Origin of the sequence: Pseudomonas auratipiscis (assembly GCF_036324085.1) — a bacterium.
Taxonomy (GTDB): Bacteria; Pseudomonadota; Gammaproteobacteria; order Pseudomonadales; family Pseudomonadaceae; genus Aquipseudomonas; species Aquipseudomonas auratipiscis.
The window spans coordinates 115344-171560 of record NZ_JAZDCU010000003.1 but is presented as its reverse complement, the minus strand read 5'-3'; the positions used below and the strand labels follow the sequence as shown (position 1 = coordinate 171560).

The 56217-nt window shown below is 59.8% G+C and carries 54 protein-coding genes (1 of these 54 cut by a window edge); 33 read left to right on the top strand and 21 right to left on the bottom strand.

From position 1 onward, the window contains the following. The first annotated feature begins 29 nt into the window (after positions 1-29). On the top strand, positions 30-614 hold the full coding sequence (gene nfuA / locus V0R60_RS05600) for a Fe-S biogenesis protein NfuA (protein WP_028941949.1): 585 nt from the start codon (positions 30-32) through the stop codon (positions 612-614). A 52-nt stretch (positions 615-666) separates the two neighbouring features. Here the strand turns inward: nfuA and V0R60_RS05595 are convergent, their stop codons facing one another. The 3 genes from V0R60_RS05595 to V0R60_RS05585 all read right to left on the bottom strand — a co-directional run bounded on the left by V0R60_RS05595 (position 667) and on the right by V0R60_RS05585 (position 3584). After that, on the bottom strand, positions 667-1593 hold the full coding sequence (locus V0R60_RS05595) for a LysR family transcriptional regulator (protein WP_330079040.1): 927 nt from the start codon (positions 1591-1593) through the stop codon (positions 667-669). 29 nt (positions 1594-1622) lie between these two features. Next, positions 1623-2591, bottom strand: coding sequence for a quinone oxidoreductase family protein (locus V0R60_RS05590; protein ID WP_375547263.1), 969 nt, complete (start codon positions 2589-2591; stop codon positions 1623-1625). Between the two features lie 123 nt (positions 2592-2714). Continuing rightward, positions 2715-3584: a LysR substrate-binding domain-containing protein gene (locus tag V0R60_RS05585; protein ID WP_136475855.1), complete on the bottom strand. Its 870-nt coding sequence runs from the start codon at positions 3582-3584 to the stop codon at positions 2715-2717. A 113-nt stretch (positions 3585-3697) separates the two neighbouring features. On the opposite strand from V0R60_RS05585, the gene phnD reads away from it, so the two are divergent. From phnD to ureG, 12 genes are all read left to right on the top strand, one after another. Then, positions 3698-4567, top strand: a complete 870-nt coding sequence (gene phnD / locus V0R60_RS05580) for a phosphonate ABC transporter substrate-binding protein (protein WP_136475856.1) — start codon at positions 3698-3700, stop codon at positions 4565-4567. Next, positions 4564-5361: a phosphonate ABC transporter ATP-binding protein gene (phnC, locus tag V0R60_RS05575; RefSeq protein ID WP_330079042.1), complete on the top strand. Its 798-nt coding sequence runs from the start codon at positions 4564-4566 to the stop codon at positions 5359-5361. The genes phnD and phnC overlap by 4 nt, the downstream gene beginning before the upstream one ends. After that, positions 5358-6182, top strand: coding sequence for a phosphonate ABC transporter, permease protein PhnE (gene phnE, locus V0R60_RS05570; RefSeq protein ID WP_330079043.1), 825 nt, complete (start codon positions 5358-5360; stop codon positions 6180-6182). Before phnC ends, phnE begins: the two co-directional genes overlap by 4 nt. Positions 6183-6293: 111 nt before the next feature. Beyond that, the gene (psrA, locus tag V0R60_RS05565) at positions 6294-7385 is read left to right on the top strand and encodes an iron-containing alcohol dehydrogenase PsrA (RefSeq protein ID WP_330079044.1); all 1092 of its coding nucleotides are present in this window, start codon (positions 6294-6296) and stop codon (positions 7383-7385) included. Positions 7386-7618: 233 nt separating this feature from the next. Then, positions 7619-8452, top strand: a complete 834-nt coding sequence (locus tag V0R60_RS05560; protein WP_136475864.1) for an urease accessory protein UreD — start codon at positions 7619-7621, stop codon at positions 8450-8452. Positions 8453-8461: 9 nt separating this feature from the next. Then, positions 8462-8764, top strand: a complete 303-nt coding sequence (locus V0R60_RS05555; protein ID WP_330079045.1) for an urease subunit gamma — start codon at positions 8462-8464, stop codon at positions 8762-8764. A 9-nt stretch (positions 8765-8773) separates the two neighbouring features. After that, complete coding sequence (locus V0R60_RS05550; protein WP_136475867.1) at positions 8774-9091, top strand: urease subunit beta; 318 nt, start codon at positions 8774-8776, stop codon at positions 9089-9091. Continuing rightward, positions 9088-10791 carry an urease subunit alpha gene (gene ureC, locus V0R60_RS05545; RefSeq protein WP_136475868.1) on the top strand — a complete coding sequence of 568 codons (1704 nt, stop codon included), beginning with the start codon at positions 9088-9090 and terminating at the stop codon, positions 10789-10791. Before V0R60_RS05550 ends, ureC begins: the two co-directional genes overlap by 4 nt. Positions 10792-10801: 10 nt before the next feature. Beyond that, positions 10802-11281: an urease accessory protein UreE gene (ureE, locus tag V0R60_RS05540; RefSeq protein WP_136475869.1), complete on the top strand. Its 480-nt coding sequence runs from the start codon at positions 10802-10804 to the stop codon at positions 11279-11281. 18 nt (positions 11282-11299) lie between these two features. Next, a complete protein-coding gene (locus V0R60_RS05535; RefSeq protein WP_136475870.1) occupies positions 11300-11845 on the top strand; it encodes a HupE/UreJ family protein in 546 nt (181 codons plus the stop codon). Then, positions 11845-12519, top strand: a complete 675-nt coding sequence (locus tag V0R60_RS05530) for an urease accessory protein UreF (RefSeq protein ID WP_136475871.1) — start codon at positions 11845-11847, stop codon at positions 12517-12519. The genes V0R60_RS05535 and V0R60_RS05530 overlap by 1 nt, the downstream gene beginning before the upstream one ends. Before the next feature lie 9 nt (positions 12520-12528). Next, entirely contained in the window at positions 12529-13170 is a 642-nt protein-coding gene (gene ureG, locus V0R60_RS05525; protein ID WP_330079046.1) for an urease accessory protein UreG, read from the top strand. Positions 13171-13203: 33 nt separating this feature from the next. Here ureG and V0R60_RS05520 read toward each other — a convergent pair whose 3' ends face one another. After that, entirely contained in the window at positions 13204-13530 is a 327-nt protein-coding gene (locus V0R60_RS05520) for a cupin domain-containing protein (RefSeq protein WP_330079047.1), read from the bottom strand. A 72-nt stretch (positions 13531-13602) separates the two neighbouring features. On the opposite strand from V0R60_RS05520, the gene V0R60_RS05515 reads away from it, so the two are divergent. The 4 genes from V0R60_RS05515 to V0R60_RS05500 all read left to right on the top strand — a co-directional run bounded on the left by V0R60_RS05515 (position 13603) and on the right by V0R60_RS05500 (position 19249). Beyond that, positions 13603-15507, top strand: a complete 1905-nt coding sequence (locus V0R60_RS05515) for a M14 family metallopeptidase (RefSeq protein WP_330079048.1) — start codon at positions 13603-13605, stop codon at positions 15505-15507. Between the two features lie 63 nt (positions 15508-15570). After that, entirely contained in the window at positions 15571-16587 is a 1017-nt protein-coding gene (locus V0R60_RS05510; RefSeq protein WP_375547259.1) for a helix-turn-helix transcriptional regulator, read from the top strand. Between the two features lie 81 nt (positions 16588-16668). After that, entirely contained in the window at positions 16669-18411 is a 1743-nt protein-coding gene (locus V0R60_RS05505) for an amidohydrolase (RefSeq protein WP_330079049.1), read from the top strand. A 97-nt stretch (positions 18412-18508) separates the two neighbouring features. Beyond that, a complete protein-coding gene (locus V0R60_RS05500; RefSeq protein ID WP_136475878.1) occupies positions 18509-19249 on the top strand; it encodes a TorF family putative porin in 741 nt (246 codons plus the stop codon). 14 nt (positions 19250-19263) lie between these two features. Here the strand turns inward: V0R60_RS05500 and V0R60_RS05495 are convergent, their stop codons facing one another. Next, positions 19264-19557, bottom strand: coding sequence for a DUF7693 family protein (locus V0R60_RS05495; protein ID WP_330079050.1), 294 nt, complete (start codon positions 19555-19557; stop codon positions 19264-19266). Between the two features lie 87 nt (positions 19558-19644). Between V0R60_RS05495 and V0R60_RS05490 the strand changes: the two genes are divergently transcribed. The 3 genes from V0R60_RS05490 (at position 19645) to V0R60_RS05480 (ending at position 23653) form a co-directional block, all read left to right on the top strand. Beyond that, a complete protein-coding gene (locus V0R60_RS05490) occupies positions 19645-20151 on the top strand; it encodes a sigma-70 family RNA polymerase sigma factor (protein ID WP_136475880.1) in 507 nt (168 codons plus the stop codon). After that, entirely contained in the window at positions 20148-21122 is a 975-nt protein-coding gene (locus V0R60_RS05485) for a FecR domain-containing protein (RefSeq protein WP_136475881.1), read from the top strand. Before V0R60_RS05490 ends, V0R60_RS05485 begins: the two co-directional genes overlap by 4 nt. Before the next feature lie 89 nt (positions 21123-21211). Next, positions 21212-23653 carry a TonB-dependent siderophore receptor gene (locus V0R60_RS05480; RefSeq protein WP_330079051.1) on the top strand — a complete coding sequence of 814 codons (2442 nt, stop codon included), beginning with the start codon at positions 21212-21214 and terminating at the stop codon, positions 23651-23653. 3 nt (positions 23654-23656) lie between these two features. Here V0R60_RS05480 and V0R60_RS05475 read toward each other — a convergent pair whose 3' ends face one another. Beyond that, a complete protein-coding gene (locus tag V0R60_RS05475) occupies positions 23657-24043 on the bottom strand; it encodes a hypothetical protein (protein WP_136475883.1) in 387 nt (128 codons plus the stop codon). Positions 24044-24127: 84 nt separating this feature from the next. Beyond that, a complete protein-coding gene (locus V0R60_RS05470) occupies positions 24128-24862 on the bottom strand; it encodes a hypothetical protein (protein WP_330079052.1) in 735 nt (244 codons plus the stop codon). A gap of 116 nt (positions 24863-24978) precedes the next feature. Here V0R60_RS05470 and V0R60_RS05465 point away from each other — a divergent pair, with 116 nt between their 5' ends. Both V0R60_RS05465 and V0R60_RS05460 read left to right on the top strand, forming a co-directional pair. Next, positions 24979-25545, top strand: a complete 567-nt coding sequence (locus tag V0R60_RS05465) for a MarR family winged helix-turn-helix transcriptional regulator (RefSeq protein WP_178084214.1) — start codon at positions 24979-24981, stop codon at positions 25543-25545. Between the two features lie 5 nt (positions 25546-25550). After that, positions 25551-26231 (top strand): MOSC domain-containing protein, encoded by a 681-nt coding sequence (locus tag V0R60_RS05460; protein ID WP_375547260.1) that lies wholly within the window; start codon positions 25551-25553, stop codon positions 26229-26231. 19 nt (positions 26232-26250) lie between these two features. On the opposite strand, the gene V0R60_RS05455 is transcribed toward V0R60_RS05460, so the two are convergent. The 8 genes from V0R60_RS05455 to V0R60_RS05420 form a co-directional block, all read right to left on the bottom strand. After that, positions 26251-27324, bottom strand: coding sequence for an NAD(P)-dependent alcohol dehydrogenase (locus V0R60_RS05455; protein ID WP_330079054.1), 1074 nt, complete (start codon positions 27322-27324; stop codon positions 26251-26253). Positions 27325-27501: 177 nt separating this feature from the next. Further along, positions 27502-28317 (bottom strand): gamma-glutamyl-gamma-aminobutyrate hydrolase family protein, encoded by an 816-nt coding sequence (locus tag V0R60_RS05450; RefSeq protein WP_203479327.1) that lies wholly within the window; start codon positions 28315-28317, stop codon positions 27502-27504. Positions 28318-28636: 319 nt separating this feature from the next. Continuing rightward, the gene (locus tag V0R60_RS05445; protein ID WP_136475888.1) at positions 28637-29419 is read right to left on the bottom strand and encodes an amino acid ABC transporter ATP-binding protein; all 783 of its coding nucleotides are present in this window, start codon (positions 29417-29419) and stop codon (positions 28637-28639) included. Positions 29420-29437: 18 nt separating this feature from the next. Further along, entirely contained in the window at positions 29438-30679 is a 1242-nt protein-coding gene (locus V0R60_RS05440; protein WP_330079055.1) for an NAD(P)/FAD-dependent oxidoreductase, read from the bottom strand. Between the two features lie 24 nt (positions 30680-30703). Next, positions 30704-31414 (bottom strand): ABC transporter permease, encoded by a 711-nt coding sequence (locus tag V0R60_RS05435; protein ID WP_136475890.1) that lies wholly within the window; start codon positions 31412-31414, stop codon positions 30704-30706. Then, the gene (locus V0R60_RS05430; RefSeq protein ID WP_136475891.1) at positions 31411-32130 is read right to left on the bottom strand and encodes an ABC transporter permease; all 720 of its coding nucleotides are present in this window, start codon (positions 32128-32130) and stop codon (positions 31411-31413) included. The genes V0R60_RS05435 and V0R60_RS05430 overlap by 4 nt, the downstream gene beginning before the upstream one ends. Before the next feature lie 111 nt (positions 32131-32241). Next, positions 32242-33000 (bottom strand): transporter substrate-binding domain-containing protein, encoded by a 759-nt coding sequence (locus tag V0R60_RS05425; protein WP_136475892.1) that lies wholly within the window; start codon positions 32998-33000, stop codon positions 32242-32244. Positions 33001-33031: 31 nt separating this feature from the next. Then, entirely contained in the window at positions 33032-33901 is an 870-nt protein-coding gene (locus tag V0R60_RS05420; protein WP_330079056.1) for a MurR/RpiR family transcriptional regulator, read from the bottom strand. A gap of 149 nt (positions 33902-34050) precedes the next feature. Here V0R60_RS05420 and V0R60_RS05415 point away from each other — a divergent pair, with 149 nt between their 5' ends. The 9 genes from V0R60_RS05415 (at position 34051) to V0R60_RS05375 (ending at position 50191) form a co-directional block, all read left to right on the top strand. Continuing rightward, on the top strand, positions 34051-35079 hold the full coding sequence (locus V0R60_RS05415) for an Ldh family oxidoreductase (RefSeq protein WP_330079057.1): 1029 nt from the start codon (positions 34051-34053) through the stop codon (positions 35077-35079). A 128-nt stretch (positions 35080-35207) separates the two neighbouring features. Continuing rightward, entirely contained in the window at positions 35208-36401 is a 1194-nt protein-coding gene (locus tag V0R60_RS05410; RefSeq protein ID WP_136475895.1) for an amino acid aminotransferase, read from the top strand. Positions 36402-36624: 223 nt separating this feature from the next. Further along, a complete protein-coding gene (locus tag V0R60_RS05405) occupies positions 36625-37902 on the top strand; it encodes a serine/threonine transporter (protein ID WP_136475896.1) in 1278 nt (425 codons plus the stop codon). A gap of 158 nt (positions 37903-38060) precedes the next feature. Beyond that, the gene (tpx, locus tag V0R60_RS05400; RefSeq protein WP_136475897.1) at positions 38061-38561 is read left to right on the top strand and encodes a thiol peroxidase; all 501 of its coding nucleotides are present in this window, start codon (positions 38061-38063) and stop codon (positions 38559-38561) included. A gap of 203 nt (positions 38562-38764) precedes the next feature. Next, positions 38765-40048: an MdtA/MuxA family multidrug efflux RND transporter periplasmic adaptor subunit gene (locus tag V0R60_RS05395; protein ID WP_330079058.1), complete on the top strand. Its 1284-nt coding sequence runs from the start codon at positions 38765-38767 to the stop codon at positions 40046-40048. Then, a complete protein-coding gene (locus V0R60_RS05390; protein ID WP_330079059.1) occupies positions 40045-43140 on the top strand; it encodes an MdtB/MuxB family multidrug efflux RND transporter permease subunit in 3096 nt (1031 codons plus the stop codon). The genes V0R60_RS05395 and V0R60_RS05390 overlap by 4 nt, the downstream gene beginning before the upstream one ends. A gap of 88 nt (positions 43141-43228) precedes the next feature. Continuing rightward, complete coding sequence (locus tag V0R60_RS05385; protein WP_330079060.1) at positions 43229-46336, top strand: efflux RND transporter permease subunit; 3108 nt, start codon at positions 43229-43231, stop codon at positions 46334-46336. Beyond that, positions 46333-47814, top strand: coding sequence for an efflux transporter outer membrane subunit (locus V0R60_RS05380; RefSeq protein WP_330079061.1), 1482 nt, complete (start codon positions 46333-46335; stop codon positions 47812-47814). The genes V0R60_RS05385 and V0R60_RS05380 overlap by 4 nt, the downstream gene beginning before the upstream one ends. 292 nt (positions 47815-48106) lie before the next feature. Further along, positions 48107-50191, top strand: a complete 2085-nt coding sequence (locus V0R60_RS05375) for a putative bifunctional diguanylate cyclase/phosphodiesterase (RefSeq protein ID WP_136475902.1) — start codon at positions 48107-48109, stop codon at positions 50189-50191. Between the two features lie 2 nt (positions 50192-50193). On the opposite strand, the gene V0R60_RS05370 is transcribed toward V0R60_RS05375, so the two are convergent. Then, a complete protein-coding gene (locus V0R60_RS05370; RefSeq protein WP_136475903.1) occupies positions 50194-50454 on the bottom strand; it encodes a DUF1652 domain-containing protein in 261 nt (86 codons plus the stop codon). Positions 50455-50774: 320 nt separating this feature from the next. Between V0R60_RS05370 and V0R60_RS05365 the strand changes: the two genes are divergently transcribed. Further along, positions 50775-52031 (top strand): pyridoxal phosphate-dependent aminotransferase, encoded by a 1257-nt coding sequence (locus V0R60_RS05365; RefSeq protein ID WP_330079062.1) that lies wholly within the window; start codon positions 50775-50777, stop codon positions 52029-52031. On the opposite strand, the gene V0R60_RS05360 is transcribed toward V0R60_RS05365, so the two are convergent. Together V0R60_RS05360 and V0R60_RS05355 are read right to left on the bottom strand one after the other, a co-directional pair. Continuing rightward, positions 51957-52604, bottom strand: a complete 648-nt coding sequence (locus tag V0R60_RS05360) for a DUF1345 domain-containing protein (protein ID WP_330079063.1) — start codon at positions 52602-52604, stop codon at positions 51957-51959. The two genes, V0R60_RS05365 and V0R60_RS05360, sit on opposite strands and share 75 nt — an antisense overlap. After that, positions 52565-52807: a hypothetical protein gene (locus V0R60_RS05355; protein ID WP_168198460.1), complete on the bottom strand. Its 243-nt coding sequence runs from the start codon at positions 52805-52807 to the stop codon at positions 52565-52567. The genes V0R60_RS05360 and V0R60_RS05355 overlap by 40 nt, the downstream gene beginning before the upstream one ends. A gap of 78 nt (positions 52808-52885) precedes the next feature. On the opposite strand from V0R60_RS05355, the gene V0R60_RS05350 reads away from it, so the two are divergent. Next, a complete protein-coding gene (locus V0R60_RS05350; RefSeq protein ID WP_330079064.1) occupies positions 52886-53800 on the top strand; it encodes a site-specific integrase in 915 nt (304 codons plus the stop codon). A gap of 92 nt (positions 53801-53892) precedes the next feature. On the opposite strand, the gene V0R60_RS05345 is transcribed toward V0R60_RS05350, so the two are convergent. The 3 genes from V0R60_RS05345 to V0R60_RS05335 form a co-directional block, all read right to left on the bottom strand. After that, positions 53893-55086 carry a hypothetical protein gene (locus V0R60_RS05345; RefSeq protein ID WP_330079065.1) on the bottom strand — a complete coding sequence of 398 codons (1194 nt, stop codon included), beginning with the start codon at positions 55084-55086 and terminating at the stop codon, positions 53893-53895. Between the two features lie 103 nt (positions 55087-55189). Beyond that, positions 55190-55654, bottom strand: a complete 465-nt coding sequence (locus tag V0R60_RS05340) for a VOC family protein (RefSeq protein ID WP_136475908.1) — start codon at positions 55652-55654, stop codon at positions 55190-55192. A 107-nt stretch (positions 55655-55761) separates the two neighbouring features. Beyond that, positions 55762-56217: the final stretch of an NADP-dependent glyceraldehyde-3-phosphate dehydrogenase gene (locus tag V0R60_RS05335; RefSeq protein ID WP_330079066.1), read on the bottom strand. It continues 1164 nt past the right edge of the window; 456 of the gene's 1620 nt are visible here — the last part of the coding sequence; the start codon falls outside the window, past its right edge; its stop codon occupies positions 55762-55764.

Here is a 56217-nt window from a genome sequence, read left to right as displayed (position 1 = left end):
AACTGCCGGCAAGTCTGTGAGGAACTTCCATGAGCGCCATAACTATTACCGACGCCGCGCATGATTACCTGGCCGATCTGCTCTCAAAGCAGAACACCCCAGGTATTGGCATTCGCATTTTTATCACCCAGCCAGGCACCACTTACGCGGAAACTTGCATTGCCTACTGCAAGCCAGGCGAAGAAAAGCCAGAAGATACCGCCGTGGGTCTGGCCAGTTTTACGGCTTACCTCGATGCGGTCAGCGTACCGTTTCTTGAAGATGCAGTAGTCGACTACGCCACTGATCGCATGGGTGGCCAACTGACCATCAAGGCGCCAAACGCCAAGGTGCCGATGGTCAACGAAGACAGCCCGATCAACGAGCGCATCAACTACTACCTGCAAACCGAGATCAATCCGGGGCTGGCCAGTCACGGCGGTCAGGTGAGTCTGATCGAAGTGGTTGAAGACGGCATTGCCGTGCTGCAGTTTGGCGGCGGCTGCCAGGGTTGTGGCCAGGCTGATGTGACCTTGAAGGAAGGCATAGAGCGTACCTTGCTTGAGCGTATTCCAGAGCTCAAGGGCGTACGTGACGTCACCGACCACAGCCAGAAAGAGAACGCCTACTACTAAGGCTGTCTGTCTCTGCTCCTACCGCGAAGATGCATTCCCTGGTAGGAGCGGGCTAACGGCAGGCGCGCCAGGGTGCACCATTGGCAAACTTGCTCTCGATCCATTGCTTGAACGCAGTGGTTGCGGCAGTGTTGAAGCGTGCACCAGGGCGAACCAGATAGACGCCAGCGTCATTGTCCAGTTGCCACTGCGGCAGTACCCGCTGCAGCGTGCCGCTATCCAGATCCTTCTTCATCAGCCAGTCGCCACCGGCGAAAATCCCGACCCCTGCTCGCGCCACGCCAAGCAGCGCTTCGTTGTCGTTGCTGTGCATCGAGCCCTGCACTTTTACGCTTTGCAATTCACCCCGGCGATAAAGGTGCCACTGTGGGTAGGAGCGTAGTTCGGTGAATCCCAGACAGTTGTGGCTCACCAGATCAGCGGGTGACTGCGGCTGCCCGTAGCGCTCCAGGTAGGCGGGTGAGGCGCAGAGGATGCGCTGGTGATCGCAGAGCTTGCGGGCCACCAGTCGGCTGTCAGTCAGCTCGCCAATGCGAATCGCTGCATCAAAACCTTCGCCGATCAGATCGACAAAACGCTCCGAGTAGAGGGTTTCGACGGTGACCTGAGGAAAGGCCAGGGCAAACTCGGCCAGCATTGGACTGAGCCAGATTCTGCCCATGGATGACGGCAGTGCCAGGCGCAAGCGTCCTCTGACTTCGGTTGCACCCTTGGCGGCTTCTCGTTCAGCATCACTGATCAGGCTGGCTGCGTGTTGCAAGCGCTCCACCAGTCGCAAACCTTCGTCGGTAAAGCGCAACTGGCGGGTGGTGCGCTCCACCAGGCGTATTCCCAGGCGCTGTTCCATCGCACCCAGGCGTTTGGACAACACCGAAGGGTGGCGCTGCAGTTGTCGGCCAGCGGCCGCGAAGGAGCCTTGGGCAAAGAGCGCCAGAAGCGTACTTAGCTCGTCGGCGTGGCGGCTGTCGAACGGGTCCATGTCGGTGCTGTGCCTCGCTCGGTTTACGCTCAGGTGGTAAGGATGATCGCGCCTTGGCTGCGCCCCTGCTGCAGGTCGTCGTGAGCCGCGGCCACGTCGGCCAGCGGGTAGCGCTTCCAGATCCGCGGCTTGATGATACCTGCGGCCACCGCTGCCAGCACGTCTTGCGCACGGTCTTGATATTCCTGCGCCGTAGCGGTGTGCGCAGCCAGGGAAGGGCGGGTTACGTACAGCGAGCCCTTGCTGTTCAGCGTACTCATGGCCAGCGGCTCTGGGGCACCAGAAGTCGCGCCGAACGACACCAGTACACCGCGTGGGCGCAGGCTGTCGAGCGAAGCTTGAAGCGATGCCCGGCCAACCGAGTCGTAGACAACGTCGACCTTATGTCCGTGGGTCAGGTCCAGTACCTGCGCGGCCAGTGTCGGGGCGTCGAATACTAGCACTTCGTCACATCCAGCAGCCTTGGCCCTGTCGAGGCTTTGAGCCTTGGACACCACGCCTATGACAAAAGCCCCGAGATGCTTGGCCCATGGCACCAGCAATTGACCCAGTGCTCCGCCCGCACCATAGACCAACACCCGTGTGCCGGGGCCCACCGGGTAAGTGCTTTTGAGCAGGTACTGCGCGGTGATTCCTTTGAACAATAGCGCTGCGGCCTCTTCGACACTTACATTGTCCGGCAGCTTGACCAGGCGCTCGGCCGGAAACAACCGAGCGCTGGAGTAGGCGCCGACTGGACCGGTGGCATAGCCCACGCGGTCACCGACTTGTAGCGTGCTCACGCCGGGACCCAGTGCGGTTACCGTTCCTGCGCCTTCCAGGCCCAGACCCGAGGGCAGGGCAAGCGGGGCGTCGCCTTTGCGCTGGAGCAGGTCCAGAGGGTTGACGCCGATAGCTGCCTGTTCCAGCCAGACCTCTCCGGCGCCTGGTGCCTGCGCTGGCGATGAACGCAGCTGCATCACCTGTGGGGCGCCCGGTTGTTCAAGATAAACGTGCATGACCATGACTCAGTTCCTCGCGGTAGTAAGTGCTGCGTACGAGGATATTTATTGATTGGATCATCAGCAATTATATGAAAAAGCATTTCAATGCTGCATGACATGCAGCAATCGGGGCCGTTTTCACGCACTCTGCGCTCGAGCCACCAGGTGCAGGAACGACGAAATGATCTGGCTGTTACAGCGTTCGGCGAGGCAGTACAGATAGGTTTCGGTATTCACTGGATTGCCACGAAAACGGATCGCCTTGAGCCGTGGGTCGGCAATGAACTCAGCCTCCGACACCACGCCAACACCGATCCCGCGTATCACCGCTTCGCGCAATGCCTCGCGGCTGCCTATCTCCATGACCACCCGCGGCGTGACATCGTCTGCGTGCAAGGCTTTCTCCAGCGCCAGACGGGTGGTGGAGCCGCTCTCGCGGTGCAGCAGGGGCTGGCCTTGCAAGGCCTGCAGTGGGATTTCATCGAAGCGTGCCAAGGGATGGTCGGCGTGCGCGAACAGTAGTACTGGATGACGTGCATACAACTGCGCGCTGAAGGCTGGATCGTCGTGCAGGCCGGCGAGTACGCCAACATCGGTAACGTAGTTCTCAAGGTCCGCCAACACCGAGGCTGAGTTGCCGACCTTGATCGACAGGTCGATCTGTGGGTACTGCTGACGATAGGCGTCAACCATTTCAATGACATGGAAGGGCCCCACCGCGCCAATCTTCAATTGTCCGCGATTGAGCTTGCCGGAATCGCGCAGCAGGTTGAACGCTTCAAGCTCCAGCACACCCAGTTGCTGGGCAATCGGCAGCAATTGGCGGCCGACCACTGTCAATTCGATGCGCCGTCCGCGGCGATGAAACAGTTCGACGTTGTAGTCGCGCTCCAGGGCCTGGATCTGCGTGGTCACGGTCGGCTGGCTCAGACCCAGGGCGCGAGCGCCGGCGCTGAAACTGCCCTGGCGGGCGACAGCAAGGAAGGTGCGCAATTTGGTGGTAGACATCCATAGCTTCCATCAATGGTTTTGCAGGAAAACGCATAGTGATTTGAAGCTGTGACTGTCACGTGACAGCCCTAGTGTGGAGCGACCTAAACAACACCTGCAGGAAGTCCTCCATGAACCCGTTTGCCAAACTGTTGCGTTTGACCGGCTTTGGTCTTTTGCCCTTGTTGGCCTGTACCCAGGTTTCTGCACAGTCGTCACTGAGCATCGGCCTGATTCCCTCCGAAGACTCCCAGGCCATGATCGAGAGCAGCAAGCAGGTGCTGGCAGATCTGGAGCGTCAGTTGGGCATGCCGGTCAAGCCGTTCGTGGCTACTGACTACAACGGTGTGATCGAAGCATTGCGCGCCGGCAAACTTGATGTCGCTTACCTGGGGCCGTTCTCCTATGTGCTTGCCCATCAAGTGGCGGGTGTCGACGCTTTCGCCGTGGCCGTCACCAAAAAGGCCGGCAAGAGCGCCTATCGCAGTCAGATCGTGGCGCGCAAAGACAGTGGTATCGAGCAACTGAGCGACCTCAAGGGACATACCTTCGCCTTTGTCGACCCAAGTTCGGCCTCTGGCCATTTGTTCCCCAAGGCAGGCCTGGAAGCCGCCGGCTACCAGCCGGAAAAGTTGTTTTCACGGGTGATTTTCTCCGGCTCCCACGATGCCAGTATTCTTGCCGTCGCCAATCGCAAGGTGGACGCCGCAGCGGTAGCCGACCGTATCTACGCTTCTGCTGTGGCCCAGGGACAGGTCAAGGCGGACGACCTGCAGATTGTCTGGTCGTCGGCCGATATTCCCGAATCACCCATGGTCTGGCGCCAGAACCTGGACCCGGCATTGAAGCAAAAGCTGGCGGCCGCCATGGCCAATATCAAAGATGTGCCTTGGGGCGATCAGGGGCTGCTCAATGGCTTTCAACCCACCACCGACGCCGCTTATGACGTGGTGCGCGATACCGCCAAAGTGCTCGATCTCGACTTGCGGAGCATGAAATGATCCGCATCCGCGCACTACGCAAAGACTACGGCGACAACCCGGTGCTCAAGGGCATCGACCTGGACATCGGGGCGGGCGAGTTCGTCGTGGTGCTGGGTCAGTCCGGTGCTGGCAAGTCGACCTTGCTGCGGTGCATGAATCGCTTGGTGCAGGCAGACAGTGGCGAGTTGCAGATTGGCGCAATCGACGCCATGGGCGGCGAACGTCCGCGCGAGCTGCGCCGGCAGGTGGCAATGATCTTTCAGCATCACAATGTGGTGCCGCGCTTGTCGGTGCTCAAGAACGTATTGACCGGGCGCCTGGGGTCACTGTCGACCCTGGCTTCGGTGTTGCAATTGTTCAGTCGCAGCGACGTGGCTCTGGCGCTGAACTGCCTGCAACACGTCGACCTGCAGCACAAGGCCGAGGCACGTACCGATTCGCTTTCGGGTGGTCAGCGTCAGCGCGTGGGGATTGCCCGAGCGCTGGCACAACGGCCAAAGGTGATTCTCGCCGATGAGCCGGTTGCCAGCCTCGACCCCAAGACGGCTCGCAGGGTGATGCAGTACTTGCGCAATGCGACGCGAGAGTTGGGCATTACCGTGGTGTGCAATCTCCATCAAGTGGACCTGGCCGAGGAATTTGCTGATCGCATTGTCGGCTTGGCGCATGGCCGATTGGTGTTCGACAGCCATCATGAACGCCTCGATGAGGCCAGCCTGCAGCGAATCTACCCGCAGCTCGAACGTCTCGACGATGAGCAGGTTGAACCGGCAATGGCGCGGTTGCAACTGCAAGGAGGGCTTGCACGATGAACAATCTGCCGTCGACATACCGTTGGCTGGTCAGCACCCCCGATACCGCACGCGGCTGGTTGGTCACCGGCGCCTGGGTGCTGCTGGCGGTGCTGGTGCTGCACTGGAGTGCCCAAGGTACACAATTGAGCTGGTCGGAATTGAGCAACGGCTTGCCGCAGATCGGCGACTTTCTGGCGCGCTCCATGCCACCGGACCTGAGCATTCTGCCGCGCCTGTGGCAGCCCGCGGTAGAGACGTTGCAAATCGCCTTGTGGGGAACACTGTTGGGAATTGCCTTCGCCATACCCCTGGCATTTCTCGCCGCGCGCAATCTGCAAGGCAATCGTTGGCTGTATGCCGGTACCCGGCAACTGCTCAATGTGATTCGCAGCATCAACGAGTTGATCCTGGCCCTGGTGTTCGTTTCGGCAGTAGGCCTTGGGCCGTTTCCCGGTGTATTGGCGTTGGCGCTCCACGGGGTCGGCATGCTCGGCAAGTTCTTCGCCGACAGCATCGAAGAGATCGACCAGGGGCCAATTGAAGCGCTGCAGGCCACCGGTGCCAGACCGCTGCAGGTGATCGTCTTCGGCGTCATCCCGCAAGTGATCACCGCCTGGATTGCGGTGGTGCTGTACCGCTTCGAAGTCAATCTGCGTTCGGCAACGGTGCTGGGCATGGTCGGGGCAGGGGGGCTGGGGTTCGAGTTGGTCAGCAGCCTGAAATTGTTCAAATACCAGGAAACCGCCACCTGCATCATTGTCATCACCCTGATGGTCGTGGCTGCTGATCTGCTTTCCAGTCGCCTGCGCCGCCGTATCCAGGGCGATAACCGTCACTAGCCCTGCGCCGTTATCGGTTCAACCAATGCAAGCCTTAAATCAATCGATTTGAGCGAATGTTGTTCGGCCACGACTATGTCCCCAGCCAGAACAACAATAAAGGAAACCGCTATGCCTGCCTTTTTCCATAACCCGGTGGCGACCTGCTTCGGCAGCGGCAGCCTCGACCAGATCTGCACCTTGAGTGAAAACCACAACGTCGCCCTGGTGACGTTTCCGGAGGCGCGCGGACTGGGTTTGATTGACCGCGTCCAGGCGCTGCTGGGCGAGCGTCTGGTGTACATCGTCGAAGACGTGCAACCCAATCCGGATGTTGCTCACCTGCGCAGTACCTACGAACGCTTCTGGGTAGAAGCAGAACATTGCCAGACGGTGATCGCGCTGGGGGGTGGCAGTGCCATCGACACCGCCAAGGCGTTGATCGTCGGCACCGAATCCGGGCAGTTCGATGAGTTGCTCGGTCTTCTGGCCCTGGGCAAACCCTTCACTCCGGCACGCAGCAAAGCGCTGATTGCCGCTCCTACCACTGCCGGCACCGGCAGCGAGGTAACGCCCTGGGCGACGATCTGGGATAGTGCTGCGCAGAAGAAGTATTCGTTGCACCTGGAGTGCACCTGGCCGAAGGCGGCGATTGTCGACCCGGAACTAATGCTCACCGTGCCCGCCGGTGTCACGGTGTCTACCGGGCTCGATGCGCTGTCTCACGCGTTGGAAGCGATCTGGAACGTCAATGCCAACCCACTCTCCGATACCTTCGCGGTATCGGCAATCGAAGACATCCTCGACTGCCTGCCGCAACTGCAACGTGACCTGGGCAACCGTGACCTGCGCGCCCGCATGGCGCTGGCAGCACTCAAGGCCGGCATGGCGTTTTCCAATACCAAGACGGCGCTGGCACACTCGATTTCCTACGAGATGACCTTGCGTCATGGCGTGCCCCACGGCATCGCCTGTTCGTTCTCATTGCCGCTGGTACTGGGTTTGGCCTGGGGCCGTGACAGTGCCCGCGACTGCACCTTGCAGCGCATCTTCGGGCCGGATCTGGACCAGGCCAGTACACGCCTGCGCGCGTTCCTCCATAACCTTGGGGTCATGACCGACTTCGCCGACTACGGCGTCGATGCCGACGAGGCCCAGGCCATGATCGCCCATGCCTTGCGGGGCGCCCGGGGCAAGAACTTTATCGGCGCCTCCGCCGCCTGACGTTCGCTGCTGTTTCCTGTTGCACCAATCAAGTGGGATTGCCTGCGTCAGCTGGTTTAACGTGATTGCGCGCGGCCAGGGAGGGCCGCGCGACAACTTCTGGCCCGTTATGTGCTTTGTCCCCTGCATCGATTGCTGATCGATTGGTCAAGCCTGCAACCTGGCAACTGCGCCGGTTGGAGTAAGACCTGTCCTTGAAAGCGTCGGAATTGGCATATACAGGGATCAGACTCATGACGCTTGCCCAACCCCTCGACCTCGCAGCGTGCGCTACCGGCTGGAGTGCCGAGTTGTCGCTGCGCTTCGTTCGACGCGGGGAAAAGACCTGTATTGGTGCGCGACGTCATTTTGGTCCTCTTTTGGTGCAGCGACCGTTCTACCCCGAGGGCGCGCCGTGCCACGTCTACGTGTTGCACCCTCCCGGCGGCGTGGTGGGCGGCGACAAACTGGTGCTCGATGTGCACCTGGAGGCGGGCAGCCATGCGCTGATGACCATGCCCGGGGCAACCAAGTTTTACCGCAGCAACGGCAATACCTCGACCCTCAACCAGCATTTTCATTTGGCACCCGACAGCGTGCTGGAGTGGTTGCCGCAGGGCAATATCTGTTTTTCCGGTGCCCGTGTGCGCCTGGAAAATCGCTTTAGTCTCTCTCCAGGGGCACGTCTTTTGGCGTGGGAAACCCTGTGCCTGGGCCGACCGGTGATGCACGAGACGTTCAGCCACGGTGCACTGGACAACCGCCTACAGATCGATGTACCCGACGACCCCGGCCTGCACGAGCGCCTGCGTATTGAAGGTGGTCAATTGCACAAGCTTGGCGGCTACCCCTTGCAGGCAACCTTTTGCGCCTTTCCGGCCGACGAGAACCTGCTTGAACAGTGCCGCACCCTCATCAATGACCTGAACGTACCTGCTGGCGCAACGTTGCTCGGCCAACTGCTGGTAGTGCGCCTGCTCGATCACGACAACCAATCCCTACAACTCACCCTGCAACGCCTGTGGCATGCCTTGCGGCCCGCCGTGGTCGGCCTGCAGCCATGCCCGCCACGTATCTGGGCCACTTGAGAGAATGCCATGGAGCTGACCCCGCGAGAGAAAGACAAATTGCTGCTGTTCACCGCGGCGCTGCTTGCCGAGCGCCGGCTGGCCCGTGGTCTGAAACTCAACTACCCGGAAGCGGTAGCGTTGATTAGCGCCACGGTGATGGAAGGCGCTCGTGATGGACGCACGGTCGCCGAGTTGATGAACCTGGGGCGTGATGTGCTCAACCGTGAGCAGGTAATGGAGGGCGTGAGCGAAATGATTACCGACGTGCAGGTCGAGGCGACGTTCCCCGACGGCACCAAGCTTGTGACCGTGCATGACCCGATTGTCTAGGAGCGCAGGATGATTCCCGGAGAAGTACAGGTCGCCCAGGGCGACATTGAACTCAACCTTGGCTGCCAGACCGTTAGTGTGACGGTGGCCAACCATGGGGACCGGCCGGTGCAGGTCGGCTCGCATTACCACTTTTATGAGGTTAACAACGCCCTGGTCTTCGAGCGCGAGCCCACCCGTGGTTTTCGCCTGGACATCGCCGCAGGCACCGCCGTGCGCTTTGAGCCGGGGCAGGCGCGCACGGTGACACTGGTGCCCTACGCTGGAAAACGCGAGGTCTACGGTTTTCAAGGGCGGGTAATGGGCAAACTGGAGGCACTGGCATGAGCCGAATCTCGCGTCGTGCCTACGCCGACATGTTTGGCCCGACCGTCGGTGACCGGGTACGCCTGGCCGACACCGAATTGTGGGTCGAGGTGGAGAAGGACTTCACCACCTACGGTGAAGAGGTCAAGTTTGGCGGTGGCAAGGTCATCCGTGACGGCATGGGCCAGGGCCAGATGCTCGCCAACGAGGCCATGGACCTGGTGCTGACCAACGCCTTGATTATTGACCACTGGGGCATCGTCAAAGCTGACATTGGTGTGAAGAACGGACGCATCTTCGGCGTCGGCAAGGCCGGCAACCCGGATGTGCAGCCCGGGGTTACCTTGCCGATCGGTGCAGGCACCGAAGTGATTGCCGCCGAAGGCAAGATCGTCACCGCAGGCGGCATCGACTCACACATCCACTTCATCTGCCCGCAGCAGGTGGAAGAGGCGCTCACCTCGGGCATCACCACGTTTATTGGCGGCGGCACCGGGCCGGCCACGGGCACCAATGCCACCACCTGCACCTCCGGGCCCTGGTACCTGGCGCGCATGCTTCAGGCAGCCGATGAGCTGCCGATCAATATCGGCCTGCTCGGCAAGGGCAATGCCTCGCAGCCTGAGGCGTTGCGCGAGCAGATTCACGCCGGGGCGGTGGGTTTGAAACTGCATGAGGATTGGGGCTCGACTCCGGCCGCCATCGACTGTTGTTTGAACGTGGCTGAAGAACTGGATGTGCAGGTGGCCATTCACACCGACACCCTCAATGAATCCGGCTGTGTCGAAGACACCCTGGCGGCAATCGGTGATCGCACCATCCACACCTTTCACACCGAAGGGGCCGGTGGTGGTCATGCGCCGGATATCATCCGCGCGGCGGCGTTTGCCAATGTGCTGCCGTCCTCGACTAATCCAACCTTGCCCTACACGATCAATACCGTGGACGAGCACCTGGACATGCTGATGGTCTGCCATCACCTGGACCCGAGCATTGCCGAGGACGTGGCGTTCGCCGAGTCGCGCATTCGTCGCGAAACCATTGCCGCCGAAGACATTCTGCATGACATCGGCGCGTTTTCGATGACCTCATCCGACTCCCAGGCCATGGGCCGGGTAGGGGAAGTGGTGTTGCGTACCTGGCAGGTCGCCGACCAGATGAAGCGTCGTCGCGGACCCCTTGCTCCAGACAGCAGCCACAGCGACAACGCTCGGGTGAAGCGCTACATCGCCAAGTACACGATCAATCCGGCACTCACCCATGGCATCGCCCATGAGGTGGGCTCAGTGGAGGCGGGCAAGCTGGCTGACCTGGTGCTCTGGGCACCGGCCTTCTTCGGGGTGAAACCTGCGTTGGTGATCAAGGGCGGGATGATTGCCATGGCGCCGATGGGCGATATAAACGGCTCGATTCCCACGCCGCAACCGGTGCACTACCGGCCAATGTTCGGTGCCCTGGGCGCTGCACGCAACGCTACCCGAATGACCTTCCTATCGCGCTCGGCGCATGAGCGTGGTGTCCATCAGCAACTGGGTTTACGCAGCCTGATTGGCGTCGTCAATGGCTGCCGGACTGTGCGCAAGGGCGACATGGTGCACAACGGCCTGCTGCCGCTGATTGAAGTGGACTCACAAACCTACGAGGTGCGCGCCAACGGTGAATTGCTGGTGTGTGAGCCGGCCACAGTATTGCCGATGGCGCAACGTTATTTTCTGTTTTGAAGGAGCACGCATGATTTTGCTGACACGACGGCTCAAAGAAGCCGACCAGGTAAGCGCCACGGTGACCCTCACCCTGGACACCCGCATCAAGAGCCGGGTACGGGTCACCCTCGACGATGGGCGCGAGGCTGGACTGATGCTTGAACGCGGCCAACTGCTGCGCGGTGGCCAATTGTTGAGCGATGAGCAGGGCATCGAGGCGATACGTGTGGTCGCGGCAGCAGAGCCGGTATCCACGGTGCGTTGCGCCGATCCTTTGTTGCTGGCACGTGCCAGCTATCACCTGGGCAACCGACATGTACCGCTGCAGATTGATGGTGGCCTGCTGCGCTATCAACACGACCACGTCCTCGACGAGATGGTTCGCGGCCTGGGCTTGCAGGTGACGCTGGAGCAGGCGCCGTTCGAACCTGAAGCCGGGGCCTATCAGAGCGCACCGCACAGCCACTCCCATAACGATCACCCCTTTGTTCGCGTTGCTCACCACTGAAGTCGATAAGGAATACCCATGAACAAGACTGTTGCACTCGCGTTGCTGCTGGTGGCCGTACCGGCCTTCGCTCACCCAGGTCATGACGCCAACCCCCTGCAGGATGGCCTGCTGCACCCGCTGACCGGCCTTGATCACTTACTCATGCTGCTCGGTACCGGCGTGCTCGCGGCATTGACCGGCCGTAACCTGGCACTGCCGCTGCTGACGCTCTGTGCCATGTTTGGTGGTGCCTTGTTGGGGCAGTTGTTCGGCGGTGTTATTGGCATGGAAACGATGATCATCGGTTCGTTGCTGGTGGCTGCTGCCGCCATGTTGCTGCCTGGCCGGCAAATGGTTCTGGCCTTGGCAATGCCGGTGTTCGCCTTGTTCCATGGTTGGGCCCACGGCGTTGAAGCCAGCCCAGGGGCATTCTGGTTGTTCAGTGCAGGCTTTGTCGCGGTCAGCGGCGTGCTGTTGCTCGCAGGCTTTGCCGGCGGGTGCCTGCTGCGCCGCCACAGCGCCTTGCAGAAAGCCTTCGGTGGAGGCTTGCTGGCGGGCGCTGCAGTGGTGCTGGCTGGCTGATGAGTACCGAGCTGAAGCTGCTGCGACTGCTGCAGTTGGCCAGTCCAAGCCTGCCAGTAGGCGGATTTACCTATTCCCAAGGGCTGGAGTGGGCGGTGGAGGCCGGCTGGGTGCAAGGCGCCGACGGTTTTCGCAGTTGGCAACGCCAGCAGTTGCACGACACCCTGGGCTATCTCGACTGGCCGCTACTTTCGCGCCTGTATCACGCCTGTTGCGACGACGACGCCGGGGCATTCCTGCACTGGAGTCAGTTCTTGCTGGCCAATCGTGAAACGGCCGAGTTACGCCTGGAAGAGCGCCAGCGGGGGATGGCCTTTGCCCGCCTGCTCGACGGCTGGGAGCTGTGCCAGGCGGAGCAATGGCGACCGAGCGTGGCGTTGAGCCAGTTGGGTGGGATGGCCTGGCTGGGCGCGCACTGGGACATTCCTTTGCCCGATCTGGCCTTGGGTCATGGCTTTGCCTGGCTCGAAGGTGCAGTGATGGCGGGCGTCAAGCTGGTGCCCTTTGGCCAACAGGCAGCACAAAGTCTGCTGCGTGACCTGTGTGAAGAACTGCCTGGCGTGCTCGAGCATGCCCTGCAGGTGCCCGATGATCAGTTGGGTGGCGGATTGCCATTGCTGGCGATTGCTTCGGCCCGACATGAAACCCAATACACCCGATTATTTCGTTCTTGAGGACAACCCATGCAAAGTTATCAGCAACCCCTGCGCGTCGGTGTCGGCGGTCCGGTCGGTTCAGGCAAGACCGCGCTGCTTGAGGCCTTGTGCAAGGCCATGCGCGATCACTATGAGATTGCTGTGGTGACCAACGATATCTATACCAAGGAAGACCAGCGAATTCTCACCGAAGCTGGCGCACTGGCACCGGAGCGTATTGTCGGGGTGGAAACTGGTGGCTGCCCGCACACGGCCATTCGCGAAGATGCTTCGATGAATTTGGCCGCGGTGGAGGATCTGGCGCGTAGGTTCGGTAATCTTGAGGTGATTTTTGTCGAGAGTGGCGGCGACAATCTCAGTGCGACCTTCAGCCCGGAGCTGGCCGATCTGACGGTCTATGTGATAGATGTTGCTGAAGGTGAAAAGATCCCGCGCAAGGGCGGACCGGGGATTACCAAGTCGGATTTTCTGGTGATCAACAAAATCGACCTGGCGCCTTATGTAGGTGCTTCGCTGGAGGTGATGGAGAAGGATACTCAACGGATGCGGCCCGAGCGGCCGTGGGCGTTCACCAATCTCAAGACCGGGCAGGGCTTGCAGCAGGTTATCGACTTTATCGTTGAGCGTGGAATGCTTGGCGCTGCGCGAGCGTCCCGATCGACTGCTTGATGCATGCGCCTCGAAAACACTGACCGAACGTGCTCAAACATCGCCAAAATGCACCGCCAGCCACACTGTGGCGCGGGTGCTATCGGTCCATTCCACACGATGTCGGCTGTGCGCCGGAATCTCGACAAAGTCGCCCGGTGTCAGCACCCGGGCGCTGGTTTCATGCTCCAGCCGTAAGCCCGCCGAACCGGTCAAAACCAATACCCATTCACTCTGCGGCTGGTCGTACCAGAAGCCTGCGGGGCTTGCCTGGCCATGGGAGACGATGCGTTCGATGCGCAAGCCCGGGCGGGCCAGCAGTTCATCGAAGTGTTCCTGCTCGGTGGCAGGGGGGAGGGGGTTGAGCAGATTGTCGAGCATCGTTGCAAGGCCCTCGTCTGGCACCACATTGTGGTTTAAGGTGGCATCTGCCACTCATGATAGGGAATCATCATGAAACACTCGCTTTTGCAGCCGTTCAGTGTCGCAATGCTGTTGAGCACTTGCCTGCCTGCGCTGGCGGCTTTGCCTGGCGCGCCTGCCTACATAGACGATAGTGTCTATCCAGACGCCGCCAAGCAACGCATTTTGCCGCCGATGTTCGAGCAGACCCTGGCCAGTACCCGCTACGTCGCCAAGGCGGACAACCCGCTGATCACCACGGCCGAAGCCAGTGGTTTCAATCAGACCAGCGATTACACCGAGACACGCGCTTACCTGAACAAACTGGTGGCGGCCTCCGGCGGCAGTATCGTGCTGCACGATTTGCCGGAAAAAAGCGCTGAAGGCCACCCGATGGTCATGGCGATCGCTTCACTGGAGGTCGACAAATCGCCAGCCGGGCTGAACGAGTCGGGCAAGCCGACGGTTTTCGTGGAAGCTGAGATTCACCCCGGCGAGGCCAACGGCAAGGACGCCATGTTCATGCTGCTGCGCGACATGACGACCGGTGACAAGCCGCTGGCAGGCGTGCTGGAAAAGGTCAATATTCTGTTCATTCCCACCATCAATATCGACGGTGACTTGCGTCGCAGCGCTTATGGGCGGATCAACCAGAACGGCCCGCAGGAAACCGGCTGGCGGGTCAATGGCCTGAATTACAACCTCAATCGCGACTTCACCAAGCTCGACAGTGCCGAGATTCGCAACGTCGCCTGGGTGTTCAACACCTACGACTTGAGCTTTTTCGCCGACACCCACTCCACCGATGGCGCCATGTACCCTTATGACAGCTCTTACTGTCACAACGGCAACGGCTGGTCGCCGGCCAGTAGCGCGTGGATGGACAACGTCATGCGCGCGCCGGTGTACAAGGCCCTGCAAGCAGACGGGCATGTGGTACATGAGTGCATCAGCCTCAACGACAATCAGGACCCGACTCAGGGCTATTACCCGTACCGAACCGACTACGCGCGGTTCTCCAACCAGTACGGTGATATTCGCAACGTCCCATCGATCCTGATTGAACAGCACGCCCTGCATCCCTATCAGACTCAAGTACTGGGCAACTATGTGATGCTCAAGAGCATGCTTGAGGTCATTGGCGAGCAATCGGCGTCGCTCAAGGAAGCCATCCGCCAGGACCGCGAGCGACTCGAGGCACAGCAGGACGTCATTCTCACCTGGAAACCGGGCAAGGCCGAATCTACCCCGTTCACGGTCGGCGACTATCGCTACGAGCAGTCACCGATCACGGGCGCCAAGACTATCGTCTGGAGCAACAAGCCCAAGCAACTGACGGTGCCGGTAACCGGCAACACCGAGCCGGACCTGGTGACCAAGCGGCCACGCCAGTACGTGGTGCCGGTGCAGTGGCGCGAGGTAATCGTTCGCCTCAAGGCCCATGGCATTCAAATGGCCACGCTGGACAAACCCACAGCAATACCGGTCACCCTGTATCGCATGGACGAGGTCAAGATAGCCGGAGGCTTCGAGCCCGATCGCGCCCAGGTCAACCAGATTCCGGGTTATGAGGGGCGTCTGCCGGTCAGCGGCGTGGCCAAGCCCTTCGAGCGTTTGCAGACATTCGCGCCGGGATCGGTGGTGATCGATCTTGACCAGCCACTGGGCGTGCTGGCGGTCAACTTGCTGTACCCGCAAAGCCCCGACTCGTTCTGGGCCTGGGGCTTCTTCAACTCGACGCTGGTCGTGGCCGAAGAGCCCGAGGAGTACGTGATGGAGCCCATGGCGCGCAAGATGCTGGCTCAGAACCCGGCGCTCAAGGCCGAGTTCGACAAGAAACTCAAGAGCGACAAGGCCTTCGCCGCCAGCCCCAGTGCACGGTTGCAATGGTTTTATCAGCGTACGCCGTTTTATGACGTAAATGCCTTCGTCTATCCCGTGGGTGCGGTGTTCTGAGGAGCATCGCCGGGCAGACAGGAGAGGGCCTGCTCGGTGATGGCGATAATAATTAGAGAGGAAATGATGGTGGCGGTCCAAGCAAGTGCTTCCCCGTTGTCGATGGCAACCCTGGAAGCGTTCAACCGGTGTGTTCTGCAATTGGCCAGTCTTGCCCGCGAGGAGGGCGGTTCGCATTTCATTGCCGACGGCCTGCAGGCCTTTCGCCAATTGGTACCGTTTGCCTCGGCATGGTGGGGAGAGATGTCCGCGGACAGCAGTGCCCCGATCCAGAGCTGGATGCATGGGCGTATCGATCTGCCGGCCTCGTTTGCCAGTGAGTGGCATGACGTGGCCGGCTTGGACAGCTTTGCCATCGACACCTTGTCCAGTCTCGGTCGGGTGGTGCGCGACAGTGAGTTCACCGATCCTGTCGAGGCGGTCAACGACTTTGCCCGCCGTTACGACCTCTATCATTTGATGAACATCACCTTCGAGCTGCCTGAGAGCGGACTGAATTTCTTTGTCTGCTTGTATCGAGGCGTAGAAGAGCAGGCATTCAACGCTACCGAAGACGGTTTGTTTGCCGCGTTCTGCGCGCACTTGCTGCAACAGTGGCGTTTTCAGGTCCAGGACATGATTCGTATCGACACCGGTAACGGTGCCAGTGATTTCGGCGTGGCGCGCCTGGACGGCAGCCTGCTGTATATCGGTGCACGCGTGTGTGCAGCGGTTCAGCGCGAGGTGCCTGGCTGGGACGGATCGGTGCTGCCGGCACAAGTCATTGCGCAGTTGCACAAAGTGCCCTGTGTGATGCGTCTGGGGCGGTGCACACTGACCCTGAGCCCAAATGCCGATCATGTCATTTTGTCACTTGAAGCCCCGGCCCCTGGCGTGGTGCTGGCCCCCCGTGAACGTACCGCAGCCATGCTTTTCGCCGCTGGCCACTCCTACAAGGAAATTGCCCGTATCCTCTCGCTGAGCCCGGCGACCGTGCGCACCTACTTGCGCAATTGCTATGTGCAGTTGGGAGTCAAGAGCAAGGTGGAACTGGGGTCTGCCTTGCGTTTGGCCACACCGCTTGCGGAAAAAATCGCCTGACCCTCCTCATTTGCAGAGGTCCGCTCTTTTGTCTCGCGCTATAGGGTGTACGCATAGCCGTTAAAACAAGAGAGCGTTCCAATGCAACGACTGATTCCCAACCTGATGGCCGCAACCCTGGCCTTTTCATCACTTCAGGCAATGGCCGCCGCTGACCTTGTATTGGTCAACGGCAAGGTGTACACCGCAGAGCCCGGACAAGCACTGATGCAAGCGGTGGCAGTCAAGGACGGCAAGATCCTGCAAGTGGGCAGCGATGCCCAGATCAACGCGTTGGCCGACGCCAATACCCAGCGCATCGATTTGGCCGGCAAGGTACTGATGCCGGGCATGATCGACACCCACAGTCATCCGATTGCAGGAGGTTCTGCGAGCCTGGGCGCGAACCTTGAAGATGAAGTCAAGCCGTTGCCCGAGCTTGAGCAATGGATACTTGCCGAGGTCAAGGCAGGCCGCGGGCGGGCGGGGGATGTCATCAGTGTTGCCGGCACCAGTTCAGCCTACTGGGAAAAAAGCCGCGAACTGGGCCAAGTGTTCAATCAGGGGCGCTGGGCCGATCAACCCCTGGTGCTCAACGGCATCGACGGCCACACCGGCTGGGCTAACAATGCCATGCTCAAGCGCCTGAAGATCGATGCGGCACTGGTCAAGGGAATGTCCGAGCAGGACCGCAGCTATGTGGGGCACGACGCGGACTTTACCCCTAACGGATACTTCTCCGAATCGCGCTGGGACCAGGTACGCAGTCAGATTCCTGCCGCCGACGAAGCCTTCATGCTCAAGGCTGCCCGTGAAGCGGTGCGGATCAACAACCAGTATGGCGTTACTGCCTGGATGGATGCTGCGGCCAACGCTGGCAGCGACGACTCGTTGTTTGACTTCAAGGCGACCGAACAGAGCTACGGTGTATTGCCGCTGTACCGCACGCTGGCAGAGAAGGGCGAACTCAGTGCCCATGTCGCGGCCCTGATGATTGCCAACCCGAAAAGCCGACCTGCCGACCTTGAGGTATTGGCCAAGGTGGCGAAGAAGTTCGAAGGCGTGCCCAACCTGAGCTTCCCGGGAATCAAGGTGTTCGTGGATGGGGTGCTGGAGTATCCAGGGCAGACCGCGGCGATGCTTGAACCTTACAAGAACAGCAACAAGAACGGCCAGTTGTTGATCGAGCCCGACCGTTTCGGCGAGCTGGTCGCCGCGGCAGAAAAACGCGACTGGATCGTACATATGCACGCTGTAGGCGACCGAGCAGTGCGCGAGTCGCTCAATGGCGTCGAGTATGCGCGCAAGGTCAGCACCACGCCCAAGACCCACAGCATCAGCCACCTGCAAGTGGTCGCCCCGAAGGACTTCCCGCGCTTCAAGCAACTGGGCGTGATCGCCTCGATGCAACTGCTCTGGGCAACTGGCGAGAGCTACACCGTGGAGTTGGTGAAACCTTACATTACCCCTTCAGCCTATAGCCATCAGTACCCGGCCAAATCCCTGCAACAGGCTGGAGCGACAATTTCCGGTGCCAGCGATTGGCCGGTGTCCAGCCCCAACCCATGGAACGCTATCGCCCAGGCTGCCACCCGAAAAGGGCCGCTAGGGGTACTCAACGCCCAGGAAAGCGTCGATCGCCAACTCATGTTCCAGGCCTACACCCTCAATGCCGCCAAGACCCTGCGCCTTGAGCAGCAGATCGGTTCATTGGCACCCGGCAAGCAGGCTGACCTGATCGTGCTGGACCGTGATGTTTTCAAGGTCAGCGACGATGAACTGTTCGAGACTCAAGTACTGAAGACCTTCTTCGCCGGCAAGCAGGTCTACGCCCCCGCCTCCTGAGGTCCCCCGCTGACGATGCCTTGGCTCCTTGCCTTGCGAGGGGCTTGGCTTCGCCTGCAGGAATCTGCCCGCACACAATAAAAACAAGGGTTTCTGTATGAACGCACGTACCGTTTTCTCCCTCGCCGGCTTGCTGCTGGCGCCACTGACCAGCCAAGCGCTGACTTTGAGTGACGATTTCCTCTTGGAGGTAGAGCTCACCGCTGCCAGCGATTATCGCAGCCGTGGGGTTTCGCAAACCCTCGGCGACCCTGCACTGCAGGGCGGGGCGACGCTGATCCACAGCAGTGGCCTGTACCTTGGGGCCTGGACCTCGAACGTTGACTTCGGCAGCGAATTCAAGACGCGCCAGGAGCTGGAGTACTACGCCGGTTGGTACTGGCAAGCCACCGATTCGATTAGCCTCGACCTTGGCTACATCAAGTACGACTATCCCAAAGAAGCGCAATTCAATTTGAGCGAGGTGTACGCGATTCTCGATGTGTATGGAGTGAAACTCGGCGCCTATTACTCCGATGACACACCGAATTTCTTCGGCGAAGACCAGGACACGCTTTACACCTACCTTGGCTACAGCTTTGCCTTGCCTGGTGAGGTAGGCCTGGAACTGCGGGCCGGTCGTAACGATGTGAAAGACCCTGCGTTCTGGTCTGCCAGCGGCGATGACCGAAACACTTACTATGAATGGGAAGTGAAATTCACCCGTGAGTTTGGTGGAGTCACCTGGGGTTTGAGCTACATCGATACCGACTTGTCGAAAAGCGAATGCATCGGTTGGTACGGATTTGACGACCTGTGCTCGGCCACCGTTGTTGCAAGCGCCAACAAAACCTTCTAATACCCGTAATTCGGTCACAGGTCGAGCAGGCGCTCGATCTGGGCCAGCTCCCAGGTGCTCAACAGGCTGACCGGGTCGGTGCCGTAGCGCTGCCAGGTGTCCAGTGAGCCATGGCGACCATCAGGATGCTGGCAGTGCTCGCAGTGGTGCAGGCGCTTGCCTTCAACGTCCAGCGCCAGTTGCCAGCCTTCTATCTCTACCCATGTCAGATTGTTCGAAAGGGCAGGTTTCAGACGCGTCATCGGGCGGATCCCGAGGGCGGCGTCGCGCAGTTGCTGGTAAACCTCACGCGGGGTCAAGGCAAGCATCGGTCATGTGTTCCTACGAAGGGATTGTATATTCACGGTGCTATCACGATAATGATAGTAATTACCATTAGCGTGTGATTCCCGTCAGTGACCCGTTCTGTCGACACCAAGGCAATCGTGGCCGATCTCTACAGCGACCATCATCGCTGGCTGCGCGCCTGGCTGTATCGCCGGTTGAACTGCCCTGATGATGCTGCGGATCTGGCGCAGGATACCTTTGTCCGGGCCATGGGCAGTAGTGCCCTGCCAGCCCTGGAAGAACCTCGTGCCTTTTTGGCTACAGTTGCCCGGCGCCTGTTGAGCAACCTGTTTCGCCGTCGGGCCCTGGAGCAGGCCTACCTGGAAGAGCTTGGGCGGCTACCGGAGTGCTGCATGCCTTCGGCCGAGGATGTGTTGCTGGTGCGTGAAGCGCTGGCACAGATCGACCGGTTGCTCGACGGCCTGCCCGAGCGAGCGCGCCACGCCTTTATCTTGCATCGTCTCGAAGGCCTGAGCCAGCCCATGATCGCAGAGCAGTTGGGCGTTTCACTGGCAACGGTGGAGCGGGATTTGCGGCGAGCGTTCCTGCATTGCCTGAGCGTGGAGGCCGAATGAGCCACGCTTCGGTAGATCGCGCTATCCATGAGGCTGTGGACTGGCTACTGACACTCGAAAACGCCCCAGCGCAAGACAAGACGCATCAGGCTTTCGAGTCTTGGTTAAAGCACTGCCCGACGCACCAAGCTGCCTGGCAGCGGGTCAATGCGCTGTTGCAAGAACCTTTGGCCGGTCTGCATCAAGCTGAACAACGCTCACCTGGGCAACTGGCAATTGCCAGCCGCAGCCTACGCGTGCAACCTCCACTATCGCGACGCAAGGTGCTCGGTGGTGGTCTGGCCATGGTGTTGCTGGGGTTGGGCTGTGCCGGTCTGGCGCACCGGCGAACGCCATTGGGCGATTTGTTCGCCGACGTGCACACCGCAACCGGTGAGCGTCGCAGTCTGACCCTCAGCGATGGCTCGCGCTTGCGCCTTAATGCGCGTACGGCAGTTGACCTACAGTTCAATGCCAGTCAACGCCTGGTGCTGCTGCGCGAGGGTGAGTTACAGGTGGAGGTTGCTGTCGAGGCAGATCGTCCGTTCATTGTCGCCACGCGCCAAGGCCAGGTTCAGGCGCAAGGTACGCGCTTTACCGTGCGCCAGGACGATCAACAAAGCCTGGTTGCGGTGCAGGAACATGCGGTCTTGCTGACCACCGGCAATGCCGCTGCACAGCGTGTCGAGGAAGGACAGGCTTATGCGTTCGATGGTCTGCGCAGCGTTGCCCTGGCGCCTTCGCTACGGACCCGGGCGGGTTGGACTGATGGTCGCGTGGATGTGCGCGACGAACCTCTGGGTGATCTGATCGAGGCCTTGCGACCGTATCGAGCAGGGTTGCTCCGCATTAGCCCGGCAGCAGCGCAAATCCGCGTGTATGGCAGTTTCCCCCTGGATGACAGTGACCGCACTTTGCTTTCGCTCAGCGAAACCCTGCCGATCAGCGTTGACAGCTTCGGCGGCTGGCTGACGCGCATCGATGTGAGCTGAGGGGCAAAAAAAATCTTCGGCCGTGAGGGGATCCGGTCACTGGTGTGTCCTGGTTATGGACAACAACTTCAAACGAGCCCCTACACACAATGTCAGATTCCATGATCCGCCCCAGCCTGCTGGCCCTTGCCATTGCCTTGGGCAGCAGTGCGCCGTTGTACGCGTTGGCGCAGAACGGTAGCAGCGTCAGCGCCACCCAGACGTTCGACATCCCGGCCGGTGATCTGGGTGAAAGCCTCAGTCGCATCGCCCGCCAGTCCGGACGTGTGTTGTCGGTCAGCCCCGCGTTGGTGCAGGGCAAGCAGGCAGCCCGGGTCAGTGGCCAGCTCACACCCGAGCAAGCGGCCATGCAAGCACTGCGCGGCAGCGGTCTGGACCTGAACATCACGGCAGGCGGAACCTGGAACCTGGTACCGACGGTGCAGAGCGATGCGCTGGAACTGGGCGCCACGCAGATCACCGGGCAAGGGACCGAGGACGCCTGGGGTCCGGTGGTGGGTTATGTGGCCAAGCGCACCGGCACGGCGACCAAGACCGATACCTCGGTGCTTGAAGTGCCGCAGACCATCAACATTATTACCCAGGACGAAATCAAGGCCCTGGGGTCGCAAACGGTCACTCAAGCCCTGCGCTACACCCCCGGCATCACCGGAGGTGGCTTCTCCGACCGGGTCGGCATCTTTGACGAACCCACTTCTCGCGGTTTCAGTCCTACACCGTTGTACCTGGACGGCCTGCACTTGCCTTACGGCGGCGGCAGCACCGGCGGCGCACTGCAGATTGACCCGTATCTGCTGGAGCGGATTGAAGTCATGAAGGGCCCCGCCTCGGTGCTCTACGGGCAGAACCAGCCGGGAGGCCTGATCAACATGGTTTCCAAACGCCCGACCGCTACGCCGCAGCGTGAACTGTTGCTTGGCGGCGGTAGCCAGGATCGTCGCTACGCGGCCTTCGATTTCGCCGGGCCCATGGATGATCAAGGTGAGTTCCTGTACCGCCTGACGGGCAACGGCCTGGATAAGAACGGCGAGATTGATTACGTCGAGCAGCAGCGTTTCATGCTTGCACCGAGCATGACCTGGGTGCCGAACGAGCAAACCCGTTTGACACTCTATGGCCATTACCAGAAAGACAACGGTGTCCCGGAAGCACAAGGCTTGCCCGCCATCGGCACGGTATTTGCCAGCCCTAATGGCCGGATCAAACGCAGCCGGTTTATCGGTGAGCCCGATATCAACGCCTATGATCGCGAGCAATACACGTTCGGTTATGAGTTCAGCCATGAACTGAACGATGTCTGGACCCTCAAGCAGAATGCGCGCTATGCCTATGTCGACGATCGCTTTCGGGCGCCCTTGCACGGCTACACATTTGTCACCAACCCGCAGACGGGTCTTGACGACCAGCGCTACATGACCCGCTTCGGGGTCGACTGGAAACAGCGCAATAAAGTATTTGGTGTCGATAACATTGCCCAGGCCAAGTTCAATACGTTCGAGGTGGCGCACACGCTGCTGGTGGGGGTGGACTACTACCACTCCAATTCCAAGTTCCTTGGCCTGTACGACCGAAATCCACCGATCATCGACCTGTACTCGCCGGTCTACGGTCAGGCGCTGAACTTCGGCCAACCGTTCAACTGGGATAACACAGTGACCCAGACGGGCCTGTATGTGCAGGACCAACTCAAATGGAACAACTGGTTCCTGACCCTGGGCGGTCGTTACGACTGGGCCGAAACCGAAACCCGGGAACCTATCGCCCAGAACTTCGCCACCCTCAAGGATGAAAAGTTCACCGGTCGTGCAGGCATCGGCTACAGCTTCGAAAGCGGTGTTACGCCTTACATCAGCTACACCGAGTCGTTCCTGCCGGTGACGGGGGCGGACATCCACCACAAGCCGTTCGAGCCGTCCACCGGCAAGCAGGTTGAAGCGGGGGTCAAATACCAGCCGCCTGGGCAGGAGAGTTTTGTGCAGCTGTCGGTGTATGAGATCAAGCAGCAGAACATCCTCACCACCGATCCTAGCGATTGGACCCGCAGCGTCCAGGTCGGCGCATTGCGCTCGCGCGGCGTGGAACTTGAGGGCAAGGCAAGTCTGGGTGACAACCTCGACGTGATTGCCTCGGTTTCGCGTAACGATGTGGTCTACACCAAGGACAACGATGGTCGTGAAGGCCGGCACCCATCAGGGACGCCACCGATGACAGCGTCGCTGTGGCTGGACTACCACTTTACCGGCGATACGCTGTTGGCTGGTCTGGGCATGGGCCTGGGCGCGCGGTATGTGCGTGGCAGTGACGGAAGTGATTTTGCTTATGATCACTTCAGCATCCCGTCGTACACCGTCTACGACGGCATGCTCTCCTATGACTTCCAGCAGTCGCCGCTGCGTCTGAAAGGGGTCAAGTTGCAGGTCAACCTGCAAAACCTCGAAGACAAAGTCTATGTCAGCCGTTGTACCAGTGATGTCGATTGCTATTACGGTGAAGGCCGCACGCTGACCACCGATCTTACTTACAACTGGTAGGTTTCAGGCGTCACGCAACAAGTCCTGGGCGTCCAGCAGCCGGTAGGCAATCTCCGGTTGACGCTCCAGGGCGCGGCGAATGGCAGCGGGGATGCTCTGGCGAGTCTTGCGGCACAGTCCGGGTAGTTCAGCAATCTGGATGTTGAAGCCGCGCATGGTGCGCACTTCGTTGTCGCTGGGACTGATCTGCAAGCGAATGCCCAGGTTGTCGTAGAGCTTGCGTTGCATGTGTTCGAGGTCGGCGAGGCTCTGCAGGTTTTCCAGGCGTTCGATCAGGCGCTTTTCCTCCTGGCGCGTCAGCAGCAGGATGCGCAGGTCCTGCAGCGTTTCACGGCCGCAATCACAGGCGCCAGGCGGGCAGGGGGTGCGGGTTGGCAAAGTGGCATTCATGACCTCCAGCATAGCGATGAGTGCAGGCTTTTGCCCAGAGGCGAGCCGCTGTCTGTCGTCGGGCGGCTCGTCTGGGGCTGTTGCTCAATTCTGCTTGAGCTTCCAGGTGCCCGGCAGCGACAGGTCACCTGAGCTGATGTCCCACACGCTGCTGACGCACAGCAACGGGTTGTGCAGATCGGCATTGACCTTCAGTGCCGCGGTTACTCCGTCGTAGTTGAAGCTTTGCGGGAAGCCTACGGCGGCCAGGGGCACACTGATCTGCGCCGCGTTCTTGTCGATGCTGAGATCGTAACCGGGAGAGTCGATGTAGATCGGCGCCCCTGGCCAAGTGGCGGGCAGCTTCGGCTTGGCGCCTTTGGGGATATCGCGCACCTTCAGCCCACCGGGTCCGCAGCTTTCATCCTTGCTCAACACTACCCAGTGGGAGTGCCACAGGCCGCCGTCGTTATCGGTCTTGCCGTCGCGGTTTTCATCGAGTTGCGGCGTGTCATCAAAATCTGGATGCGAGGTCAGCGCCAGGGCCAGGATCCCGGCCTTGGCTTCAAAGCCGACACTGCTGCTGTCCAGGCTGGTAGGCCATACGTAGCTATACACCTCGGCACCCGCGAAGGCGCCTTTGGCGCTGGGCAGGCGACTGCCAGCCTTGCCGTCGACCAGTTGTTCGAACACCAGGTTTTCACCTTGTTTGAAAACCCGGGTCTGAACCAGGTCGAAAGCGGCGTCTGCGTTGCCCTTGGCGCTTTTGATGCCAGAGTTGTCATGGGCCCAGACTTGGGTGGCAAGCAGGCTTAAAGCGAAGGCGAGGGTAGGTTTCATGGGGTGGCTCCTGGGTGGGGTCTGGTTTCGAATCGATACCAAATAGCCTAAGCTGAAATGCACCTTTGTCAATATAGTATTTATTCGATACTATCTATCGATGCCATCAATTGGGACTGCCCACCGTGCTATTCGACCTGCTGGAAAGGTTATCGAGCCTCACGCGTGTCTGGTTCCGCCAGCACCCGCTGCTGGCCGACATCCAGCCGATTCAACTGAGTGCACTGCTTTATCTGGCGCGCTGCAACCGTTACTCCAATACACCGCTGGCGGTGACCGAATACCTGGGCCTGACCAAGGGCACGGTTTCGCAGTCGCTCAAGGCGTTGGAAGGCAAAGGCCTGATCGTCAAAACCCAGGATGCTGCAGACAAGCGCAGCGTACATCTGAGCCTCACCGCGCCAGCGCGAGGCTTGCTGGCAGCGGTGATGCCCCCGGATTTTCTACTGGCGGCGACTGAGCGCATGGGCGCGCGGGCTGATGACTTGCAAGCTTTGCTTGCTGATTTACTGCGCAATATCCAACAACACGAAAACGTACCGGGCTTTGGCTTGTGCAAGACCTGCCGCTTTCATCGCAAGACGACCTCCGGTGGTTTTTGCGAGCTGACCCAGGAGCCACTGGCGTCGGCCGAGCGTGAACTGATTTGCCGCGAGCACCAACTCGCGGAACTTACGGAGTAATGCCGATGAAGCTTGATACCGTCCTGACCGGCAAGGCTGTGGCCTTCACCCGGCCAGGCTCTTGCAGTGCGATCGCCAAGCAGGCCCGTAGCGGCGAGCTGGCAGTGACCGAGTTGGGGCTTGCGGGTGACGAGCAGGGCGACTTGCGCGTTCATGGCGGCAAGGACAAAGCCATTCATCATTACCCGCGCGAGCACTACGCGACATGGGCCGCTGAGCTCGGTGAGCACCCATTGCTGCAGGCTGCAGGGGCCTTTGGTGAAAACCTCAGCACCTATGGTTGGACCGAGCAGACAGTCTGTCTTGGGGATCGCGTGCGAGTGGGTAGTGCGGTACTGGAAGTCTCACAGGGGCGTATGCCGTGCTGGAAGCTCAATGATCGCTTTGGGGTAAAGGACATGTCCCTGCGGGTCCAGCAGAGCGGTCGTACTGGATGGTACTACCGAGTGCTGGAGGAGGGTGTGCTGGCTGCGGGCGATACACTGCAGGTGATCGAACGGCTCCATCCACATTGGTCGGTGGCGCGGTTGTCGTCGGTGCTGTTTGACAAGCAGGTGGACGCCGATGTGATTCGCCAGTGCCTGGCGTTACCGCTGGCGCCTTCCTGGCGGCGTACCCTGGATCGGCGTCTGGAGCGGGCCGAGGTCGAAGACTGGGCCCCGCGGTTGCAGGGGCCACAGATCTAAGGCTCGCTCAGGGCAAACTTCAAGGCGTGATGGCGACTTTCATCACGCCATCGCGTTGATGCGCAAACAACTCGTAGGCGGCTTCAATATCGTCGAGCTTGTAGCGGTGGGTGACCAGGGGCTTGAGATCAACAGCGCCGCTGCCGACCACTTCCATCAGCCTGCGCATGCGCTCCTTGCCGCCGGGGCAAAGGGTGCTGACAATGCTGTAGTCGCCTAACCCGGCGCCAAATGCCGCCAACGGGATTGTCAGGTCGGATGAGTACACACCCAGGCTAGACAAGGTGCCACCCGGGCGCAGAATACGCAGCGCCGACTCGAACGTGGACTGGGTGCCCAGTGCTTCAATGGCGACATCCACGCCGCGGCCGTTGGTCAGGGCCATGATTTGTTCTACGACATTGCCTTGCTTGAAATCCACCACATGGGTGGCGCCCAATTGGCGCGCAACGGTCAGGCGAGCGGCGACGGTGTCGACGCCGATAATAGTGGTAGCGCCCATCAAGCGTGCACCCGCTACCGCGCATAGGCCAATTGGGCCAAGGGCAAACACGGCGACTGTGTCGCCGATTCGCACGCCACCGCGTTCGGCGCCGGAGAAACCGGTAGACATGATGTCCGGGCACATCAGCACCTGTTCATCGCTCAGGCCGTCAGGGATGGGCGAGAGGTTGGCCATGGCATCGGGCACCAGTACATATTCGGCCTGGCAGCCGTCGATGGTATTGCCGAACTTCCAGCCGCCTGCGGGCCGAAAGCCATGGGGGGTACCAGGACCGTCCTGGGAGGCGCAGCCGCATAGACAGGCGTAACTGTGGCCGCTTGGCGTGATAGCGCCGGCGATCACACGCTGGCCTTCAGTGAAGCCCTGGACCTGGCTGCCGAGCTTTTCGATGATGCCCACCGGCTCATGACCGATGGTCAGGCCCCTGGCCACGGGATATTCGCCACGCAGGATGTGCACGTCAGTTCCGCACAGCGTGGTGGTGGTAATACGCAGCAGCGCATCGGACGGGCCTACCTCGGGGATCGGTTTCTCATCCAGTACGATGCGATTCTTTTCGACGAAGATTGCCGCTTTCATGCGGGACATAGCCAATTCTCCTGAACAGGTTTACGGGCGTGGGTCGTGCAGTCTTCGTTCAGGGTGCGCGTTTGCGCCGCGTATGGCTATGATCGGGGTCAATGGGGGAGGGGAAATGCATCGCGGGGAAAGCCTGCCCCCAAAGGTTTATCCCTTTAGGAATGGGCTTTTCCCGCGATTGCTCAATCAGGCAGCCGAGCTAAGTTTGCCGCTGCCTTGAGCCTTTACCACTTGCTTGCGACAGGCGTCGCCAAAGGCCTGGAACATCTTGATCGAGTCCGGGTTCTTGGCCGCTTGCCATTCCGGGTGCCATTGCACGGCAAACAGGAACGGAGACAAGCTAGGTGCGTGGATAGCCTCTACCAGGCCATCTTCGGCACGAGCCAGAGGCTCGATACCTTTGCCGAGGTTTTTCAGACCCTGGCCGTGCAGCGAGTTGACGCGGATCTCGTCGCTTTGCAGGAGCTTTTGCAACCAGCTGCCTTGCTCCAGACGCACGCTGTGAACAGCGCTGTACTGCACGTCGACAGGATCGTCCGAGTTTTCCCGGTGATCGTTGAAGCCGGCTTCTGCGTAGACCTTCTGGTAGATGTCACCACCCAGCGCTACGTTGATTTCCTGCATGCCACGGCAGATGCCGAAAATCGGCAAGCCACGGGCAATTGCAGCCTTGACCAGCGGCATGTCGAACAGGTCGCGGTCACGGTCCTGGGTTTTGCCTGGGGTTTCGTTTTCCTGGCCGTAGAGCGCTGGGTCGATGTTGCTGCCAGCACCGGTCAGGTAAACACCATCGGCCATGTCCAGGTAGGTTTCAAGGTCTTCGGTGCCGCAGCAGGTTGGAACCAGAACAGGTATGCAACCTGAGTGTTCAACCAGTGGCACGATGTACTTATGAGTCATGACTTGATAATCGTGACCTTTGCGCTCCTGGGCGCCCATGGTCATCAGCACGACGGGTTTACGAAGGGTTTGTTTCTTATTGCCAATGTTGCTGTTGGGCATATGTCACCTTTGGACAGGCGCAGCCTGTCATTATTGTGCAGGCGCGCTGCTGAAACCTTTGCGCTACCTGAGGTTTCGAGCACTGCCGGAAGGGCGCAGAGGGCCAATATTTCCGGTCGAAACCTGTGATACAGCTTGCCAGAGCCGTTTAATATGTCAAACGACTTCAGATTGCGCGGCCGAAGGCTATCATTGCCTTGGTGCAATTATGAGTACGCAAGCCTTGCCGGCCGGCGCCGCGAGCGATTATCGCGGTTAATTATATTTAACAGTTTGTTGCAAGTCGCTGGGTGACGCGGGGCACGGCCCCGCGTTTGTCTCAGTGCAGGATCTGGGCAAGAAAGCCCTTGGCTCGCGCGGACTGCGGATTGTTGAAGAATGCTTCCGGGCTGGCGTCTTCGATTATCTGCCCGCCATCGAGAAACAGCACCCGTTCGGCGACCTGGCGGGCAAAGCCCATCTCGTGGGTGACACACAGCATGGTCATGCCGGTGTCTGCCAATTTCACCAGCACGTCCAGCACTTCAGCGACCATTTCCGGGTCGAGTGCCGAGGTGGGTTCGTCGAACAGCATGATTTTCGGCTTCATGCACAGTGCCCTGGCAATGGCCACGCGTTGCTGTTGGCCACCTGAGAGCTGACTGGGGTATTTGTTGGCCTGGCTCTCGATACCCACCTTGTTCAAATAAAAGCGTGCACGCTCTTGCGCTTCCTCGCGTGACAGGCCACGCACGCTCATCGGGGCCAGGGTGCAGTTGTCCAGTACGCTCATGTGCGGGAACAGGTTGAAGTGCTGGAACACCATGCCAATTTCACTGCGAACATCGGCGGCCTGGCGAGTGGTCAGGGCAAGGTCGGTATCGTTGACACGAATGTGACCTTTCTCGGCGATTTCCAGGCGGTTGATGCAGCGGATCAAGGTCGACTTGCCCGAGCCCGAAGGCCCGCACAGAACAATACGCTCGCCCTCGCGCACGCTCAGGTTGATGTCGCGCAACACATGGTAGGCGCCGTAGTGTTTGTTCAAACCCTCTATGCTCACCACCACATTGCGTGAGTCGGTTTGAGGGGCGGTGGCTGCAAGGCTTAGTGAAGCGGTCATATTGTTATTCTCCCGCGATCAATTGAAGCGTGTCGCGCTGTACGGCGCAGGGTCGGTAAAGGTGGCTTCGCCGGTGATCATTTCGGCCAGCAAGCGACCGCTTACCGGGCCAAGAGTCAGGCCGTGATGAGCGTGACCGAAGTTGAACCACAGGCCTTTGTGCCGGGCTGCCGGGCCAATCACCGGGCGCATGTCCGGCAGGCACGGACGCCGCCCCAGCCAAGGCTGGGCATCAAGGCGCTGGCCGAGGGGGAAGATCTTGCGCGCGAGGGCTTCACAGCGCTTGAGCTGGATCTCGTTGGCCGCATCGCTGCTGGCAGCGAATTCGATGCCGGTGGTCAGGCGAATGCCTTGGGCCATCGGGGCCAGAACGTAACCACCCTGGCCATCGCAGATCGAGTGCTTGAGTTCGGCGCCGTCGCGGCCTTGATAATGCATGTGGTAGCCGCGTTTGATTTCCAGGGGTATGCGATAACCCAGCGGCTTGAACAGCTCCGCCGATTGCGGACCAAGGGCGATGACCACCTCGGATGCAGTGATCGGCCCCTGGCGGCTATCTACCTGCCACTCACTGTCGATCTGGCGCAGGGTGCGCGCATCGCCATGAATGAATTGGCCGCCGCGCTGCACGAACAAGGCGGCGTAACCTCGGGTCAGGCCGCCGGGATTGGTAACGGTCTTGGGGTCGAGCCAGTGGATGCCACCGACCACGTTTTCGCTCAGATCCGCTTCTCGGGCATGCAGTTGCTGACGGTCAAGAACTTCGTAACTCAAACCGTAGGGTGCAAGCGCCTGGGCATCGTCCTTGGCCTTGTTGAAGGCGGCGTTGTTGCGAAACACCTCGATCCAGCCGTTGGCCTTGACCAGATCGCCAAGGCCGGCGGCGTCGATCAGGGCGTCGTGTTCTTCGACGCAGCGTTGCACCAGTGGCAGCATGGCGCGGGTGGCAACGCTCAGGCCGGCAACCGAAGAGTTCTGCCAATACTTGAACAGCCAGGGCGCTACTTTAGGGATATGGGTCAGGCTGTAGCGCACATCCGACTGGCGGTTCAGGCCATAGCGCAGCAGGCTCGACAGCTCCCGCGGGAAGGCATAGGGGATGACGCTGGAGCGCTCGATCAGGCCAGCGTTGCCATGGCTGGTACCGCTGCCGGGCTCCTCGCGATCAATAAGAATCACCTTGCGCCCGCGAGCCTGCAAGTGAAGGGCCGTGCTGACGCCGACGATACCGGCGCCCAGAACGATGGTTTGACAATGCATTGGAGCGGTCCTCACAGCAGGCTATCAGTGCAGATGGCGGCCCAGTCGGGCTTCTATATGTTTCAGGCTGCGCCGCACGATTTCGACGATCAGCAGGTAGAGCACGGCGGCCCACAGGTAGATCTGGAAGTCGAAACTGCGCGAGAAGGCCAGTTTGGTCACACCCATCAGGTCGTAGATGGTCACCAGCGATGCGATGGCGCTGGCCTTGATCATCAGAATCAACTCGTTGCCCAGCGGGCCGATGGCGACAATCATCGATTGCGGCAGGATGACCTTGAAGAAGGTGGTCGAGCGCTTCAGGCTCAGCGCCTTGGCTGCTTCATATTGTCCCGGCGCGACGGCCAGCAGGGCGCCGCGGAAGATTTCCGCCTGGTAGGCGGCGGTGTTCAGGACGAAGGCCAGCAAGGTGCAATACCAGGCTTCGCGGAAGAACCACCACATCCCCACGTCTTGCCAGAAGCCTTTTAGCGACCCCAGGCCGTAGTACAGCAAGAACAGTTGCGCCAGCAGCGGCGAGCCACGGAAGAAGTAGATGTAGCCGGCACTCAAGCGCTGCAACAGCAAGCTGTTGGAAAGCCGTGCCAACGCCAGCAGCATGCCGAGCACGGCGCCGAGGGTGAAGGAAATCGCCACCAGCTTGCCGGTGACCAGTAGCCCGTCGACAAAGCGTGGGCCGTAGCGCTCCAGCAGGTCCGGGTCGAGCACCGTGGCCAGCAGTTGTTCGAAACTCATGTCCGGGCACTCCGCAGGTGGCGACTGAAGTATTGCTCGATGAACACAAACACCCGTCCCGACAAGGCCGAGAACAGCAGGTAGCCAAGACAGGCCACGCCGTAGAAGAACATCGGCTCCTTGGTCACACTCACGGCCAGGTTGGTCTGGCGCATCAGGTCGACCAGGGAAATGGTCGATACCAGTGAAGTGTCCTTGAGCAGCGATAGCCAGTTGTTCGATAGGCCCGGCATGGCGATGCGCACCAGTTGCGGGAAAATCACCTTGCGAAAGGTGGTGGCCTTGCTCAGGCCCAGCGCCTGGGACGCTTCGTACTGTCCTTTGGCGACCGTCTTGAAGGCGCCGAGCCAGATCTCACTGGAGAACGCGGCAAATACCAGGCTGAAGGCGATCATGGCGGCGAGGAAGGTGTTGATCAGCACCTCGCCTTCGTAGCCCATGGCGGCGAGAATTTTCTGCGCGGCGATCTGGCAGCCGTAGTAAATGATCAGCAGCGTGAGCAGCTCCGGCAAACCGCGAAACACGGTGGAGAAGACGGTAGCCACGGCACGTGGGAAGCGCTTGGGCGATCGTGCCATCAGCGCTACACCCAGGCCCAGCGGCAGCCCGATGGGCAGGCAGGCCAACGCCAGGGAAATGGTCACCAGGGCGCCGGCGAGCAGGGCTTGGCCCCAGCCGCCGCTGGCGAAAGATAACAGCGAAAGTTGTTCGAGCATGGGCGAACCCTCTCGGGAATAGAGTGTGGGTGCTTGGCAGGTGTATCGCGGGGCAAGTCCGCCCCCACAACATCAATGGATTGCTGGGGGCGCGGACAGCCGTGCGATCAATTACTGATAGATATCGAAGTCGAAGTAACGACTGGCGATCTTCTGGTAGGTGCCGTTGGCGACGATTTCATCGAGGGCCTTGTTCAGGCGCTCGCGCAAGGCCTGGTCTTCCTTGCGCACGGCAATCGAGGCGTCGGCCTTGGTGCCATTGACGTCGCCAAGAATCTTGCAGCAGTCCTTGCCGGCCTTGCCGAGCCACTCGGTCAGCGGGAATTTATCGGCGATCACGCCATCCAGGCGCCCGGCGGCCAGGTCTGCGTTGGCTTCATCGAGGGTTGGGTAGAGCTTGACGTCGGCACCGGCCTTGCCATAGACATCTTCGGCGTAAATGGCCTGGGTCGAGGAGGATTGCGCGCCGACGGTGTAGCCTTTGAAGCTGGTTTGGGCATCGGTAATCTCGCTGTCCTTGGGCACAGCGACCGACAACGGCGTCTTGTAGTAGTGGTTGGTGAAGGCGATTTTCTTGCGCCGCTCTTCGGTGTTGATCATCGACGCCACTACTGCATCATATTTCTTGGCCATCAGTGCCGGAATAATGCCTTCCCAATCCTGGGCGACGATGGTGCAGTCCACCTTCATCTGCTCGCACAACGCCTTGGTGATGTCGACGTCAAAACCGTGCAGTTGATTGTTTGAATCCACATAGTTGAACGGCGGGTAGGCGCCTTCGGTAGCAATTTTCAGGGTTTCGGCCTGAGCCATGGTTGCGCCAGCGAGCAGCAGGGCGCACGCGCCTGCAAAGCGGATAACGGGTTTCATGTAACACCTCGATCTGTTGTTTGCACTCTTGCTATTGTTTGCTCGCTGACGTGTAGCCAACGAATTCATTGTGTAGAGCGGCAGTTGCTTCCAAGCGTTTTTCAACATCCGGTCCGAGCTTCTTGCAGACCTCGTTGACCATCAGGTGTACCCACGACAACATCGTCGCAGTGGACTCCCAGAACAGATTGAACTCGGTGGGGATGCGAAACACCTCATCGGCGTTGGCATCGGCCCAGTCACAAAAGGTGTCGGTAACCAGGGTTACCGGGATGCCTGCCTCGTGCGCTTTGCGACACAGGTTCAGGGCATGGCGTGAATAGCGGCGCGCCTCGAACACCACCAGGGCGCAATCGGCCGGGTCGCTCAGCAACACCTCACCGAAATGCCCAGCGCTGCCATCGACGACCTGCACGCCGTCACGCAGGTATTGCAGTAAGTGGGCCATGCATTGGGCGATACCGCGCTCGGTCTGAAACCCTGCGATAAAAACCTTGCGGCGCTGTGCCAGGCGTTGGCTGACCGTTTCCCAGGCGGCGGTACGGCTGTATTCGTAGACCCGTACCAGGGCCCCGACTTCTTGTTCGAGACTGCGGGCAAGGCCGGCATCATCCTTGCCGTGCTGTTGGCGAAATTCTTGCAATCGATCACCGACCAGCCAGGGACCATCGCCCAGGTCGTCCTTGAGATCGTGCTTGAGCGCCTTGAGGTGCTCGTAGCCCAGGGCCCGGCAAAAGCGCCCGACACTGGATTCACTGACGCCGATTTTCGTCGCCAGGCTTGCGGAGGTTTCGAACGGCAGGTCGTTGAGGTTGGCGAGCATGTAGCTGGCGATCTTGCGACCTGAAGCCGCTGCACTGTGCAGGCTGTGTTCCAGGCGTTGCTTGATCGGTTGGCTCATGGATGATTCTCAAGGACGGTGGCACGTGGAAACAGAAAATGAATGTTTTCTGTCATCAAGTCAACATTTGACAGTTTGCTGTCACAAGAGGAAAGTTTCGTCATTGCTCATCGCGGTCGCCCATTCCAAATCCAATAAGGGAGCTTCAGATGCCCGCACGTCCCGACACTGCTGTCGCGCAGATTCAATTTGCCGATCTGCAGGCCTTGTTGCAGCGCGTATTTGTTCGTCATGGCACCAGTGAGGCGGTCGCTCGCGCACTGGCCTTCAATTGCGCCAGCGCCCAGCGCGACGGTGCTCACAGCCATGGTGTGTTCCGCATTCCCGGCTATGTTTCAACCTTGGCCAGCGGCTGGGTCGATGGTCAGGCCGTGCCTGAAGTGACAGACGTCGCCAGCGCCTTTGTCCGTGTCGATGCCAAGGGGGGCTTCGCCCAGCCGGCGCTGGCAGCGGCGCGTGAGTTGCTGTTGGAAAAGGCGCGTAGCGCCGGCATCGCCGTATTGGCAATCCATAACTCGCACCATTTCGCTGCACTGTGGCCGGATGTCGAACCCTTCGCCGATGAAGGTCTGGTTGCCCTCAGCGTGGTCAACAGCATGACCTGCGTGGTGCCTCACGGTGCGCGTCGGCCGTTGTTTGGTACCAACCCGATTGCCTTTGCCGCACCCTGCGCTGGCAGTGACCCGATTGTCTTCGACATGGCCACCAGCGCCATGGCCCATGGCGATGTACAGATCGCCGCGCGTAAAGGTGAGCAACTACCGTATGGCATCGGCGTGGACAGCGAAGGACAACCGACCCGCGACCCGCAGAAAATCCTCGAAGGGGGGGCCTTGTTACCCTTCGGCGAGCACAAGGGTTCGGCCCTGTCGATGATGGTCGAGCTGCTGGCCGCAGCACTGACCGGTGGGAACTTTTCCTGGGAGTTCGACTGGTCGCAGCACCCGGGGGCAAAAACACCGTGGACCGGGCAGTTGATTATCGTGATCGACCCGAGCAAGGCCGAAGGTAATCAGTTTGCCGTGCGCAGCCGCCAGTTGGTGGACCAGATGCAGGCTGTCGGGGTCAGCCGGATGCCTGGCGAGCGGCGTTTTCGTGAGCGGGAAGCCTCGGCGCGCGAGGGTGTCAGCCTCACCGCGCAGGAGCTGGAACAACTGCAGGCGCTGGCACAGGGCTAAAGATGCCGCGCCAAGGCATGCATGGCTGCACAGATAAGTTGCATCAAGGGACATGTTGCTTCGGCGCGGCTACAGGTATCCTCGGCAGATACTTGTTGTATTTGCCCAGACCCAAGGAGCTGCACGCTGTGTTCAAACATGTCGATGCCTATGCCGGCGATCCGATTCTGTCCCTGATGGAGACCTTCAAGGCCGACCCGCGCGCCAACAAGGTCAACCTGAGTATCGGTCTTTACTACGATGCCGCAGGCGTGGTGCCGCAACTGGCTGCTGTTGGCGAAGCGGAAAAGCGCATGGCCGACCAGCCGCATGAAGCTTCTCTGTATTTGCCGATGGAAGGCCTGAGCAGCTATCGCCAGGCCATCCAGGCGTTGTTGTTTGGCGCGGATCACCCTGCCGTGCAGGGGGCGCGCGTTGCTACCGTGCAAACCGTCGGCGGCTCCGGTGCGTTGAAAGTCGGTGCCGACTTCCTCAAGCGCTATTTCCCGGACTCGCAGGTGTGGGTCAGCAATCCAACCTGGGACAACCACCGGGCTATCTTTGAAGGCGCAGGTTTCAAGGTCAATACCTACCCGTACTTCGACGCTGACACCCGCGGTCTCGATTTCGCCGGCATGCTCACAGCGCTGCAGGGCCTGGCCACCAACAGCATCGTGCTGCTGCACCCCTGCTGCCACAACCCAACTGGCGTCGATTTGAGCCAGGCGCAATGGCAACAGGTCATTGAAGTGGTCAAGACGCGCAACCTGATTCCATTCCTTGATATCGCTTACCAGGGCTTCGGCGAAGGTCTGGTCGAAGACGCCTATGCCATCCGCGAGTTCGCCCGTGCTGGCGTACCTTGCCTGGTGAGCAACTCGTTCTCGAAGATTTTTTCGCTGTACGGCGAGCGGGTAGGAGGCTTGTCGGTGGTCTGCGACGATGCCGACACTGCGCAAAGCGTACTGGGCCAACTCAAGGCCACTGTGCGCCGCAACTACTCCAGCCCTCCGAACTTCGGTGCGCAACTGGTGGCCGCCGTGCTTGCGGACCCTTCGCTCAATGCGACGTGGGCTGCTGAAGTGGAACACATGCGCCTGCGGATCCTGGACATGCGCCAAGGGCTGGTCGATGCCTTGGCAGTATTGTTGCCGGGTCAGGACTTCCAGTTTTTCCTCAGCCAGCGCGGTATGTTCAGCTACACCGGCCTGAGCGTCGAACAGGTGCGCCGCTTGCGCGACGAGTTTGGCGTGTACTTGATCGACAGCGGCCGGGTCTGCATGTCGGGTCTGCGTCCAGACAACCTGCAGCAAGTCGCTGAGGCTATTGCGGCGGTTCAGTAACATCCACTGATCGCGGGGCACGTCAGTTTGCGCAGGGGTGATACCTGTGCGTAAGGGCTTGCTCCGCGATGTTGTAAAAGGTGCAACCGCTCCTCGGTCGGGGCTTTGCAAGTGCAACCAATGCGCGCACAATCGCGCCCCTCTTTGTATGGTTGAGGGGCGGTGATGCCTCAGCTTCGCCACTCTCAGCCCTGTTGCAGTTTGCGAGTGGAGTTGCACCCGGATGAACGAGCAGGCCCAAAGCGTTGATCAACGCTTCGAATCGACCCCAGTTGCCCTCAGCAGTTGGTCCCGTCAGGACACCACCTGGATGCTGGGCCTGTTTGGCACAGCCATCGGCGCCGGAACCTTGTTCCTGCCGATCAACGCCGGGGTAGGGGGCTTCTGGCCTCTGTTGATCCTGGCGTTGCTGGCGTTCCCGATGACCTATTACGCTCACCGTGGCCTGACCCGCTTCGTGTTGTCCGGACGCGATGGCACCGACATCACCGATGTTGTCGAAGAGCACTTCGGCCTGAGTGCAGGTGCTTTGATCACCTTGCTGTACTTCCTGGCAATCTTCCCGATTCTGCTGATCTACAGCGTGGCCCTGACCAACACGGTCGGCAGCTTTCTGGAGCACCAGCTGCATATCGAGCCACCGCCACGCATCGTTCTGTCATTTGTGCTGATCCTCGGCTTGCTGGCCATTGTGCGCTGCGGTGAACAGGCCACCGTCAAGGTCATGAGCCTGCTGGTCTATCCCTTCATTGTCGCCCTGGCGTTTCTCGCGGTATTTCTGATTCCGCACTGGAATGGTGGCATCTTGAGCACCGCCAGCGAGCTGCCGTCAGGCTCAGCGTTCCTGCACACCTTGTGGCTGGCCATTCCGGTGATGGTGTTCTCTTTCAACCACTCGCCGATCATTTCAGCCTTTGCGGTTGATCAGAAGCGTCGCTATGGCGTCCATGCCGATGAGCGCAGCGGGCAGATCCTGTGTCGCGCACACCTGCTGATGGTGGCGATGGTGATGTTTTTCGTATTCAGTTGCGTGCTGACCCTGACCCCTGCGCAGTTGGCTGAAGCCAAGCAACAGAATCTGTCGATTCTTTCCTACCTGGCCAACCATTTCAGCAATCCGACCATCGCCTTTGCCGCGCCGATTATTGCTTTTATCGCCATTGCCAAGTCGTTCCTGGGGCATTACATCGGCGCCAGTGAAGGGCTCAAGGGGCTGGTAGCGAAAACCGGCAAGCGCCCGGGTGCCAAGGCGCTGGATCGCGTCACTGCTGCTTTCATGCTGGTGATCTGCTGGATCGTTGCCACGCTCAACCCGAGCATCCTGGGCATGATCGAGAGCTTCGGTGGCCCGGTCATTGCGGCGATTCTGTTCCTGATGCCGATGTACGCTATCCGTAAGGTGCCGGCCATGCGCAAGTACAGTGGTCACATCTCCAACGTATTTGTGACAGTTGTAGGTCTGGTGGCCATCTCGGCCCTGGTCTACTCGTTGATGGGTTGAGCCACGGGTGCCTGGGCGCTGGATTGTCAGCGCCCAGGTAAATATTTTGTCCACAATATGTGCGTGGAAATAAAACAATTTATTGCTCGACCATAGGTGGCGAGCCACTTTCATGATTAACTCTGGTCCCTTACCCATCCCGCATAAGGACTCAGCTCATGGCTCAAGTGACTCTCAAAGGCAACCCGGTTCAAGTCAAGGGCGACCTGCCGAAGGTTGGTTCCCAGGCGCCAGCATTTTCCCTGGTTGGTGCAGGTCTGGCTGACGTGACCCTGGCCAGCCTGGCCGGCAAGCGCAAAGTGCTGAACATCTTCCCAAGCGTTGACACCCCTACCTGCGCCACTTCGGTTCGCACCTTCAACAAGAAAGCCGGTGAGCTGAACAATACCGTGGTGCTGTGCATCTCGGCTGACCTGCCGTTCGCTCAGGCACGCTTCTGCGGCGCTGAAGGCCTGGAAAATGTCCAGAACCTGTCGACCCTGCGTGGCCGTGAATTCATCGAAAACTATGGTGTTGCTATCGCCGATGGCCCACTGGCCGGCCTGACTGCTCGTGCCGTCGTAGTACTGGACGAGAACGACAAAGTGCTGCATGCCGAACTGGTGGGCGAAATCGCTGACGAGCCGAACTATGATGCAGCGTTGGCAGTGTTGAAGTGATCTGATTGCAGCGGCAGGAACGGGTTCACCCGCTCCTGCAGGTGTGAATAATTGTTACGGCCTGGTCCTCGACCAGGCCGTTTTTATTTATAGTTCATCGTCTTAGCAACGTAAGCGCTAGGTAAATTGCCGGTAAAGGCGCTTTGCTTATCCTGCTGCAGTGCTTATCGTTCAGCCTCCTCAAAAGAATTCTTTCCAGTCCAATGGTCGATCAACCGATGCTTTCTCGTTCCCGTTCCTCCCGTCGCTGGCTCGTTGGCCTGCTGATCCTGCTGCTGGTTGCCAGTCTTTGCTGGTGGCTGTGGCCGTCTCCAGCGGCGGACAAGGCGGCCGGCGCCCCCGGCGGCAAGGGCGGGCGACCTGGTTTCGGTGCCTTCGGTGGGCCGGTTCCGGTGCGCGTCGAGCCTGCCACCGTGGGCAATTTCCCGGTCTACCTCAAGGCTCTGGGGACGGTGACCGCGACCAATACGGTCAACGTGCGCAGCCGGGTAGGCGGTGAGTTGGTCAAGATCAACTTCCAGGAAGGGCAGCAGGTCAGGGCTGGCGACCTGCTCGCAGAAATTGACCCGCGCAGTTACCAGATCGCCCTGCAGCAGGCCGAGGGCACCCTGGCCCAGAATCAGGCGCAACTGAAAAACGCCCAGATCGACCTGGAGCGCTACAAAGGTTTGTACGCCGAGGACAGTATTGCCAAGCAGACCCTCGACACGCAGGTGGCGTTGGTCGGTCAGTACCAAGGTACCATCAAGACCAATATGGCCGCTGTCGGCGATGCCAAGCTGAACCTTGAATTCACCCGTATTCGCGCACCGATCAGCGGGCGCCTTGGCCTGCGCCAACTCGATGTCGGCAACCTGGTTGCCGCTAACGACACCACGGCATTGGTAGTGATTACCCAGACCCATCCAATAACCGTCGCCTTCACCTTGCCCGAGTCGGAATTGAACACCGTGCTTGCGCGCTATCGCAGTGGTGCCAAGCTGCCGGTCGAAGCCTGGGACAGGGGTGACCTCAAGCAGCAGGCGGTGGGCGTATTGCGCAGCCTCGACAACCAGATTGACACAACCACGGGCACCCTGAAATTCAAAGCCTTCTTCGAAAACCAGGATGAAGCGCTGTTCCCTAACCAGTTCGTCAATGTGCGCCTGCTCGCCGACACCTTGCAGAATGTAGTGCTGGCCCCCTCGGCGGCCATTCAGTTCGGTATTGACGGGTCTTTCGTGTATGTCATGGAGGGCGACAAAAAGGTCCGGATCCGAAAGCTGACCCTGGGCGCCAGTGACGGCGATCACACGGTTATCACCGAAGGCCTGGCCAAGGGCGAGCGGGTCGTGCTCGAAGGCACCGATCGTCTGCGTGACGGTAGCGAGGTGGAGGTTGTCAACGACAGCTCCGAGGTACCGGTTACGCCCGGTCAGCATCTGCAGGGCCAGGACGGCAAAGATGCCTCGGCTGCTACGGATCGCAAGAACAAGGCTGGCGCATGAACATCTCGCGGCTGTTCATCCTGCGCCCGGTGGCCACCACCCTGAGCATGCTGGCCATCGTCCTGGCCGGCCTGATCGCCTACACCATGCTGCCGGTAGCAGCGCTACCCCAGGTCGATTATCCGACCATCAGGGTCATGACCCTGTACCCGGGTGCCAGCCCGCAAGTGATGACCAGCGCGGTTACGGCGCCTTTGGAGCGTCAGTTCGGGCAAATGCCGGGGCTGACCCAGATGGCCTCGACCAGCTCTGGCGGGGCCTCGGTACTGACCCTGCGCTTTAGCCTCGACATGAACATGGACGTTGCCGAACAGCAGGTGCAGGCAGCGATCAACGCCGCCAGCAATCTACTGCCGAGCGATCTGCCGGCGCCGCCGGTGTACAACAAGGTCAACCCGGCGGATACCCCGGTGCTGACCCTGGCCATCTCCTCGAAAACCATGCCGTTGCCCAAGCTCAACGACCTGGTCGACACCCGCGTAGCGCAGAAAATTGCCCAGATAGGCGGAGTTGGCATGGTCAGCATCGCGGGTGGCCAGCGTCAGGCGGTGCGAATCAAGGTCAATCCCGATGCCCTGGCCGCGGCCGGGCTCAACCTTGCAGACGTGCGCACGTTGATCGGTGCTTCCAACGTCAACCAGCCCAAAGGCAACTTCGATGGCCCAACCCGTGTATCGATGCTCGATGCCAATGATCAACTGCGCTCGCCCGAGGAATACGCCAACCTGATCCTGGCCTACAACAATGGCGCTCCGTTACGCTTGAAAGACGTTGCCGAAATCGTCGACGGTGCCGAGAACGAGCGCCTCGCCGCTTGGGCCAACCAGAACCAGGCGGTGTTGCTGAACATTCAGCGCCAGCCCGGTGCCAACGTTATCGAGGTGGTCGACCGTATCAAGACCTTGCTGCCATCGATTACCGACAACCTGCCAGCCGGCCTCGATGTCAGCGTGCTCACCGATCGTACCCAGACCATCCGCGCCTCGGTCAAGGATGTGCAGCACGAACTGCTGCTGGCCATCGCCCTGGTGGTGATGGTGACCTTCGTGTTCCTGCGCCGCTTCAGCGCCACGATCATCCCTTCGGTGGCGGTGCCACTGTCGTTGATCGGCACCTTTGCGGTCATGCACCTGGCGGGCTTCTCGATCAACAACCTGACCTTGATGGCGCTGACCATCGCCACCGGCTTCGTGGTGGACGATGCGATTGTCATGCTGGAGAACATTTCCCGGCACATCGAGGAGGGTGAAACACCTATGCAGGCGGCGCTCAAGGGCGCCCGGCAGATTGGTTTCACGCTGATCTCGCTGACCTTCTCATTGATTGCGGTACTGATCCCCTTGCTGTTCATGGCTGATGTGGTCGGTCGTCTGTTCCGCGAGTTCGCCATTACCCTGGCGGTGGCGATCCTGATTTCCCTTGTGGTGTCCCTGACCTTGACGCCGATGATGTGCGCGCGGTTGCTCAAGCGTGAACCAACGGAGGACGAGCAGGGGCGCTTCTATCGCGCCAGTGGCGCCTCGATCGACTGGATGATCGCCTGGTACGGACGAGGCCTGCAGTGGGTGCTCAAGCACCAGCCGCTGACCTTGCTGGTGGCCGTGGCGACCCTGGGCCTGACTGTGCTGTTGTACTTGGTGGTGCCCAAGGGCTTCTTCCCGCTGCAGGACACCGGGGTTATCCAGGGGATTTCCGAAGCGCCGCAGTCGGTGTCCTTCGCCGCCATGAGCGAGCGCCAGCAGCAGCTCAGCGCGTTGATCCTCAAGGATCCAGCAGTCCAGAGCCTGTCGTCCTATATCGGTGTCGATGGTGACAACGCCACGCTCAACAGTGGCCGCTTGCTGATCAACCTCAAGCCTCACGGCGAGCGTGACCTTACGGCCGCCCAGGTCATTGCTCGGCTTCAACCCGAGGTCGATAAACTGGCTGGTATCCGTCTGTTCATGCAGCCGGTGCAAGATTTGAGTATCGAGGACCGGGTCAGTCGTACCCAGTATCAGTTCAGCCTGTCGTCGCCGGATGCCGATTTGCTCGCGCTGTGGAGCGGCAAGCTGGTCGATGCGCTGCAACAACGCCCCGAGCTTACAGATGTTGCCAGTGACCTGCAGGACAAGGGCCTGCAGGTGTTTCTGGTGATCGACCGTGATGCTGCCAGTCGCCTGGGCATCAATGTCGCCGACATCACCAATGCCTTGTACGACGCTTTTGGCCAGCGCCAGATCTCGACCATTTACACTCAGGCCAGCCAGTACCGCGTAGTGCTGCAGGCTGAAGCCGCTTCCAGCCTGGGCCCGCAGGTACTTGAACAGATCCACGTCAAGGCCACCGACGGTGGCCAGGTGCGCCTGTCGAGCCTGGCCCGTATCGAACAGCGTCAGGCGCAACTGGCGATCGCCCATATCGGTCAGTTCCCGGCGGTGATGATGTCGTTCAACCTCGCCCAAGGCGTGGCGCTGGGGGATGCGGTCAAGGCGATCGAGCAGGTGCAACAGGACATCGGTATGCCCGTGGGCGTGCAAACCCGCTTCCAAGGCGCAGCGGAGGCATTCCAGGCGTCGTTGTCGAGCACCTTGCTACTGATTCTGGCTGCTGTGGTGACCATGTACATCGTGCTCGGCGTGCTCTACGAGAGCTACATTCACCCGGTGACCATTCTTTCGACCCTGCCTTCGGCAGCGGTGGGTGCGTTGTTGGCGCTGATTCTGTCCGGTAACGACCTGGGCATGATCGCCATCATTGGCATCATCTTGCTGATTGGCATCGTCAAGAAAAACGCGATCATGATGATCGACTTCGCCCTGGAGGCTGAGCGCAATCAGGGCATGGCCCCGCAAGCGGCGATTTATCAGGCGGCGTTGCTGCGCTTCAGGCCGATTCTGATGACCACTCTGGCCGCCTTGTTCGGCGCTATTCCATTGATGCTTGCCAGCGGTTCCGGAGCAGAACTGCGTCAGCCCCTGGGCCTGGTGATGGTCGGAGGGCTGCTGGTCAGCCAGGTGCTGACGTTGTTTACCACGCCTGTCATCTATTTGTACTTCGACCGACTGGCACGGCGCTTTCGCCAGCCGCGCCTGGCCGGAGAATCGGTATGACCGGGGGCGCCAGCACGTGGCAGACGCCGATAGCGGTGGCTGAGAACAGAGTTTGCCAGGTGATGCTCCACGTTTGGAGCAGCCGCCCATGAACCTGTCGGCCCCCTTTATTCGCCGCCCGGTGGCGACCATGTTGCTGAGCCTGGCGATCATGTTGCTCGGTGGTGTCAGTTTCGGCCTCTTGCCGGTGGCGCCACTGCCGCAGATCGAGTTTCCAGTGATTGTGGTGCAGGCCAATCTGCCTGGTGCCAGCCCCGAGGTCATGGCTGCCACGGTGGCTACGCCGTTGGAGCGCTCCATGGGTGCTATCTCCGGGGTTACCACGCTGACCAGCAATTCCAGTCAGGGTGCGACCCGGGTGATTCTGGGTTTTGACCAGGGGCGCGATATCGATGCGGCTGCCCGGGAAGTGCAGGCGGCCATCAACGCGTCACGCAATCTGTTGCCCAGCGGTATGCGCAGCATGCCGACCTACAAGAAGTACAACCCTTCCCAGGCGCCAATTATGGTGCTCGCGCTGACCTCCAACGTGCTGCAGAAGGGCCAGCTCTATGACCTGGCCTCGACCATCCTGTCCCAGAGCCTGTCCCAGGTTCCGGGGGTAGGGGAGGTGCAGATTGGTGGTAGTTCGTTGCCAGCAGTACGGGTGGAGCTTGAGCCACACTTGCTCAATCAGTACGGCGTTGCCCTGGATGAGGTGCGCGAGACGATCGCCAACGCCAACCAGCGTCGGCCCAAGGGCTTTATCGAAGATGGCCAGCGCAGTTGGCAGGTGCAAGCCAACGACCAGTTGGAGAAAGCCAAGGACTACGAGCCGCTGGTGATTCGTTACCAGGACGGTGCGGTGCTGCGCCTTGGACATGTAGCCAAGGTTACCGATGCAGTGGAGAACCGCTACAACAGTGGTTTCTTCAATGATCAGGATGCCGTGCTACTGGTGATCAACCGCCAGACTGGCGCCAACATCATCGAAACCGTGAACAAGATCAAGGAGCAACTGCCGGTACTGGAGTCGCTGATGCCTGCCAGTGTGAAGCTGGATGTGGCAATGGACCGTTCACCGGTCATCAAGGCAACCCTGAGTGAAGCCGAGCACACCCTGATCATTGCGGTAGTGTTGGTGATTCTGGTGGTGTTTCTGTTCCTGGGTAACCTGCGCGCCTCGTTGATTCCGACCTTGGCCGTGCCGGTGTCGCTGGTCGGCACGTTTGCGGCGATGTATCTGTTCGGATTTTCGCTGAACAATATGTCGCTGATGGCCTTGATTCTTGCCACCGGCCTTGTGGTGGACGATGCCATTGTGGTGCTGGAAAACATCTCCCGGCACATCGATGACGGCGTCCCGCCCATGCGCGCTGCCTATCTGGGGTCCAAGGAAGTCGGTTTCACCCTGCTGTCGATGAACCTGTCGTTGGTGGTGGTGTTCGTGTCGATTTTGTTCATGGGCGGCATTGTCGGCTCATTGTTCCGGGAGTTCTCCATCACTCTGGCCGTGGCGATCATTGTGTCGCTGGTGGTTTCCCTGACCCTGACGCCGATGCTCTGCGCTCGCTGGCTCAAGCCCCAGGCGCACGAGGGGCAAACGCGCCTGCAGCGCTGGAGCGAGCAGGTTCATCAACGCATGATGGCAAGTTACGGGCGCAGTCTTGACTGGGTGCTGCGTCATCGCCGCCTGACGCTGCTCAGCCTGTTGGTCACCATTGCGGTGAACATCGCCTTGTACGTGGTGGTACCGAAGACCTTCCTGCCGCAACAGGATACTGGCCAATTGATGGGCTTTGTTCGCGGCGATGATGGTCTGTCGTTCCAGGTTATGCAGCCGAAAATGGAAATCTACCGCCAGGCATTGCTCAAGGATCCTGCTGTGGAGAGCGTTGCCGGCTTTATTGGCGGCAACAGCGGCACCAACAATGCCATGGTCCTGGTGCGCCTCAAGCCGATCAGCGAACGCAAGGTGTCGGCGCAGAAAATCATCGAGCGGATGCGCAAGGAAATGCCGAAAGTGCCGGGCGGGCGCTTGTTCCTCATGGCCGACCAGGACCTGCAGTTCGGCGGTGGCCGCGATCAGAGTTCCTCGCAGTTTCTCTATACCCTGCAGAGCAGCGAGCTGTCAGCCTTGCGTGAGTGGTATCCGAAAGTAGTGGCGGCCTTCAAGGCTTTGCCAGAGCTGACCGCCATCGACGCACGAGAAGGCGGAGGCACTCAACAGATAACCCTGATCGTCGACCGTGAACAGGCCAAACGTCTGGGCATCGACATGAACATGGTTACCTCGGTGCTCAACAACGCCTACAGCCAGCGGCAGATCTCGACCATCTATGACAGCCTTAACCAGTACCAGGTGGTGATGGAGATCAACCCCAAGTACGCCCAGGATCCCCGCAGCCTGGAGCAAGTACAGGTGATCACGGCTGACGGCGCCCGGGTGCCACTGGCAACCTTCGCCCATTACGAGAACAGCTTGGCCGACGATCGTGTCAGCCACGAAGGCCAGTTTGCCGCCGACAGCATCAACTTCGACATCGCCGAAGGCTACAGCCAGGATCAGGCTATGGCTGCTGTCGAGAGAGCTGTGGCCAAGGTTGGTTTGCCCGAAGATGTGATTGCCAAGGTTGGGGGTACCGGTGATGCCTTTGCCGAAAGTCAGAAAGGGCAGCCTTTCATGATTCTCGGTGCGTTGCTGGCGGTGTATCTGGTGCTGGGGATTCTCTATGAAAGCTACATCCACCCGCTGACGATTTTGTCCACCTTGCCGTCGGCCGGGGTAGGGGCCTTGCTTACCCTGTATGTGGTGGGCAGCGAGTTCAGTCTGATCTCGCTGCTGGGCCTGTTCCTGTTGATTGGCGTGGTGAAGAAGAACGCCATCATGATGATCGACCTGGCCTTGCAACTGGAGCGCCATGAACACTTGAGCCCGGAGCAGTCCATTCGCCGCGCTTGCCTGCTGCGCCTGCGGCCCATCCTGATGACCACCGTGGCCGCGATCCTCGGCGCCTTGCCGCTGTTGCTCAGTCATGCCGAAGGTTCGGAAATGCGCCAGCCGTTGGGACTGACCATTATTGGCGGCCTGGTCTTCAGCCAGGTGCTTACGCTTTACACCACCCCGGTGGTTTACCTCTATCTGGACCGCTTGCGCCATCGATTCAACCACTGGCGTGGCGTGCGCACCGATGCTGCTTTGGAAACTCCGCTATGACTCGACGTCCGCTTCTCTCCAACCGTCCCCTGCAGTTGCTTCTCGGTGCCCGTGGCTCGCGTCTGCTGGCCTCTGGCTTGTGCCTGGCGATGCTTAGCGCCTGCACCCTGAGCCCGGACTATCACCGCCCCGAAGCCGCTGCACCGATGGCGTTCAAGCATGCAAAGGGCTGGACCCAGGCCAATCCTTCTGATGCGCTCGCGCGCGGCGCCTGGTGGGAGCTGTATGGCGACGCCCAGCTCAACGGCCTGGTCGAGCAGCTCAATGCCGCCAACCAGACTGTGGCCCAGTACGAAGCCCAGTACCGCCAGGCTCAGGCACTGGTGCGCAGCTCGCGCGGCGCGTTGTTTCCAAGCCTCGATCTGAAGGCCGGCAAGACCCGCTCAAGTCAGGGTACGGGCAGCTCCAGTTCCAGCTTGAGCAATAACAGCAGTGGCATCCGCGACACCTACAGCACCACTTTGGGCGTCAGTTGGGAAGCGGACTTGTGGGGCAAATTGCGTGACGGCCTGGCCGCTAACCAAGCCAGTGCCCAGGCAAGTCTGGCAGACATGGCCGCGATTCGTCTGAGCCTACAGTCGGAGCTGGTGCAGAACTACCTGCAACTGCGGGTGATGGATGAACAGAAGCGCCTGCTTGAGGCTACCGTCCAGGCCTATCAGCGCTCGCTGACCATGACCGAGAATCAATACCGCGCCGGTGTGTCGGGCAAGGATGCAGTGGCCCAGGCACAAACCCAGCTCAAAAGTACTCAGGCCGACCTGATCGATCTGGTCTGGCAGCGTGCCCAGCTGGAAAATGCCATCGCCGTATTGTTGGGCAAGGCGCCCGCAGACTTTGCCCTGGCAGACAGCAAGGATATTCCGGCGCTACCGCAGGTGCCGGTGGCATTGCCCTCGCAATTGCTTGAGCGTCGTCCGGACATCGCGTCGGCGGAGCGCAAGGTGATGTCCGCCAATGCCAGTATCGGCGTCGCCAGGGCTGCGTATTTCCCCGATCTGACCCTGAGCATGAGCGGTGGCTACAGCAGCAGTAGCTTTAGCGACTGGATTAGCCTGCCTAACCGTTTCTGGTCGGTGGGCCCACAGTTGGCGATGACACTGTTCGATGGCGGTCAGCGTTCTGCCGAGGTCGACCGTACCGAAGCGGTCTACGACCAGACCGTGGCCCAGTATCGTCAGTCTGTGCTCGATGGCTTCAAGGAAGTGGAAAATTACCTGGTACAGCTCGATGTCTATGAAGACGAAGCGATCGTGCGCGGCGAGGCCCTCGATGCCGCGCGCGAGTCGCTGCGACTGACGAGCAATCAATACAAGGCCGGGCTGATTGCCTACCTGGACGTGGTCAATGTGCAGACCACGGCGCTGAGCAACGAACGTAGTGTGCTGACGCTGTTGCAGGGCCGGCTGGTAGCCAGTGTACAGCTCATCGCGGCGCTCGGGGGTGGCTGGGATGCTCAGACCGCGCTTGCTGAGTGATCATGACATTATTTTCAATAAAATCATTGAATTATATGAATTTGTTCAAGTATGTAGTTAAGTGCACGCCTTTCGTTGCATTTTGCCCGATCGTGTCTAAAATGAGTTTAATTAAGCAGAATAACCTATTGATTTTTAACATGTAAATATAACGAAAGGCTGCGAAATCGACACGACTCAGGTCATTGCAAAATGCCAGCGAAAACTCCGTGCGTTTCGCTAAAGGTTGAGTACAATCATCGGATTTTTCCGGGCCATTCAGTGCCTGTTCCCAAGGGTTGTGAAAGGCCAAATGCTGATCGGTAGTTACTCTTCTTCGCTGGTGTTGATTTCGCTTTGCGTTGCCATTCTTGCCTCCTATACAGCACTCGATTTGACCGGACGCATTGCCACTGCCAAGGGGCGAGCGGTGTACTTGTGGATCGGGGGCGGTGCGTTTGCGATGGGCTTCGGTATCTGGTCCATGCATTTTATCGGCATGCTCGCCTTCAGCCTGCCGGTTGCACTGGGCTACGATCTGACCCTGACCTTGCTCTCGCTGTTGATCGCCGGACTGTCTTCGGGCTTTGCCCTGTGGCTGGTCAGCCAACCGACCTTACCGTGGTCGCAGCTCGGCCTGGGAGCCCTGATAATGGGCGCCGGTATCAGCAGCATGCATTACACCGGCATGGCCGCGCTGCTGATGCAGCCTGGCATCGACTACGACCCGGCACTGTTCGCGCTGTCCTTGTTGATCGCGGTAGGGGCTTCGGCGGCGGCGTTGTGGATTGCCTTTCGGCTGCGTCATCAAACCTTGTACGTCCGCCAGTTCCGTGGCGCTGCTGCAGTGGTCATGGGGTTGGCCATCGTCGGCATGCATTACACCGGCATGGCTGCGGCAAACTTTGCCGATGGCAGTTTCTGTGGCGCATTGGGCGCCGGCCTCAGTGGCAATGGTCTGGATTACCTGGTGCTGATCACCACCCTGGCAGTGCTGGCTGTGGCTTTGCTGACCTCTGTGCTCGATGCTCGCCTTGAGGCGCGAACCGCGGAACTGGCGCGCTCCTTGACTCGGGCCAACCAGGAGCTGACCCAGCTCGCTCTGCACGATACCCTGACCGGCTTGCCCAATCGCACCTTGCTGGCCGACCGCATCGAGCTGGCAATCAGCAAGGTCAGCGAGCAAGGAGGGTGCTTTGCCCTGATGTTCATTGACCTGGATGGTTTCAAGCCGGTCAACGACGCCTTTGGCCACCACACAGGTGACTTGCTACTCAAGGAAGTTGCCTTGCGCCTACGCGGCCATTTGCACAGCCAGGATACCTTGGCACGCATCGGCGGCGACGAATTCGTCTTGCTCGTGGATCTGCAGGAGCCTGACGACGCCATGGGTGTTGCCTCCAAGCAGGTCAACCTGATCTCCCGTAGCTTCCGTGTTGCCGAGCAGAATCTGCAGATTTCCGCGAGTATCGGCATCGTTCTCTACCCCGGCAACGGCGTCGATCAGCATGAGTTGCTGCGCAACGCCGATGCGGCGATGTATCACGCCAAAAGCGCGGGCAAAAATGGCTACAGCTTCTTTGACGTATCGATGAACAGCAATGCACGTCTGCAACTGCAACTGCTCCAGGATTTGCGCTTGGCCCTGGAACACAAGCAGTTCCGCCTGTTCTATCAGCCCAAGTTCGATGCCCAGGCTTGTCAACCGATTGGAGCCGAGGCGCTGCTGCGCTGGGAACACCCGGAGCAGGGCCTGATGCTGCCTGATCGCTTTATCGCGCTGGCAGAGAAGACTGGCCTGATCATTCCGATCGGTGAATGGGTGCTTGATGAAGCCTGTCGCCAGATGCGCGAGTGGATTGACCAGGGCTACGTAGACTGGCGCATCGCCGTGAACCTCTCGGCGATCCAGTTCTGTCATACCGGCTTGGTCGACAGTGTCGCCAACGTGCTCGCACGTCACCAATTGCCAGCCAACAGCCTGACCCTGGAAATCACCGAAACCACTGCCATGCACGATGCCGATGCAAGCATGGCGGTGTTGCAGAAGCTTGCGGACATGGGTGTGGATTTATCCATCGATGACTTTGGTACCGGCTACTCGAGCTTGATGTACCTCAAGCGCTTGCCCGCCAATGAGTTGAAGATTGATCGCGGCTTTGTCCGTGATCTGGAACAAGATAGCGATGACGCCGCGATCGTCTCGGCAATCGTGGCGTTGGGACAAGCCCTGGGGTTGAGGATTGTCGCCGAAGGCGTAGAAACCGATCGCCAACAGAACTTCCTTACCCGCCTTGGCTGCGATTCGTTACAGGGTTACCTGCTTGGCCAGCCGCTTCCTCCCGAGCGTTTCATTGCCGACATCGAACGTGCTGGCCATGCATTGGCTAGCCACTGAGATCAGCCAGTAGCCCGCAGGTTGCAAGAAGGTTCGAAGGCGTCCATCTCGGCTTCGACCGCCTCGATGATGCGCTCGACATCGGCGGCCGCCATCAGTGTGGCGCAGGGAATACCGGCAATGGCCAGCAAGGTTTCGCCCGTAGCCCGGTCAAACAGGCGGGCGACCATGCTGCGCGGTGCATCCATACTGGCTTCGAAGCCCAGTGGATGAAAATACCAGCGCATCACCTGACAGGCGTTTGGAAACGTCAGTTTGTTCATTCCGGCCTCCGTGTAGGGGTGAACAACAGGGTGAGCGGATCGACGTGCGTTTCAGGTCCTGGCGACCTGGCAAGAACCTAAACATAGCACTGCTGACGCCAGTGTCTGCCCATCGCCATGACCGTTTTGTGGCTTTTATGAAGCACGTCTGAGCCACCCTCAAAATCCTTCTGAACAGCGGCCTTCGCGGCAAACGTTTGCCTTGAATCTTTCACCATTGCGGGCATTACTGTTCTGCTATTTTTACCGACAGTCGGCTGGGATGCTTGCCTGGGGTTTTCAGACCAATGGCACCCCTAGGTTGAGTCAAGGAGACTGTCATGCGTTATTCAACGCTCACCCATCGCATTGCTGGTGACGGTGCTGCAGCCTGGAATATTCACTATCGCGCGGTCGAGCTGGAGGCGCAGGGACGAGAAATTTTCCTGCTGTCGATCGGCGATCCGGATTTCGACACCCCACTGCCGATCGTTCAGGCCGCCGTAGACAGTTTGCGCGCAGGCAATACTCATTACTCCGATGTGCGCGGCAGCCTTGGGTTGCGCCAAGCCATTGCCCGCTGGCAGATGCGCCACAGTGGCCAATTGGTCGATCCGCTGGACGTTGTCGTGCTCGCCGGTGCTCAATGTGCGCTGTACGGGGTTGCGCAGTGCCTGTTCGATGCGGGTGACGAGGTGATCGTCGCCGAACCCATGTATGTTACCTACGAGGCGGTGTTCGGGGCTTGCGCTGCCAAGATCGTGCCGGTGCCGGTGCGGCCTGAACAAGGATTTCGTGTCGATCCGGCCGATATAGCCGTGCGGGTGACACCGCGCACCCGTGCCTTGTTATTGAACAGTCCGCATAACCCTTCAGGCGCCAGTTTGCCGCCAAGCACCTGGGCGCATCTGTCGCGCCTGTGTCGAGAGCACGATCTATGGTTGATCAGCGATGAGGTCTACAGCGAACTGTTGTATGAAGGCGAGCACTTCAGCCCGGCCAGCCTGCCAGGCATGGCAGAGCGCTGCGTAACCATCAACAGCCTGTCCAAATCCCACGCCATGACCGGCTGGCGGGTGGGCTGGGCCATCGGCCCGCGGATGCTCTGTGAACATTTGAGCAACCTTGCATTGTGCATGCTCTACGGCCTGCCGGACTTTATCCTCGACGCCGCGCAAGTGGCCCTGGAGCAAGAGTTGCCGCAAATCGCTCAAATGCGCGATACCTACCGCGAGCGTCGTGACCGGGTTTGTGCATGTCTTGCCAATTGTCCTGGTATTCAGGTGCACAAGCCTGACGGCGGCATGTTCGTGATGATCGATATTCGTGCAACTGGCGTGTGCGCGCAGGTATTTGCCGAGCATCTGCTGCAAGAACATGGCGTTGCCGTGCTTGCCGGGGATGCCTTCGGGCCGAGTGCGGCAGGGCACGTGCGTATTGGCCTGGTACTGGACAGTGAGCGCCTGGCGCTGGCCTGCCATCGTATCGCGCAGTGCGCGGCCCAGCTGCTCGAAGCGCAACCTTCAGTTGATCAGCGCCGCTGCCATGTTGATGGTGAAACCCAGAATGGCGGTGTTGAAGACAAACGCCACCAGTGAATGAGCCAGCACCACCCGACGCATTTCGCGGCCGGCCACGCCGACATCCGAGGTTTGTACTGCCACACTTAAGGTGAAGGAGAAATAGTGGAAGTCCCAATAGTCGGGGCTACGCTCACCGTCGGTAAAGCGCAGCAGTGGCGTGTGTTCGTGGGCGGTGTAGAACAAGTGGGCGTAGTGCAGGCTGAAGATGGCACCGACCAGCAGCCATGACCCTGCGACGGTAAAGCCAGTGAAAGCCAGTTGCAGGGCGGTAGGGCCATCGGCAAGTTTGGCTCCGACGGCCAGTTGCAGGATCACCGCTGCCAGGCTTGCGATGGCAGCGATGCTTACGGTGAACAGCACCAGGCCCGCGTTTTCGTCCTCGATGCCGGCGACTTTGCGTACTTTCTCGGTACTGGCTCCCAGGGTCAGGCACAGGATCAGCACCAGGTAGAGCCAGACGCCGGCATTCCAGCCGATCAACACGTGCTCGACCCAGCCGTTGGCCGGCACCAGCCCGCCGCACAGGACGCCGACAAGGGCTGCAATACTCAGGCGGGGGTGGCTGCGGGTGAGTCGATGGAAAGCCATGCTACCTCGGGCTTGAAGGGACTTGGGCTACTGTAGCGGTAAAAGCCGCTGCCGGTCAGGTGATTAGCGCTGCCATTCTGTCTGGACAACATGGCCATGATATTGCCCTCAATCGATTCCGGCTGCAGTGATGAGGTACTATCAGCGACTTTGGTGAGCATAATTCGCTTACCAATCAATGGCCTGGTGATGATCTGGGTCATCTGCCACTGCGCTGGCACGCCTCACAATGACAGGGTGCGATCATTCTGACCGCAACTTAGCTCTACAGGATTTCTGGTTTGTCCGATTCACTGCAAAATCCGTTGCTGCAATACCTCGCTCGCCTGGCGCCTTCCAGTCAATTGACCATGAAGTACATTCTTCAGGATGCCGCTGATCGTCTGGGCTTTGAGGATTGCGACATCAGCGATGTGCCTTGGTACCAGCTCGAACCGGGGCATGTCATGGCACTGGTAGCAGCTTTGCGTGCCGATGGCTACGCCCCCAATACCTCATCGTTGTATGTCAATGCGGTGCGTGGGGTGATGAACGAAGCCTGGCGCCTGGGACTGATCAGTCAGGACCAGCTGTTGCGCATTCGTACTGTCAAGCCGGCGCAAGGCGTGCGTCTGCCCAGCGGGCGCAACCTCAAGCGCAGCCTGATTCGAGAATTGATGGATGCCTGTGCGGCAGACCCACGACCGCAAGGGCTGCGCGATGCGGCGGTAATCGCTTTGCTTTATGGCACCGGCATGCGCAAGTCCGAGTCAGTGAACCTGGATTTGAATCAGGTAGATTTCAACGAACGCAGCCTGCAGGTGCTGGGCAAGGGCAACAAACAGCTGATCAAATATGCACCAGCCTGGGCGTTCGAGAAACTCAATGCCTGGCTGGCCTTTCGTCGTGATCATCTACCTGAAGGCCAGGCTGACGATGACTTCCTGTTCAATCGCATCCGCCGGGGCAGTCACATCACCCGCGAGCGTATCACCAAGCATGCGATCTACTACATTGCCCGTCAGCGTGGCACCCAGGTCGGGGTGAAGATCATGCCGCACGATTTTCGACGCTCCTTCATCACTCGGGTCATCGAAGAACATGACCTGTCGATTGCGCAGAAGCTCGCGCATCACACCAACATCCAGACCACCGCCAACTACGACATGCGTGACGACAACGAGCGGCGCCGAGCGGTCGATCGGTACGATTACTGAGCGGTCCCACCCGCTCGGACCCTCCAGTGTCACTACAGAGCATTGCGATCCACACGTTTAATGCAGATCAAAAGCAGGCTGGCTTGGTTCTTTTACTCGCGGCCGCGCATGAAGAAACCGGCTACGTATTTGCGGAAGGTGTCGAGGCTTTTGAAGTCGGCGTAGCGTTTGAAGGTTTCTCCTTCAGGCTCCGGGCCTGAAGGGCGGTCGGTCAACGATATCGATAGTACGCGGTCCTGGTCGGAGCTCAGTACCAATGCGTCCATCCCTTGGCCACCAATCACCGGACGGCGCATGATCACTCGCACGTTCTTGCTGGCCATCCAATCGATCAGCGAGATGATCATCTTCAACGGTTCACGCTCTTCATCGCGATACACCGGGAACAGGTGTGCGCGCGAAAGCACAGGCACGCTGGCGATGTGAATCAATTCGTAGAAGTGGCTGCCCGCGCTGGCAGGGGAATAAATAGCCAGGGCCAGTAGCGGCCCGGGCGTTTTGCTCCCACCCCATAACAAGTGATGCCCTTGAAAATCGAAGCCGTCTTCGCTGCGTTCGTTGTAGACCTTGCGCGCTTTTATCTGGCTGACGCAGTCGAGGATCAGCCCATAGCGACGATGGTTGCCGAAGACCTTGGAGTCTCGCAGGCGCGCCTTGAGCATCATCATGTGTTTCATGTCCAGGCGCGTTTCCAGGTAGTTACTGGCCGGTACGCGCTCGATCAGCGGGTAGCGGCTGGCAACGCTGCGCAATTCGGCGAATTGTCCGGTGAGGTCCTTTTTCAGGTGGGTGGCGTAGACATTCAAGCCACCAGCCTCGATCAGCGTCAGTAGCAATGACAGCAATCGATGCTGCTCGCGTTTGCCGTTGCTCTCGCTACTTTCGCCCGTACCGCCGGAGGTCGCACGGCGAAAATCGCCGATCAGGCGCAGCGCTGTATCAGGCAGCAACCAGGTCGCCGGAAACACGTCAGGGTCCTGCTCGCGGCTAGCGTCACGCTCATCCTTGATGAATGCACAGTCGAGGGCATGTTCGGCAGTGCCGGGGTTGTTCTTGAGAAACAATGTGCCGGTATTGCCGTTGAGGTTGACGTTGAGAATCGGCATTGAACGCGCCTGGCAGTCACATGCCAGCCAGTGGCCTGCAGCGCGAATCTTGAGCAGCAATTGGTTGGCCTGAAGCAGGCGCGGACCGCTCAGGTTGCCCTCAGCGAAATCGCTCAGCAGTTCATCTTCGCCAGGGGTAAGAGTGCGCACCAGCGCAGCGCTTTTTTCGATGATTCGCATAACATTCCTTGGTCAGCGGCGACAAGTTACAAGCTATAAGCTGCAAGTAAAAGCGCGGCGCGCTTTTGCTTGCAGCTTGATGTTGCTCACTTGCAACGACTGACTATGCCCCGAACAGCTTGGCGGCGCGGGCACGGATCTCCTCCACCGAGACATCCTCGACGTGGGAGGATACGAACCAGAGATTGCCAAACGGGTCTTTCAAGGTGCCGCTGCGGTCACCGTAAAACTGGTTTTCCACGGCTCTGACTTGTGTGGCACCGACGTTGATGGCTTGAGCAAAACGGGCATCGACATCCTCGACGTACAGGTGCAGGCCAATCGCTGCGCCATTGAGCGATTGACTGCTGGTCAAGCCACCTTCCATGTCGCAAGGGTCGGCCAGCATCAGCGATGAATCGCCGATCTTGAGTTCCGCATGACCGATGCGGCCATCCGGGCCTTCCAGGCGAAACATTTCGACCGCACCGAATGCAGCCTTGTAGAACTCGATGGCCTTGCCGGCATCCTTGATGCCCAGGTAAGGGGTGATGCTGTGTTGTCCTTCGGGGATTGGTTTGACGGCCATTGTGTAGATCCTCCTTAGCGCGCCACAGGATGGATGCGCGAAACTGTATATTTGTACAGTTTCGTGCATTCGGCAAATCGAAACCTGCTGCGCTGGACGGACGGCTATCAGAAAATGTAATCGGTGGTCAGAAAGCTCGAATCACGGTTGCGGATAATGTCGCTGATCAACTGCTTGTTACTTTCCTGGAATTTGGTCGCAACCAGGGTCCGGATCGAAAACACCCGCAGGGCATCATGTACCGAAAGCGTCCCTTCGGCAGAATTCTTGCGTCCGTTGAACGGGTAGGTATCGGGACCGCGCTGACATTGGGCATTGAGGTTGATGCGTCCGACCTGGTTGGCGAAAGTGTCTACCAGGCGCCCGACTTCATGCGGGTTGGTACCAAAAATGCTCAGTTGCTGACCAAAGTCCGAATCGAGCACGTAGTCGATCACGGTCTGCATATCCCGGTAAGGCACAACCGGCACTACAGGGCCGAACTGCTCCTCCTGGTACACCCGCATCTGCGCACTGACCGGGTACAGCAAGGCGGGATAAAAGAATGAACCGCGGCTGGCACC

What these genes read in the sequence shown, in the direction of transcription:
- V0R60_RS05495 (WP_330079050.1), bottom strand. Translation starts at nt 19,557, where the DNA reads ATGCTTGCCTTGACCCCGCGTGAGGTTTACCAGCAACTGCGCGACGCC.
- V0R60_RS05355 (WP_168198460.1), bottom strand. Translation starts at nt 52,807, where the DNA reads ATGACCCAGATCATCACCAGGCCATTGATTGGTAAGCGAATTATGCTC.
- V0R60_RS05415 (WP_330079057.1), top strand. Translation starts at nt 34,051, where the DNA reads ATGCCCGCACGTCCCGACACTGCTGTCGCGCAGATTCAATTTGCCGAT.
- V0R60_RS05390 (WP_330079059.1), top strand. Translation starts at nt 40,045, where the DNA reads ATGAACATCTCGCGGCTGTTCATCCTGCGCCCGGTGGCCACCACCCTG.
- psrA (WP_330079044.1), top strand. Translation starts at nt 6,294, where the DNA reads ATGCCTGCCTTTTTCCATAACCCGGTGGCGACCTGCTTCGGCAGCGGC.
- V0R60_RS05405 (WP_136475896.1), top strand. Translation starts at nt 36,625, where the DNA reads ATGAACGAGCAGGCCCAAAGCGTTGATCAACGCTTCGAATCGACCCCA.
- V0R60_RS05485 (WP_136475881.1), top strand. Translation starts at nt 20,148, where the DNA reads ATGAGCCACGCTTCGGTAGATCGCGCTATCCATGAGGCTGTGGACTGG.
- V0R60_RS05345 (WP_330079065.1), bottom strand. Translation starts at nt 55,086, where the DNA reads ATGCGAATCATCGAAAAAAGCGCTGCGCTGGTGCGCACTCTTACCCCT.
- V0R60_RS05500 (WP_136475878.1), top strand. Translation starts at nt 18,509, where the DNA reads ATGAACGCACGTACCGTTTTCTCCCTCGCCGGCTTGCTGCTGGCGCCA.
- V0R60_RS05590 (WP_375547263.1), bottom strand. Translation starts at nt 2,591, where the DNA reads ATGCACGTTTATCTTGAACAACCGGGCGCCCCACAGGTGATGCAGCTG.
- V0R60_RS05455 (WP_330079054.1), bottom strand. Translation starts at nt 27,324, where the DNA reads ATGTCCCGCATGAAAGCGGCAATCTTCGTCGAAAAGAATCGCATCGTA.
- ureG (WP_330079046.1), top strand. Translation starts at nt 12,529, where the DNA reads ATGCAAAGTTATCAGCAACCCCTGCGCGTCGGTGTCGGCGGTCCGGTC.
- V0R60_RS05585 (WP_136475855.1), bottom strand. Translation starts at nt 3,584, where the DNA reads ATGTCTACCACCAAATTGCGCACCTTCCTTGCTGTCGCCCGCCAGGGC.
- V0R60_RS05560 (WP_136475864.1), top strand. Translation starts at nt 7,619, where the DNA reads ATGACGCTTGCCCAACCCCTCGACCTCGCAGCGTGCGCTACCGGCTGG.
- V0R60_RS05365 (WP_330079062.1), top strand. Translation starts at nt 50,775, where the DNA reads ATGCGTTATTCAACGCTCACCCATCGCATTGCTGGTGACGGTGCTGCA.
- V0R60_RS05450 (WP_203479327.1), bottom strand. Translation starts at nt 28,317, where the DNA reads ATGCCCAACAGCAACATTGGCAATAAGAAACAAACCCTTCGTAAACCC.
- V0R60_RS05375 (WP_136475902.1), top strand. Translation starts at nt 48,107, where the DNA reads ATGCTGATCGGTAGTTACTCTTCTTCGCTGGTGTTGATTTCGCTTTGC.
- V0R60_RS05425 (WP_136475892.1), bottom strand. Translation starts at nt 33,000, where the DNA reads ATGAAACCCGTTATCCGCTTTGCAGGCGCGTGCGCCCTGCTGCTCGCT.
- V0R60_RS05380 (WP_330079061.1), top strand. Translation starts at nt 46,333, where the DNA reads ATGACTCGACGTCCGCTTCTCTCCAACCGTCCCCTGCAGTTGCTTCTC.
- V0R60_RS05480 (WP_330079051.1), top strand. Translation starts at nt 21,212, where the DNA reads ATGTCAGATTCCATGATCCGCCCCAGCCTGCTGGCCCTTGCCATTGCC.
- ureE (WP_136475869.1), top strand. Translation starts at nt 10,802, where the DNA reads ATGATTTTGCTGACACGACGGCTCAAAGAAGCCGACCAGGTAAGCGCC.
- V0R60_RS05530 (WP_136475871.1), top strand. Translation starts at nt 11,845, where the DNA reads ATGAGTACCGAGCTGAAGCTGCTGCGACTGCTGCAGTTGGCCAGTCCA.
- V0R60_RS05420 (WP_330079056.1), bottom strand. Translation starts at nt 33,901, where the DNA reads ATGAGCCAACCGATCAAGCAACGCCTGGAACACAGCCTGCACAGTGCA.
- V0R60_RS05505 (WP_330079049.1), top strand. Translation starts at nt 16,669, where the DNA reads ATGCAACGACTGATTCCCAACCTGATGGCCGCAACCCTGGCCTTTTCA.
- V0R60_RS05445 (WP_136475888.1), bottom strand. Translation starts at nt 29,419, where the DNA reads ATGACCGCTTCACTAAGCCTTGCAGCCACCGCCCCTCAAACCGACTCA.
- V0R60_RS05515 (WP_330079048.1), top strand. Translation starts at nt 13,603, where the DNA reads ATGAAACACTCGCTTTTGCAGCCGTTCAGTGTCGCAATGCTGTTGAGC.
- V0R60_RS05395 (WP_330079058.1), top strand. Translation starts at nt 38,765, where the DNA reads ATGGTCGATCAACCGATGCTTTCTCGTTCCCGTTCCTCCCGTCGCTGG.
- V0R60_RS05520 (WP_330079047.1), bottom strand. Translation starts at nt 13,530, where the DNA reads ATGCTCGACAATCTGCTCAACCCCCTCCCCCCTGCCACCGAGCAGGAA.
- V0R60_RS05460 (WP_375547260.1), top strand. Translation starts at nt 25,551, where the DNA reads ATGAAGCTTGATACCGTCCTGACCGGCAAGGCTGTGGCCTTCACCCGG.
- V0R60_RS05470 (WP_330079052.1), bottom strand. Translation starts at nt 24,862, where the DNA reads ATGAAACCTACCCTCGCCTTCGCTTTAAGCCTGCTTGCCACCCAAGTC.
- V0R60_RS05535 (WP_136475870.1), top strand. Translation starts at nt 11,300, where the DNA reads ATGAACAAGACTGTTGCACTCGCGTTGCTGCTGGTGGCCGTACCGGCC.
- V0R60_RS05370 (WP_136475903.1), bottom strand. Translation starts at nt 50,454, where the DNA reads ATGAACAAACTGACGTTTCCAAACGCCTGTCAGGTGATGCGCTGGTAT.
- tpx (WP_136475897.1), top strand. Translation starts at nt 38,061, where the DNA reads ATGGCTCAAGTGACTCTCAAAGGCAACCCGGTTCAAGTCAAGGGCGAC.
- V0R60_RS05440 (WP_330079055.1), bottom strand. Translation starts at nt 30,679, where the DNA reads ATGCATTGTCAAACCATCGTTCTGGGCGCCGGTATCGTCGGCGTCAGC.
- nfuA (WP_028941949.1), top strand. Translation starts at nt 30, where the DNA reads ATGAGCGCCATAACTATTACCGACGCCGCGCATGATTACCTGGCCGAT.
- phnE (WP_330079043.1), top strand. Translation starts at nt 5,358, where the DNA reads ATGAACAATCTGCCGTCGACATACCGTTGGCTGGTCAGCACCCCCGAT.
- V0R60_RS05430 (WP_136475891.1), bottom strand. Translation starts at nt 32,130, where the DNA reads ATGCTCGAACAACTTTCGCTGTTATCTTTCGCCAGCGGCGGCTGGGGC.
- V0R60_RS05510 (WP_375547259.1), top strand. Translation starts at nt 15,571, where the DNA reads ATGATGGTGGCGGTCCAAGCAAGTGCTTCCCCGTTGTCGATGGCAACC.
- V0R60_RS05555 (WP_330079045.1), top strand. Translation starts at nt 8,462, where the DNA reads ATGGAGCTGACCCCGCGAGAGAAAGACAAATTGCTGCTGTTCACCGCG.
- V0R60_RS05435 (WP_136475890.1), bottom strand. Translation starts at nt 31,414, where the DNA reads ATGAGTTTCGAACAACTGCTGGCCACGGTGCTCGACCCGGACCTGCTG.
- V0R60_RS05475 (WP_136475883.1), bottom strand. Translation starts at nt 24,043, where the DNA reads ATGAATGCCACTTTGCCAACCCGCACCCCCTGCCCGCCTGGCGCCTGT.
- phnC (WP_330079042.1), top strand. Translation starts at nt 4,564, where the DNA reads ATGATCCGCATCCGCGCACTACGCAAAGACTACGGCGACAACCCGGTG.
- V0R60_RS05360 (WP_330079063.1), bottom strand. Translation starts at nt 52,604, where the DNA reads ATGGCTTTCCATCGACTCACCCGCAGCCACCCCCGCCTGAGTATTGCA.
- phnD (WP_136475856.1), top strand. Translation starts at nt 3,698, where the DNA reads ATGAACCCGTTTGCCAAACTGTTGCGTTTGACCGGCTTTGGTCTTTTG.
- V0R60_RS05595 (WP_330079040.1), bottom strand. Translation starts at nt 1,593, where the DNA reads ATGGACCCGTTCGACAGCCGCCACGCCGACGAGCTAAGTACGCTTCTG.
- V0R60_RS05385 (WP_330079060.1), top strand. Translation starts at nt 43,229, where the DNA reads ATGAACCTGTCGGCCCCCTTTATTCGCCGCCCGGTGGCGACCATGTTG.
- V0R60_RS05340 (WP_136475908.1), bottom strand. Translation starts at nt 55,654, where the DNA reads ATGGCCGTCAAACCAATCCCCGAAGGACAACACAGCATCACCCCTTAC.
- ureC (WP_136475868.1), top strand. Translation starts at nt 9,088, where the DNA reads ATGAGCCGAATCTCGCGTCGTGCCTACGCCGACATGTTTGGCCCGACC.
- V0R60_RS05550 (WP_136475867.1), top strand. Translation starts at nt 8,774, where the DNA reads ATGATTCCCGGAGAAGTACAGGTCGCCCAGGGCGACATTGAACTCAAC.